Annotated in this window: 50 protein-coding genes (2 of these 50 only partly in view); 40 read left to right on the forward strand and 10 right to left on the reverse strand. The window is 68.2% G+C overall.

Annotated elements, in window-relative coordinates; genetic code table 11:
• From betT to OGL92_RS11740, 5 genes are all read left to right on the forward strand, one after another.
• Window positions 1-295 carry the 3' end of a choline transporter BetT gene (betT, locus tag OGL92_RS11720; protein WP_263143788.1) on the forward strand. It extends 1709 nt beyond the left edge of the window, so only the last 295 of its 2004 coding nucleotides appear in the window; its start codon lies off the left edge, out of view; it ends in the stop codon at window positions 293-295.
• A 214-nt stretch (window positions 296-509) separates the two neighbouring features.
• A complete protein-coding gene (locus tag OGL92_RS11725; protein WP_263143789.1) occupies window positions 510-989 on the forward strand; it encodes a hypothetical protein in 480 nt (159 codons plus the stop codon).
• Window positions 958-1257, forward strand: coding sequence for a hypothetical protein (locus tag OGL92_RS11730; protein ID WP_263143790.1), 300 nt, complete (start codon window positions 958-960; stop codon window positions 1255-1257). The genes OGL92_RS11725 and OGL92_RS11730 overlap by 32 nt, the downstream gene beginning before the upstream one ends.
• Window positions 1257-1790 carry a hypothetical protein gene (locus OGL92_RS11735; RefSeq protein ID WP_263143791.1) on the forward strand — a complete coding sequence of 178 codons (534 nt, stop codon included), beginning with the start codon at window positions 1257-1259 and terminating at the stop codon, window positions 1788-1790. Before OGL92_RS11730 ends, OGL92_RS11735 begins: the two co-directional genes overlap by 1 nt.
• Window positions 1791-2027: 237 nt before the next feature.
• Complete coding sequence (locus OGL92_RS11740; protein ID WP_263143792.1) at window positions 2028-3146, forward strand: Gfo/Idh/MocA family oxidoreductase; 1119 nt, start codon at window positions 2028-2030, stop codon at window positions 3144-3146.
• 3 nt (window positions 3147-3149) lie between these two features.
• Here OGL92_RS11740 and OGL92_RS11745 read toward each other — a convergent pair whose 3' ends face one another.
• The gene (locus OGL92_RS11745) at window positions 3150-4049 is read right to left on the reverse strand and encodes a pseudouridine synthase (protein WP_263143793.1); all 900 of its coding nucleotides are present in this window, start codon (window positions 4047-4049) and stop codon (window positions 3150-3152) included.
• A 131-nt stretch (window positions 4050-4180) separates the two neighbouring features.
• Between OGL92_RS11745 and OGL92_RS11750 the strand changes: the two genes are divergently transcribed.
• Window positions 4181-4522 (forward strand): I78 family peptidase inhibitor, encoded by a 342-nt coding sequence (locus OGL92_RS11750; RefSeq protein ID WP_263143794.1) that lies wholly within the window; start codon window positions 4181-4183, stop codon window positions 4520-4522.
• Window positions 4523-4823: 301 nt separating this feature from the next.
• Window positions 4824-6728, forward strand: a complete 1905-nt coding sequence (locus OGL92_RS11755) for a PAS domain-containing sensor histidine kinase (RefSeq protein ID WP_263143795.1) — start codon at window positions 4824-4826, stop codon at window positions 6726-6728.
• Between the two features lie 10 nt (window positions 6729-6738).
• Here OGL92_RS11755 and OGL92_RS11760 read toward each other — a convergent pair whose 3' ends face one another.
• The 5 genes from OGL92_RS11760 to OGL92_RS11780 all read right to left on the reverse strand — a co-directional run bounded on the left by OGL92_RS11760 (window position 6739) and on the right by OGL92_RS11780 (window position 15986).
• Window positions 6739-7863 carry an ABC transporter permease gene (locus OGL92_RS11760; RefSeq protein ID WP_263143796.1) on the reverse strand — a complete coding sequence of 375 codons (1125 nt, stop codon included), beginning with the start codon at window positions 7861-7863 and terminating at the stop codon, window positions 6739-6741.
• A 1-nt stretch (window position 7864) separates the two neighbouring features.
• On the reverse strand, window positions 7865-10597 hold the full coding sequence (gene rbbA, locus OGL92_RS11765; protein WP_263143797.1) for a ribosome-associated ATPase/putative transporter RbbA: 2733 nt from the start codon (window positions 10595-10597) through the stop codon (window positions 7865-7867).
• Window positions 10594-11667 (reverse strand): HlyD family efflux transporter periplasmic adaptor subunit, encoded by a 1074-nt coding sequence (locus OGL92_RS11770; RefSeq protein WP_263143798.1) that lies wholly within the window; start codon window positions 11665-11667, stop codon window positions 10594-10596. Before OGL92_RS11770 ends, rbbA begins: the two co-directional genes overlap by 4 nt.
• A gap of 113 nt (window positions 11668-11780) precedes the next feature.
• Entirely contained in the window at window positions 11781-13853 is a 2073-nt protein-coding gene (locus OGL92_RS11775) for an LTA synthase family protein (protein WP_263143799.1), read from the reverse strand.
• 732 nt (window positions 13854-14585) lie between these two features.
• Window positions 14586-15986, reverse strand: coding sequence for a mannan-binding lectin (locus tag OGL92_RS11780; protein WP_263143800.1), 1401 nt, complete (start codon window positions 15984-15986; stop codon window positions 14586-14588).
• Window positions 15987-16408: 422 nt separating this feature from the next.
• Between OGL92_RS11780 and OGL92_RS11785 the strand changes: the two genes are divergently transcribed.
• On the forward strand, window positions 16409-16768 hold the full coding sequence (locus OGL92_RS11785; RefSeq protein WP_263143801.1) for a hypothetical protein: 360 nt from the start codon (window positions 16409-16411) through the stop codon (window positions 16766-16768).
• Between the two features lie 7 nt (window positions 16769-16775).
• Here the strand turns inward: OGL92_RS11785 and OGL92_RS11790 are convergent, their stop codons facing one another.
• The gene (locus OGL92_RS11790; RefSeq protein ID WP_263143802.1) at window positions 16776-17081 is read right to left on the reverse strand and encodes a hypothetical protein; all 306 of its coding nucleotides are present in this window, start codon (window positions 17079-17081) and stop codon (window positions 16776-16778) included.
• Between the two features lie 161 nt (window positions 17082-17242).
• On the opposite strand from OGL92_RS11790, the gene OGL92_RS11795 reads away from it, so the two are divergent.
• On the forward strand, window positions 17243-18289 hold the full coding sequence (locus OGL92_RS11795; RefSeq protein ID WP_263143803.1) for a low specificity L-threonine aldolase: 1047 nt from the start codon (window positions 17243-17245) through the stop codon (window positions 18287-18289).
• A 115-nt stretch (window positions 18290-18404) separates the two neighbouring features.
• Here the strand turns inward: OGL92_RS11795 and OGL92_RS11800 are convergent, their stop codons facing one another.
• Window positions 18405-18935: a hypothetical protein gene (locus OGL92_RS11800; RefSeq protein WP_263143804.1), complete on the reverse strand. Its 531-nt coding sequence runs from the start codon at window positions 18933-18935 to the stop codon at window positions 18405-18407.
• Window positions 18936-19012: 77 nt separating this feature from the next.
• Here OGL92_RS11800 and OGL92_RS11805 point away from each other — a divergent pair, with 77 nt between their 5' ends.
• From OGL92_RS11805 to OGL92_RS11815, 3 genes are all read left to right on the forward strand, one after another.
• Window positions 19013-21718, forward strand: coding sequence for an EAL domain-containing protein (locus OGL92_RS11805; protein WP_263143805.1), 2706 nt, complete (start codon window positions 19013-19015; stop codon window positions 21716-21718).
• A gap of 96 nt (window positions 21719-21814) precedes the next feature.
• Window positions 21815-22462, forward strand: coding sequence for a peptide-methionine (S)-S-oxide reductase MsrA (gene msrA / locus OGL92_RS11810; protein WP_263143806.1), 648 nt, complete (start codon window positions 21815-21817; stop codon window positions 22460-22462).
• Between the two features lie 85 nt (window positions 22463-22547).
• On the forward strand, window positions 22548-23804 hold the full coding sequence (locus OGL92_RS11815) for an HD domain-containing phosphohydrolase (RefSeq protein WP_263143807.1): 1257 nt from the start codon (window positions 22548-22550) through the stop codon (window positions 23802-23804).
• A gap of 8 nt (window positions 23805-23812) precedes the next feature.
• On the opposite strand, the gene rlmJ is transcribed toward OGL92_RS11815, so the two are convergent.
• Window positions 23813-24661: a 23S rRNA (adenine(2030)-N(6))-methyltransferase RlmJ gene (gene rlmJ, locus OGL92_RS11820; protein ID WP_263143808.1), complete on the reverse strand. Its 849-nt coding sequence runs from the start codon at window positions 24659-24661 to the stop codon at window positions 23813-23815.
• Between the two features lie 173 nt (window positions 24662-24834).
• On the opposite strand from rlmJ, the gene OGL92_RS11825 reads away from it, so the two are divergent.
• The 10 genes from OGL92_RS11825 (at window position 24835) to trxC (ending at window position 39900) form a co-directional block, all read left to right on the forward strand.
• A complete protein-coding gene (locus OGL92_RS11825; protein ID WP_263143809.1) occupies window positions 24835-26637 on the forward strand; it encodes an acyl-CoA dehydrogenase in 1803 nt (600 codons plus the stop codon).
• Window positions 26638-26943: 306 nt separating this feature from the next.
• Window positions 26944-28689, forward strand: coding sequence for a potassium/proton antiporter (locus OGL92_RS11830; RefSeq protein WP_263143810.1), 1746 nt, complete (start codon window positions 26944-26946; stop codon window positions 28687-28689).
• Between the two features lie 34 nt (window positions 28690-28723).
• On the forward strand, window positions 28724-32131 hold the full coding sequence (gene mscK, locus OGL92_RS11835) for a mechanosensitive channel MscK (protein ID WP_263143811.1): 3408 nt from the start codon (window positions 28724-28726) through the stop codon (window positions 32129-32131).
• A 28-nt stretch (window positions 32132-32159) separates the two neighbouring features.
• On the forward strand, window positions 32160-33614 hold the full coding sequence (locus tag OGL92_RS11840; RefSeq protein ID WP_263143812.1) for a protein adenylyltransferase SelO: 1455 nt from the start codon (window positions 32160-32162) through the stop codon (window positions 33612-33614).
• Window positions 33615-33697: 83 nt separating this feature from the next.
• Window positions 33698-34558 (forward strand): hypothetical protein, encoded by an 861-nt coding sequence (locus OGL92_RS11845; RefSeq protein ID WP_263143813.1) that lies wholly within the window; start codon window positions 33698-33700, stop codon window positions 34556-34558.
• Window positions 34555-35706, forward strand: coding sequence for a hypothetical protein (locus OGL92_RS11850; RefSeq protein WP_263143814.1), 1152 nt, complete (start codon window positions 34555-34557; stop codon window positions 35704-35706). The genes OGL92_RS11845 and OGL92_RS11850 overlap by 4 nt, the downstream gene beginning before the upstream one ends.
• Window positions 35707-35964: 258 nt before the next feature.
• The gene (locus tag OGL92_RS11855) at window positions 35965-36810 is read left to right on the forward strand and encodes a hypothetical protein (RefSeq protein ID WP_263143815.1); all 846 of its coding nucleotides are present in this window, start codon (window positions 35965-35967) and stop codon (window positions 36808-36810) included.
• A gap of 380 nt (window positions 36811-37190) precedes the next feature.
• Window positions 37191-37937 carry a hypothetical protein gene (locus OGL92_RS11860; protein ID WP_263143816.1) on the forward strand — a complete coding sequence of 249 codons (747 nt, stop codon included), beginning with the start codon at window positions 37191-37193 and terminating at the stop codon, window positions 37935-37937.
• A gap of 176 nt (window positions 37938-38113) precedes the next feature.
• Window positions 38114-39391, forward strand: a complete 1278-nt coding sequence (locus tag OGL92_RS11865) for a bifunctional O-acetylhomoserine aminocarboxypropyltransferase/cysteine synthase (protein ID WP_263143873.1) — start codon at window positions 38114-38116, stop codon at window positions 39389-39391.
• Window positions 39392-39465: 74 nt separating this feature from the next.
• Complete coding sequence (gene trxC / locus OGL92_RS11870) at window positions 39466-39900, forward strand: thioredoxin TrxC (protein WP_263143817.1); 435 nt, start codon at window positions 39466-39468, stop codon at window positions 39898-39900.
• Window positions 39901-39918: 18 nt separating this feature from the next.
• On the opposite strand, the gene OGL92_RS11875 is transcribed toward trxC, so the two are convergent.
• Window positions 39919-40689 (reverse strand): ParA family protein, encoded by a 771-nt coding sequence (locus OGL92_RS11875; protein WP_263143818.1) that lies wholly within the window; start codon window positions 40687-40689, stop codon window positions 39919-39921.
• Between the two features lie 349 nt (window positions 40690-41038).
• Between OGL92_RS11875 and OGL92_RS11880 the strand changes: the two genes are divergently transcribed.
• From OGL92_RS11880 to OGL92_RS11965, 18 genes are all read left to right on the forward strand, one after another.
• Window positions 41039-41752 (forward strand): beta-ketoacyl synthase chain length factor, encoded by a 714-nt coding sequence (locus OGL92_RS11880; RefSeq protein WP_263143874.1) that lies wholly within the window; start codon window positions 41039-41041, stop codon window positions 41750-41752.
• Complete coding sequence (locus OGL92_RS11885; RefSeq protein WP_263143819.1) at window positions 41725-42540, forward strand: lysophospholipid acyltransferase family protein; 816 nt, start codon at window positions 41725-41727, stop codon at window positions 42538-42540. The genes OGL92_RS11880 and OGL92_RS11885 overlap by 28 nt, the downstream gene beginning before the upstream one ends.
• Window positions 42515-42775: a phosphopantetheine-binding protein gene (locus tag OGL92_RS11890; RefSeq protein WP_263143820.1), complete on the forward strand. Its 261-nt coding sequence runs from the start codon at window positions 42515-42517 to the stop codon at window positions 42773-42775. Before OGL92_RS11885 ends, OGL92_RS11890 begins: the two co-directional genes overlap by 26 nt.
• Window positions 42776-42784: 9 nt before the next feature.
• Window positions 42785-43042: an acyl carrier protein gene (locus OGL92_RS11895; protein WP_263143821.1), complete on the forward strand. Its 258-nt coding sequence runs from the start codon at window positions 42785-42787 to the stop codon at window positions 43040-43042.
• Between the two features lie 169 nt (window positions 43043-43211).
• Entirely contained in the window at window positions 43212-43760 is a 549-nt protein-coding gene (locus OGL92_RS11900; protein ID WP_263143822.1) for a hypothetical protein, read from the forward strand.
• A 10-nt stretch (window positions 43761-43770) separates the two neighbouring features.
• Window positions 43771-45471 (forward strand): acyl-CoA synthetase family protein, encoded by a 1701-nt coding sequence (locus OGL92_RS11905; protein WP_263143823.1) that lies wholly within the window; start codon window positions 43771-43773, stop codon window positions 45469-45471.
• On the forward strand, window positions 45464-46231 hold the full coding sequence (locus OGL92_RS11910) for a glycosyltransferase family 2 protein (protein ID WP_263143824.1): 768 nt from the start codon (window positions 45464-45466) through the stop codon (window positions 46229-46231). Before OGL92_RS11905 ends, OGL92_RS11910 begins: the two co-directional genes overlap by 8 nt.
• Window positions 46228-47166, forward strand: coding sequence for a glycosyl transferase (locus OGL92_RS11915; RefSeq protein WP_263143825.1), 939 nt, complete (start codon window positions 46228-46230; stop codon window positions 47164-47166). The genes OGL92_RS11910 and OGL92_RS11915 overlap by 4 nt, the downstream gene beginning before the upstream one ends.
• Complete coding sequence (locus OGL92_RS11920) at window positions 47147-48694, forward strand: aromatic amino acid ammonia-lyase (RefSeq protein ID WP_263143826.1); 1548 nt, start codon at window positions 47147-47149, stop codon at window positions 48692-48694. The genes OGL92_RS11915 and OGL92_RS11920 overlap by 20 nt, the downstream gene beginning before the upstream one ends.
• A complete protein-coding gene (locus tag OGL92_RS11925; protein ID WP_263143827.1) occupies window positions 48687-49124 on the forward strand; it encodes an acyl-CoA thioesterase in 438 nt (145 codons plus the stop codon). Before OGL92_RS11920 ends, OGL92_RS11925 begins: the two co-directional genes overlap by 8 nt.
• Complete coding sequence (locus tag OGL92_RS11930; RefSeq protein ID WP_263143828.1) at window positions 49121-49735, forward strand: outer membrane lipoprotein carrier protein LolA; 615 nt, start codon at window positions 49121-49123, stop codon at window positions 49733-49735. Before OGL92_RS11925 ends, OGL92_RS11930 begins: the two co-directional genes overlap by 4 nt.
• Complete coding sequence (locus OGL92_RS11935) at window positions 49719-52058, forward strand: MMPL family transporter (RefSeq protein ID WP_263143829.1); 2340 nt, start codon at window positions 49719-49721, stop codon at window positions 52056-52058. Before OGL92_RS11930 ends, OGL92_RS11935 begins: the two co-directional genes overlap by 17 nt.
• Window positions 52055-53215: a sodium:proton antiporter gene (locus tag OGL92_RS11940; protein WP_263143830.1), complete on the forward strand. Its 1161-nt coding sequence runs from the start codon at window positions 52055-52057 to the stop codon at window positions 53213-53215. Before OGL92_RS11935 ends, OGL92_RS11940 begins: the two co-directional genes overlap by 4 nt.
• Window positions 53202-54446, forward strand: coding sequence for an NAD(P)/FAD-dependent oxidoreductase (locus OGL92_RS11945; RefSeq protein WP_263143831.1), 1245 nt, complete (start codon window positions 53202-53204; stop codon window positions 54444-54446). Before OGL92_RS11940 ends, OGL92_RS11945 begins: the two co-directional genes overlap by 14 nt.
• Before the next feature lie 16 nt (window positions 54447-54462).
• Complete coding sequence (locus OGL92_RS11950) at window positions 54463-55191, forward strand: class I SAM-dependent methyltransferase (protein WP_263143832.1); 729 nt, start codon at window positions 54463-54465, stop codon at window positions 55189-55191.
• Window positions 55188-55682, forward strand: a complete 495-nt coding sequence (locus tag OGL92_RS11955) for a hypothetical protein (RefSeq protein ID WP_263143833.1) — start codon at window positions 55188-55190, stop codon at window positions 55680-55682. Before OGL92_RS11950 ends, OGL92_RS11955 begins: the two co-directional genes overlap by 4 nt.
• Window positions 55682-56884, forward strand: coding sequence for a beta-ketoacyl-[acyl-carrier-protein] synthase family protein (locus tag OGL92_RS11960; RefSeq protein WP_263143834.1), 1203 nt, complete (start codon window positions 55682-55684; stop codon window positions 56882-56884). The genes OGL92_RS11955 and OGL92_RS11960 overlap by 1 nt, the downstream gene beginning before the upstream one ends.
• Window positions 56881-57116, forward strand: the 5' portion of a protein-coding gene (locus OGL92_RS11965; protein ID WP_263143835.1) for a hotdog family protein. 214 nt of this gene lie beyond the right edge of the window; 236 of the gene's 450 nt are visible here — the first part of the coding sequence; its start codon is at window positions 56881-56883; its stop codon lies off the right edge, out of view. The genes OGL92_RS11960 and OGL92_RS11965 overlap by 4 nt, the downstream gene beginning before the upstream one ends.

Raw genomic sequence — 57116 nt, forward strand, 5'->3', positions numbered from 1 at the left:
GTCGGTGGCCACCAGCCTGGACACCAACAACGCCAGCCTGAGCCTGGAGATCGGCCACGGCGAGGAACACCCCTTCCTCTACAAGGTGGTGATGCGCGGCTTCTTCACCCCCTCCTTCGCCATCGCCGGCCTGGCCGCGCGCAACCTCAACAACCGCCGCTACTACCGCGCCGAAGTCCACCTCGCCGAAGGCAGCCAGGACTACGATCTGGTGGGCTACAGCAAGGAACAGGTGATCAACGACATCCTCGACCAGTACGAGCGGCACCTGCAGTTCCTGCATTTGGTGCGGTGATGCCATGGGGAGGAGGACGCGTACGCGCCGTCCTCCCCCTGCCTTCCGGAAGCTCACCGCGCTCGAAATGCGAGTGACACCACAGGATCATTCGTTCTTCTCCGGCATGCTGGCGCTTCCCTGGCAAAGGGAACTCACCATGCTGTTATTCAGACGCAATACACGAGACGCTGACCCCGTAACCGGAACGGTCGATTGAGTTATCGGCAACAAGTTGACTGTGAAGCTGAATGGCCTGGGGCCCGACAAGAAACACTACCGAGTCACCCGCGACAGCCCGTGCATCGATGTGAAACAAAAAGCGGACGAACGTTTCCAGGAACAAACGATCCGCTTCGAGGCCCGAATGGCCTGCCAAGGCGCGCGCATTACGGCCCTCAGTGGCACGGGTGAAAAATACCTGACAGGGCTGACATTGAATGTCGTGCCGAAACTGGAGCTCCCACCCTCGAATACCGATGAGGGTGCGCTTGCACGGGTATTGCTCGCAGAATCGATATCGCCTGGCAACCCTGGTTTCCCAGGCGATAAAGACTCACTTACGGCCATGCTGCTTATTCAGCAGGTTTTCATACAGGATGAATTTTTCAGATATAAGAGTATTCAACAACCCAAGTTCCAGAACCATTACGGCGTTAATAATGGCGGGCCCAGGCCAAGAGGTGAAAGGATTTGGTTCTTATCCAAATATTGAACCGCAACAGGCAACCTTGATAGCTGAGATACTGGAAATCGCAAACAATGCCAGCGATAAACGCTACTCTGTATACCGAAAGCATCTCATACGCGCCATAGAGGTTTCATCAGGTAAAGAAGTTCGACTCGCTGGAGAGTTTTATGGATGGAGAAAAAAGAATTCTTTTCATCCGGGAGGCGCTTACGAACAACCGTATGACTTCGCAGGGCAGACTTTCTATAAACTCAACCCTGCATTTCTGGAGCGTTATAGGAAAACACGTTGATGACTAAGCCCGGCCTCTGTCGTTTTATCCTATTCTGCATGGCGGCGATCTTTTGCACGCTGCCACACGCAAATGAACTTTTTGGACCATCCATTTTTAGCGGACAATCGGCTCATATCGATATTCTTAAAGAACCGCTCTACCTCAATCCTCAGTATGATCTGCAATACCTAGTAGTTCGCATGGGCCACAACCATGAAGACAACCATTTCTGCTTGGTCGGCTATCGCTGGCCGGATGGCGACCAACAAGTAGCGGTGTATTGGCAGGAAAGCAGAACCATCTATCTCTGGGATGGCCGCCGGGAAATACCCGAGCGCTATAGCCGCTACGCATCCTCTTTACTTATGTCCTCCAGCATCAACCTGGATCGTGACGTGGTGGAGCGCCAGGAGGACATGGGCATGGCCACGTACCTACGATCCTCCGTGGACGGGACGATAGCGGACTGCAAGGCGCACGGGACCTGGTACCGCGTGGAGCCCTTTGAGCCCCCGAAAGGGGAGGACGAGGATGACGAAGACTGGGAATGAGGCCAGCGCGGACCCGATGAGTGCAGGGCGACCACAGCATCGATCGTTCATCTGGAAGTCCGGGCGAGCGCAAGGTCTGCACTGGGACGATTGGGCAGGGTGACTATCCTGCCCACTGGGGTGGCGGTCCTGCTGCAACCGACCGCGCGCCTTCTCATCCCCAGCCATCGACCGCGCTGAACTCTGCTGGCAGCCCATTGCCCACTTCTTACCCAATCGGAAAGAGGAGAACAGGCTGTGAGCAATCCCGATACGCAAGGCAAGGTCCGTTACGCCGTCGTCGGCGGCGGCTGGATTTCCCAGGCGGCGTTCATGCCGGGCGTGGTCCAGACCCGTAACTCGGTGATGACCGCGCTGGTCACCGGGGACCCGCGCAAGGCCAAGGAACTGGCCGCGCGCTACGGCCTGAAGAGCTACGCCTACGAGGATTACGAGCAATTGCTGGGCTCCGGCGAGATCGACGCGGTGTACGTGGCGACGCCGAATTTCCTGCATCGGCAGTTCGTGCTGCCGGCGCTGAAAGCAGGCATCCACGTGCTGCTGGAGAAGCCCGCGGAAACCAGCGAGGCGGCGGCGTGGGAAATCGTCGAGGCGGCACGGGCCTCCCGCGCCAAGCTGATGGTCGCCTACCGCCTGCATCACGAGCCGGGCATGCTGGAAATCATCGAGCGGGTGCATGCCGGCGAATTCGGCGAGCCGCGCCTGTTCACCTCCACCTTCACCCAGCACGTGGAGGCGCGCAATCATCGGGCGCAGAACGGTTTCTGGGCCGGCCCGGCGGCGGACATGGGCCCCTACCCGATCAACGCGGTGCGCAACCTGTTCGCCGCCGAGCCCATCGAAGTCCACGCCGTGGGGGTGCGCACCCCGGGCGAGCCCTTCAACTTCCATGACACCCTGACCGTGACCCTGCGCTTTCCCGAAGAGCGCCTGGCCACCTTCACCCTCAGCTATGCCGTGCCGGGCACCGAGCGCTTCCAACTGATCGGCCGCGAAGGCGAGGTGGAGGCCTCGCCCTGCTACGGTTTCGGCCCGGGGACCGCGATCAGCTACCGCACCACCCTGGGCGAGCGGCAGGAGGAGCGCAAGCATCCGGTGGTGGACCAGTTCGCCGGCGAAACCGACTATTTCTCCAGTTGCATCCTCGAAGGCCGCGACCCCGAGGCCGACGCCGAGGAAGGCTGGCTCGACGTGCGGGTCATCGCCGCCATCCAGCGCGCCCTGGAAAGCGGCCAGCCGCAGCACCTGGAACCCTACACCCGCAGCAAGCGGCCCACGCGCGCCGAGCAGGTCCGCCACTATCCCCAGGGCGAGGTGCCGCCCTTCGTGGATGCCGATTCCCCCGTCGCGGAGTGAACCTCAGGGGTCGAGGGTAAGGCCGCTGTCGAAATGCCGGCGGCGCCCGTCCAGCGGGTCGACGAAGGTCAGGCTGCGCGCCAGTAGCTTGAGCGGATGCCGGTAGTCGTCGGTTTCGCGCAGGTGGCGTTCGAGCAGGCGCGGGTAGAAAGGATCGCCGCAAATAGGCGCGCCGAGGGCCGCCATGTGCACCCGCAACTGGTGCTTGCGCCCGCTGACCGGATGCAGGCGGTAGTGCCAGAACGCGCCCTGGCGGGCCTTCACCTCGATGAGCGTCTCGCTGTTGGGCTCGCCGCTGGCCTCGGTCATGCGGAAAAAGGGCTCGCCAGGCACCAGCCGCGAGCGGTGCCGATAGGGGAAATCCAGTTCCGGCAAGGCCGGGGCGATGGCCTCGTAGGTCTTGTCGATGCGCCGCTCGCGGAACAGCGCTTGGTAGGCATCGCGGCTGGCCGGGTCGACGGAGAACAGCACCAGCCCGGCGGTGAGGCGATCGATGCGATGGATCGGCACCAGGTGCGGGTTGTCCAGGCGTCGCATCAGCCGCGCCAGCAGGGTCTGTTCCACATAGCTCCCCGAGGGCATGACAGGCAGGAAGTGCGGCTTGTCCACCACCAGCAAATGCGCGTCCAGATGCAGCACGCGCTCGTCGAACGGGATCGGCGCTTCCTCGTCCACCTCGCGGAAATAGTGGATGCGCAGGCCCACCTTGTAGGGATGGTCGGCGGCCAACGCCATGCCCTGGGCATCCAGCACCCGCCCGCGCGCGAAGCGGTCCAGCCAGCGCGCGCGGGAGATCGCCGGGAAGTGGGCGCACAGGCACTCCAGCAGGGTCGTCCACTCGCCCTGGGGCAAGTGCAGGGTGCTGGCACCGGCGGGCCGCGCGAAGGGAGGCGAAGCGGTCATGGCGATCTCGGGGCGCTCGGGCGTCGAAAGCCGCCATTAGGCCGCAGCCGGCGCGCAGGGTCAAAAGCGCAGGCGACGCCGCCGCCTCGGGCTGATAGGGTTGAAACCTTCGGAATCCTCGAGGAGGCACCATGACATTCAAGGTCATCCCGCTGGGCTATGTACTGTTCGCAGCCCTGTTGAGCGGCTGTGGCAGCACGCCGGAAGCCCCTTCCCCCGACGAACCGGACGCCCGCGCGCACGCCACCGACCTGCCGTTGCCGAGCAGCGCCGGATGCGACTCCGCGATCGGCGACGCGCTGGTGGGCAAGGCCGCCGATGCGGCGCTGCTGGAGCAAGTGCGCCAGCGTTCCGGGGCGCGCACCCTGCGGGTCCTGCGCCCCCACGACGTGATCACCCTGGAGTACGACTCCCAGCGGCTGAACCTCGAGACCGACGAGGGCGGTACCATCCAGCGCGCCTACTGCGGCTGAGCGTCGCATGGGGGTACCCGGCGAGCCCGTCGCGGCTCGACCCGGGTCGTGAAAACCACACCGGGCGCGGCCTGCGCCGGCCTCGACGTTGGCCACTGGCGGAATCCAGGCGCTACACTGAGTCCGCCTCGCCTCCGGCATGGGTGCCGGGGCGCGGCGAGGCTTTCCACTCGCCATCTGCCACGCGGGCTTTTTCATGGATGAATTCGATTTTCTGCCTGCCCGGAGCCGGATCACGGCTTCGCTCCGCGCCCGGGACTGGGCCGCTTCGCCCCTCGGGCCCCCCGCGCGCTGGCCGGCCGTGCTGCGCGCCACGCTGGCGTCGATGCTCGACGCCGCCCGGCCGCTGTCCCTGGCGTTCGGCGAACAGCGCTGGTTTTTCTGCAACGACGCTTACCTGCCCCTGCTCGACCAGGACCTCGAAGAAGCCCTCGGGCAGCCGCTGGCGCGGGTCCGCGCGCACCCCTGGCACGAGGTCGAACCGCCGGCGGCCGACCGCTGCGGCGAACCGGGCCATGAAACGCGGGACCTCAGGCGCAGGGTGATCCGCGATGGCCGCAGCGAAGAAAGCTGGTGGTCGTCCTGCTATTCGTCCCTGCGCGACGAACGCGGCGTCGCCGTCGGCCTGCTCTGCGCCACCCACGAGACCAGCGCCGGGGTTCGCGCCCTGGCCGCCCTCGCGGGGCAGCCGGCCGGGGACGATGCCGAGGAGCGCGACCGGGTCTGGGGCATTTCCCGCGACCTGTACCTGGTGTGCGGCTTCGACGGCTACCTGCGCAGCGCCAATCCGTCGTGGACGCGGGAAATGGGCTACGGGCCGACGGACCTCGTCGGCAGGCGCTTCGACGAACTGGTGCACCCGGACGACCGGGACGCGACCCTGGCCGAGGTGAAGCGCCTGATCCGCCGCGACAGCCAGGACGACTTCCAGGTCCGGGTGCGCCGCGCCGACGGCGGCTACCGCTGGTACAGCTGGACCTGCACCCCGGAGCAAGACCTGTTCTACGCCTCCGGGCGGGACATCCAGCGGCGCCGGGAACTGGAGGACCTGCTGCGGCAAAGCCAGAAGATGGAAGCCATCGGCCAGCTCACCGGCGGCATCGCCCACGATTTCAACAATTTGCTCACCGGCATCAGCGGTTCCCTGGAACTGCTGCGACGGCGCCTCGACAACGGCCAGCGGGACGACCTGGAGCGCTACATCGGCATGGCCCTCAGCGCCACCCAGCGCGCCGCCTCGCTGACCCACCGCCTGCTGACCTTCGCCCGCAAGCAGGCGCTGTGCCTGGGCGCGGTGGACCTCAACGCGGTGGTCGCCGACATGGAGGAACTGCTGCGGCGCACCCTCGGCGAGAAGGTCGTGCTGGAGTACCGGCTGGGCCCCGCCATCTGGCCGGCCAACACCGACGCCAACCAGTTGGAAAGCGCCCTGCTCAACCTCTCGATCAACGCCCGCGACGCCATGCCCGACGGCGGCCGGCTGACCATCGAGACGCGCAACCTGAGCCTCGACGCGGCCGGCGCCGGCCAGGCGGCGGACATGGCGCCGGGGGACTACGTGGTCCTCAGCGTCACCGACAGCGGCACCGGCATCCCGGCGGAACTGCTCGACAAGGTCTTCGACCCCTTCTTCACCACCAAGCCCATCGGCCAGGGCACCGGGCTCGGCCTGCCGATGATCTACGGGTACGCCAAGCAGTCCGGCGGCCACGTCAGCATCGTCTCGGACACCCAGCGCGGCACCTGCGTGCGCCTCTACCTGCCGCGACACCTGGAGCGAGCCGACGACGCCCAGGTCGAGGGCCCGCCGGAGCAGGCGTCGCCGCGGCCGGTGCGGGGCGAGCGCATCCTGGTGGTCGAGGACGACCACGCGATCCGCGCGCTGCTGCTGGAAGCCCTCAGCGAACGCGGCTATCGGGTGCTGGAGGCGGCCGATGCCGGGGCCGGCCGACAGTGGCTGGAGTCCGCGGAGAAGCTCGACCTATTGGTCACCGACATCGGCCTGCCGGGCCTCGGCGGCGACGAACTGGCCGCCCTCGGCCGGCGCGCGCGACCGGGGCTGAAAGTCCTGTTCATCACCGGCTATGCCCACGAAACCCTGCTCGAACGCTTGAGGCTCGACGGCAATGCCCGGCTGCTGAACAAGCCGTTCAGCCTCGACGGCCTGGCCGCCGCGGTGCGCGAGCTGTGCGAGAAGCCCGCCTGAGGGAACGCCCTCAGGCCATCTGCGCGAGGGTCGAACGGAAGCGTCGCAGCGCCGCCCAGAAGAACGCGCTGCCGATGCCGAGGATCGCCAGCAGTTGCGGCCAGACGATGTCCAGGCCGGCGCCGCGGTAGAGGATCGCCTGGGCCAGGCCGACGAAATGGGTGGTGGGCGCCAGCAGCATGATGTTCTGCACCAGCACCGGCATGCTTTCCCGCGGGGTGGTGCCGCCGGAGAGAATCTGCAGGGGGATCAGTACCAGGATCGTCAGCAGCCCGAGTTGCGGCATGGAGCGCGCCAGGGTGGCGAGGAAAATGCCCATGGAGGTGGTGGCGAACAGATGCAGCGCCGCCCCCGCCAGGAACAGCGCCAGGGACCCGCCGATCGGCACCGCCAGCCAGCCTTCCACCACCACGCGCAGCGAGAAGGCCGCCGCCAGCAACACCACCACGCCCATCGACCAGACCTTGGCCAGCATGATTTCCGAAGCCGACAGCGGCATCACCAGCAGATGCTCCAGGGTGCCGTGCTCGCGCTCGCGGATCAACGCCGCGCCGGTGAGGATGATCGACAGCATGGTGATCTGGTTGATCACCTCCATCACCGCGCCGAACCAGGCCTGGGTCAGGTTCGGGTTGAACTGGGTGCGCACTGCCAGGCCGGCGGGCAGCGTGGTGCCGCCGCGGGAGCGGCCGACGAACTCGGCCACTTCGGTGGCGAAGATGTTCTGGATGTAGCCGGCGCCGGTGAAGGCCTGGCCGATCTGCGTGGCGTCGACGTTGAGCTGCACCGCCGGCGTGCGGCCGGCGAGCACGTCGCGCTGGAAGTCCGGCGGGATGTTCAGGGTGAAGGTGTAGCGGCCGGTGTCCAGGCCGAGGTCCATCTGCGCTTCGTCGATCAATTCCGGCGAACGGAAATAGGGCGGCTGGAAGGCCTCGATCAGGCGTGTGGACAACTGCGAGCGGTCTTCGTCGACCACGGCGATGGGCGCCCGGTGCAGGGTTTCCGGCAGGCCGGTGGCGGTGCTGTAGACGCCCAGGGTGAAGGACCAGAGGATCAGCGCGAGCATCGCGTAGTCGCGGCCCAGGCTGCGGAATTCCTTGATGCCGAGGTTGAAGACGTTGGCGAGCCCCCCCATCTCAGGCCTCCTGCTTCTTCAGGAACAGCACGCTGAGGGTGGTCAGCAGCGGGATGGCGATCAGCAGGGGCACGAAATACGGCGCCAGCTCGTGGAACCCGAGCGCCTTGGAGAACACCCCGCGGCTGATGGTGAGGAAATGCGAAGCCGGGTAGAGCTTGCCGATCCAGGCGGCCGCCCCTTCCAGGGACGCCACCGGGTGAATCAGCCCGGAGAACTGGATCGCCGGGATCATGGTGGCGATGGCGACGCCGAACACCGCGGCGATCTGGCTGCGCATGAAGGTGGACAGGAACAGGCCGAGGCCGGTGGCGGTGATCACGTAGAGCAACGCGCCGAGCAGCAGGGTCGGGAAGCTGCCCTTGAGCGGCACGCGGAACACCAGCACCGCCAGGGCGGCCATCAGCAGGAAGTTGATCATCCCCATGACCACGTAGGGCAGTTGCTTGCCGACGAGGAACTCCAGGCGGGTCACCGGCGTGACGTAGAGGTTGGTGATCGAGCCCAGCTCCTTCTCGCGCACCACGCCGAGGGCGGTGAGCATCGCCGGGATCATGATCAGCAGCAGCGGGATCACCGCCGGGACCATCGCCTGCAGGCTCTCCACGTCCGGGTTGTAGCGGTAGCGCACTTCCAGCCCGGCATACCCGTTCGGGCTGGCGCCGGGGGTCTGTCGCGCCAGTTCGCCGAGGTAGCTGGCGTGCAGCCCCTGCACGTAGCCGAGCACGGTGCTGGCGCGGGTCGGCATGGCGCCGTCGACCCAGGCGCCGATGGTCGGTTGGGCGCCGCGCTTGAGGTCGCGGCCGAAACCCGGGGGAATCTCGATCGCCAGGCTCAGCTTGCCGCTGCGCATGCGCCGGTCGAGTTCGGCGTAGTCGCGGATGGGTTCGCGCTCGACGAAGTAGCGCGAGCCGGCGATGTTCAACGCGTAGGCCTCGCTGGTGGTGGTCTGGTCGCGGTCGAGCACCGCGTAGGACAGGTCCTCCACGTCCAGGCTGATGCCGTAGCCGATGATGAACATCAACAGCAGGGTGCCGAGCAGCGCCAGGGTGAGGCGGATCGGGTCGCGGCGCAGTTCCATGGCTTCGCGGCGCGCATAGCTGAACAGGCGCAACGGGCTGAACCGCACCGGCGGACGCCGGGACGCCGACGCCTCGGGCGCCGCCGCGGGCGCCTGGGGTTCCGCCGCGGACACGCCGGCGGCTTCTTCCAGGTAGGCGATGAAGGTCGCCTCCAGGCTGCCCAGGCCGCGCTGCCGCACCAGTTCGGCCGGGGTGTCGCTGGCCAGCACGCGGCCGGCGTGCATCAGCGAGATGCGATCGCAGCGCTGCGCCTCGTTCATGAAGTGGGTGGAGATGAAAATGGTCACGCCCTGGTTGCGCGACAGGTCGATCATCAGCGCCCAGAAGGTATCGCGCGCCACCGGGTCGACCCCGGAAGTCGGCTCATCGAGGATCAGGATGTCCGGCTGGTGGATCACCGCCACCGCCAGCGACAGGCGCTGGCGGATGCCCAGGGGCAGGCCGTCGGGCTGTTCGTCGGCCACCTTTTCCAGGTCGAAGCGCTGCAGCATCTCCGCCACGCGGGTGGCGATCAGCGGTTCGGGCATGTGGAACAGCCGCCCGTGCAGCACCAGGTTCTGCCGCACGCTGAGCTCGCTGTACAGGGAGAACGCCTGGGACATGTAACCGACCCGGCGCCGGGTGCCCATGTCGCCGGCATCCACCGGCCGGCCGAACAGCGCGCAGTCGCCCTCGCTGGCCGGCAGCAAGCCGGTGAGCATCTTCATGGTGGTGGACTTGCCGCAGCCGTTGGAGCCGAGGAAGCCGAAGATCTCCCCGCGCTCGATGCGGAAACTGACGTGGTCGACGGCGACGAAATCGCCGAAGCGGCAGGTCAGCCCGCGCGCCTCGATGGCCACCTCCGCCGCCGCGCCCTGCTGGGCGCGCGGCGGGATCACCAGTTGCCGGTGGCCGAGCCGGCGGCGCTCCGGCAGCAGGGCGACGAAGGCGTCTTCCAGGCTGCCGGTAGCGGTCCGCTCGCGCAGCGCCTGGGGCGTGTCGGTCGCCAGCACCTTGCCTTCGTCCATGGCCACCAGCCAGTCGAAGCGGTCCGCCTCCTCCATGTAGGCGGTGGCCACCAGCACGCTCATGCCCTGGCGCGCGGCGCGGATGCGCCCGATCAACTGCCAGAACTGGTTGCGCGACAGCGGATCGACCCCGGTGGTGGGCTCGTCGAGGATCAGCAGGTCGGGGTCGTGGATCAGCGCGCAGCACAGGCCGAGCTTCTGCTTCATGCCGCCGGAGAGCTTGCCGGCCGGGCGGTCGGCGAAGGACGCCAGCCCGGTGCTGTGCAGCAGGTCGGCGATGCGCCGCTCGCGCTCGGCGCGGGCATGGCCGAACAGCCGCCCGAAGAAGTCGACGTTCTCGAACACCGAGAGCGTCGGGTAGAGGTTCTTGCCCAGGCCCTGGGGCATGTAGGCGATGCGCGGGCAGACCGCGCGGCGATGGGCGGCGGAGCGCATGTCGCCGTCCAGCACCCGCACCTCGCCGGCCTGCAGGCGGCGCGCGCCGGAGAGCAGCGCCAGCAGGCTGGACTTGCCGACCCCGTCCGGGCCGATCAGCCCGACCATGCGGTCGGCCGGCAACTCCAGGTCCACGCCGTCCAGCGCCAGGGTCGCGCCGTAGCGCAGCGTCACCCCCTCCAGGCGCGCCACGCTCGCCGCGGCGGTCATTGCGGAACCTTGACCTGCAGCCGGGCGGGCCATTCCACGTCAGGCGTCACGCGCAGGTAGGCCATGCCGGGCACGCCGGTCTTCACGTAGTCCATGTGCTTGCGCAGCAGCTCGGGGTCGATCCGCGCCTTGACCCGGAACATCAGCTTCTCCCGCTCGCGGGCGGTCTCCACGCTCTTCGGGGTGAATTGGGCGACGCTGGCGACATAGGACACCTTGGCCGGGATCACGTATTCCGGCAGGGCGTCGATCACCAGGCGCACCTCGTCGCCCAGGCGCACGCGACCGGCCTGGGGCGCGGGCAGGAAAAAGGTCATGTAGACGTCGGACAGGTCCACCAGGTTGAGCAGCTTGCCGCCGGCCGGCAGCACCTCGCCGACCTGGGCCACGCGGTACTGCACGCGGCCGCCGCGGGGCGCCTTGAGCTGGCTGTCCCGGATGTCGGCGGCGAGTCGCTCGGTGCCGGCCTTGGCCGCCTCGATGGTCGATTGCGCCTCGATCACCTGGGAGCGGGCAGCGGCGATGCCGGCGTCGGCGGAAATCACCTGGGACCGCGACGCCGCCAGGGCGGCCTGGGCGCTTTGCAGGGCCGCGCGATCGTCGTCGAGCTGTTGCTGCGGCATGGCATTACGCTTGACCAGGGTCTCGGTACGGGCGAAGCGCTTCTGGATGGCGGTCACCTCGGCTTCGCGCTGGGCCACCACGGCGTTGGCGGTGGCCTTCTCGCTCTCGCGCTGGGCCACCAGGGCGGCGGCGGTGAGCTTGGCGTTCTCGGCCTGGCGTACCTGGGCCTGGGCCTGGTCGAGCTGCGCCTGGAGCACCTGGGTGTCCATCTGCGCCAGCACCTGGCCGGCCTGGATGAAATCGCCCTCGTCGACGAGCAACTCGGTGACCCGCCCGGGCAGCTTGGTCGCCACATCCAGTTCGGTGGCCTCGATGCGACCGTTACCGCTGGCGAAGTCCTCGCCAAGGTCGCTCGGGGCGAGCGCGCGCCAGGCGAAGAAGGCGCCACCGGCGATGATCAGGGCGATAGCGCCCCAGAGGAGAGGTTGCTTGCTTGCCTGTTTCATCCCGCCTTCCCGTTCCATGAGCATCCTTGCATCTTAGGGCGGGCCAGGCGCGTGGCGCTTGACCCTCATCAAACCCATCGTCCCTGTGGCCGGCCCGTCGTTGGCCGGCCGCCTCAGGGCTTGCCGTCGACCACCCCTGCGGTGTTGTCCAGCAGGCTGTCGGTGGCGATCTTGAGGAACGCGTCCAGGCGGCGCTTCAGTTGCGCTTCGTCCGGCGCCCCCTCGATGTGCCGGCTGACCGCGTCGGCGCCCAGGCGATAGTCGTAGACCCGCGCCGGCATGTCGCGCGGCTGCACCAGGATGCGCCCGCCGGACAGGATGGCCACGGTCTGGTCGCTGCCCGAGGGCTTGATCACGCCGAAGCCCGCGTCGCCCGCCGGCAGGTTCAGCAGGTCGCGGCCCCAGCACTGGTGGCGGACGTCGCCGCCGAGGCGGCCCATGATGGTCGGCACGATGTCGATCTGGGTGCCCACGGTGTCGCGCACCGCGCCGAATTTTTCCCGGGCGCCCGGGCCGATCAGCAATAGCGGCACGTTGAAGCGGAACAGGTCCATTTCGGTGAGTTGCTCGTTGCTGCCGAAGCCGTGGTCGCCGACCACCACGAACAGGGTGTCCTTGAAGTAGGGCGCCTGGCGCGCCTTCTCGAAGAACTGGCCGAGGGCCCAGTCGGAATAGCGCATGGCGGTCAGGTGCTGGTCGAGCGAACCGTAGCCGCGCACCGGCTCCACCGGGAGGTTCTCCGGCAAGGCGTAGGGCGTGTGGTTGGAGAGGGTCTGCAACAGCGCGTAGAAGGGCTTGCTGTCATCCAGCTTGGCCAGCTCCTCGGCGCCGCGGTCGAACATGTCCTGGTCGGAAACGCCCCAGGTCGGGTCGGAGAACACCGGATCGACGTAGTCGCCGCGGCCGATGAAATTGCTCATGCCCTGGTTGCCGAAGAACCCGGCCTGGTTATCCCAGGCGAAGTCGCCGTTGTAGACGTAGAGGTTCTCGAAGTCGCGGGCACTGAGCAGTTGCGGCAGGCCGGAAAACTTGTGGCTGCCCTCCGGCATCTGCATCAGGTACTCGAAGCTGGGCAGGTTGGGGAAGCACGCCATGGTGGCGAACATGCCCTGGTGGGTGTGGGTGCCGTTGGAGAAGAAGCGGTCGAACAGCACGCCCTCCTTGGCCAGCTTGTCGAAGTACGGGGTGATGTTCCCCGGCGCGCCCAGGGCGCCGACGTAATGCCCGGCGAAGCTTTCCAGCAGGATCACCACCACGTGGCGGATCGGCAGGGTGCCCGACGCCGGCGGCCGGTAGTCGCGGCGCACCGGCGCGGTGTCGGCGTCCACCAGGCGATCCTCGGGGGTCAGCAGCATCTCGCGCACCAGGCGCCGCGCCTCTTCCTCCGGCATCGCACTCTTCCAGGCGTTCTCGCGATGGTCGGAGAACTGGCTCTTGGCGGCCGCGATCAAGGTCAGGGTGCCGTTGAGGCCGAGCTGGTTGGCGAACATCGACTCGGTGGTGAAGGCATCGCCCCAGCGCAGCGGCGGCCCCTGGCGCAGGGTACCGCGGGCGGCGACCACCGCCACCAGCAGGCACACCACGAACACCGGCAGGCGCCAGTACCAAGCGCCGCGCGCGCTCGTCGCACCCACCGACATCGCCGCCGGCGCCGGCCGCGTCCAGCGGTCCAGGGCCTTGAAGGCCCAGGCCAACAGCAGCGTCGCCAGCGCCCAGGCGAGCAGGTAGCGGAGCACCGGGAAACCGTACCAGAGCATGCTCATCACGGTCTTCGGGTCTTCCTTGACGTACTGGAAGACCAGGCCATTGAGGCGCTGGTGGAATTCGCGATAGAAGTCCAGCTCGATCAGGCCGAGGAACAGCGTGCCGCTAGCGAATACCGTCAGCCAGGCCCGCATTGCCCCGCGGGCGTTCATCGCTGCCAGGCTGAGCAGCGCCAGCAGGAGCGGCGCGCAGGCATAGACCACCAGCCGCAGGTCGAAACGCAGGCCGTTGAGGAAGGCTTCGACGAAGGTGTCGGCCGGGGTGGCGCCGATCTGTTCGCTGTTGTAGGCCAGCAGCGCCAGGCGCAGCGCCGAATACATCAGCATCAACAGGCAGGCGGCAGCGAGGGTGAAGGCCAGGTGATGCTTGAGGCCGATGGGGGTGGCCGGGAGAGGTTTACCGATCCGGGGTTCCACAGACATGGGTCGAGATCCATCCGCTGAGCGCGTGAGTTCGGGAGAGCGTCCAGGCCCCGCGGGCCTGGATCCTGATAGCCGGACCCTGGCGCGCGCCAGGGCGCGGCCGCCAGGGTCCGGCAAGTGGCGCGCAGTGTGGCATTGCAGACGAAGCGGGGGCAACGCGAGGCGGCGACAAATACGCCGGGCGCCCGCCGGGTCCGGCCCTGACCGGGCTGGCAAGGAGCAGCGCGGGAGCAGGCGGCCCGGCTGCTTGCAGGCGTTCGCCCGACGCTGAAGCCGGTCGCCGTCGCCCTCGACCGGGCGGCGAGGGGGAGCGGAACCGAGCCGCCCGAGCGCTTATTCACCGTTTCGGTGGATGACCCTGTGGACAAGCTGTCGGCAGGCCCGCGACGGCCTGTGTCCGCGCGGAGGGCGGGCGCTGGACGTTTTTCGAACAGGCTTCAAGCAGCCTCCGTCCGCTTACCCACAACCGCTGTGCAGGACGCTGTGGATAAGCTGTACAGCCTCGCCGAAGGACCAGGCCAGCCGGGGCTCCGAGTTATCTGTACGTTTTTCGACCAGCGCTTGGACGGGGACCTCACCCGCGCGACCCATCGCGTCATGGCCGCACAAGCGGGCCAGGACGCCGCGCTTTACTCACAGTCCCTGTGCATCGCCCTGTGGATAGGTTGTGCGGACCGCCTTGGGGGCCCGACTCGCCGCGGCCTGCGGCGAATCGGATGTTTTTCGTGCAGCTCAGCCTCCGCAACAGCCGCAGACGGACATGCGCCCCTGCACCGTGGTGGTCCAGTTACCGTTCCAGCCGCCCTTGTCCTTGCAGGTTTGCACGCACTTCTGCTGGGCGTCGTCGTTGTTCCAGATCGGCCCGGCCTGGACGTCGGTCGCCTTGCACTGGCCGTTGAGCACGTCGTCGAAGATGTGGCTCAGGGACGCCGACGGCAAGGTGTTGCTCGCCGGGGTGGCGTAGTTGTGGCAACCGAAGCAGTTGGAGACGAAGGACGCCGCGGGATTGACCTGCTGGAAGGTGGTTTCCATCACCGTGTTGGCCAGGCGGATCGAACCGCGCTGGTTGCTGATGATCGCCGACGGTTGCTTGATGTCGCTCTCCCAGAGCGCACCGACGTTCAGGTAGTTCTGCCAGACGGCCATGGGATCGTCGCTGGACAGCCCGGCGAGGAAGCCGTGGAGCTGGCTGTTGAGGCCATCGACGATGGCGGCGTTCTCGGCGCCCTTGTCGTCCGAGGGGTCGGTGCCGTCGTGGAAGACCCGGCAGATTTCCGAAGGCGTACCGGTGAGGTTTTGGCTCGGCCCGGCGGTGTTGAACTTGCAGGCCGGCGGCATGTTCGGCAACTGGCTGGCGCAGTTGGCGCTGGTGAAGGACCAGCCGCTCGCCGGTGCGGTGCCCGGCGCCTGGCACTCGGGCACGTTGCTGCGATGCTCGAAGGTGGCCCAGACGAATTCCGGGTGCAGGGCGGTGGCGATGGCCAGGTGGAAGCCGACCAGGCCCAGCAGCTCGTTACCCGGTACGCCGTCGACGTTGGCCTCCAGCCAGAAATAGCTGGCCTTTTCGGCCGGCGTGATGATCCGCCAGGCGGTCTTGATCTCGGTGGTACCGGCCGGGAAGTTCGCTGCCGTCTGGATCGCGCCGGTGTTGCACAGGTTGCGGCTGAAGCGGATCTCGTAGAACACCACGTTGCCCTGCTGATCGAAGATGGTCGCCCCGCCGCCGGCCTGACCGGTGCGCTCCGGCAGAACGAACGGCGTATTGGCGGACATGGCCTTCACCGAGCGCACGAACATCGCCTCGGCCGGCACGTTCGGCCCGCAGGAGTCGGTGCCGGTGGCCTGCAACAGCGGATAGTTGGCCGGGACCTGGAAGTTGCGCAGCCCGCTGCCATCGGCCGCCGGGCTCGCCAGGGCGAGGAACCACTGCCAGGAGAACTGGTAGAAATCGCAGAAATCGGCGTTGGCGCCCTCGGGGATCTCCCCCGGCGGATTCGGCTGGCTGATCCAGCTCGCATCGGCGTTGCACGGCGGGTCGGCGGCGAAGGCGCTGGGGGCCGCCAGCCAGGGCGCGGCGAACAATGCCAATAACAGGAACCAGCGATACAACGGGAATCGGCTCGTGGCGTTCATCTGTTTCTCCTTGATCATCGATTCACGGTCTTCCATAGCGCCGCGCCGCATCGGGTGCGGGTGGCTTGAAGGGGTGGTGCTTATGGGTGGAGACGGAAACGGGCGGGCACCCGATGCGGCTTCTTGCGTAGCCGGAGACGGGCCATCCCGAGAAGGGGAGCGGTAGGGATCTAGCGGGCGTAACCGAGCGGGCTTCCATGGCCTTGCCTCTTCGTCGTCCCGAGACCCGCGTTGCCCCGTTCGGGGAGGGATTCCACCCAGGCAGGGTCAGGCCTTGGGCGTGAATGACGGACGGAAAACAGGCTCGCCGGATGAATTTGAAGTTAGAAGAGCCTGAGAACCTTGGCAAGGCGCCCGCTATTGGCCGTTTTACCTACAGCAGATATGGAAGGACCTGTGGATAAGCTATCGGCAAGACGTGCATGGCATTCGGCGAGAACGCCGCTATCGAAGCGGTACGTATCGAACGATTCGAAGCGGCCTCGCCGGCCTGCGGTAAGAGCGACCTGCCGCAGGGCGCCTCGACGGTAGCCAACTTTTTCAGCCGCCCCACTCAGGTGAGTTCGGAAGCGCTGATCCGCGAGTACCGATGGGTGCCTTGCATGCTGGAAGGTACCCTGCCCCATGGGGAAAGCTGTCACTGGACGCTGCATGCCAGCGCTATCGGCAGCCTTGCCTGCCGGCGTAATCCACCGCACATGCGCGAAGGGAGGGTGCGACGACCTGTGGAATCAGGCGTTCACCGACAATCGCGAGCGATGAACGCCATGGAGAACCAGTAGCCGGAACTCAGTGGGGATTCAACTGGCCCAGGCAGCTCTTGGAAATGCTCAGCAAGCGCTCATGGGTCTTGGGCGGCAGGGGCGTCTTCAGGGTGGCGATCTCGCGGATTTCCGCCTCGCTCAGGTCGTGGCTGATCTTGTCGGCGGCGCAGTCGCAATAGCCCTGCAATTGATCGCCAGCGACGTTCGACTGGGCGCTGGCCTTGCATTCCTTCACGAAGGATTCCCGGGCACCGGACGGCCACTCGGCGGCATGGACCGGGAGCGCGGCCAGCAACGGCGCGCACAGGGCGATCAAGGGGTAATAACGCATCGTCAAGGCTCCTTTCATTCGATGGCCGGACCGGTCGCTGACCGGAGGTTCCTCTTTGTGAGGGCGCGCACGGCGCGGAGTTCCTCGGCGGCGCGATCCGGCATACAGTAGGCGGCATCCGTCCGGCCCCCGCGCGCCGGCGCCGTCAAAGGATTCGACCCATGACCGATCAGACCCAACAGTTCGCCAGCGACAACTATTCCGGCATTTGCCCCGAAGCCTGGGCGGCCATGGCCGAGGCCAACAGCGGCCACCAGCGCGCCTACGGCGACGACCAGTGGACGGCCCGCGCCGCCGACCATTTCCGCCGCCTATTCGACACGGACTGCGAAGTTTTCTTCGCCTTCAACGGCACGGCCGCCAACTCCCTGGCGCTCTCCTCCCTGTGCCAGAGCTACCACAGCGTGATCTGCTCGGAGACCGCCCACGTCGAGACGGACGAGTGCGGCGCGCCGGAATTCTTTTCCAACGGTTCCAAGCTGCTCACCGCGCGCACCGAGAACGGCAAGTTGACCCCGGCGGCGGTGCGCGAAATCGCGCTCAAGCGCCAGGACATCCACTACCCGAAACCGCGCGTGGTCACCCTGACCCAGGCCACCGAGGTCGGCAGCGTCTACCGCCCGGAGGAAATCCGCGCCATCAGCCAAACCTGCCGCGAACTGGGCCTGCACCTGCACATGGACGGCGCGCGCTTCTCCAACGCCTGCGCCTTCCTCGATTGCGCGCCGGCGGAGCTGAGCTGGAAGGCCGGGGTCGACGTGCTGTGCTTCGGCGGCACCAAGAACGGCATGGCGGTGGGCGAGGCCATCCTGTTCTTCAACCACGACCTGGCGGAAGACTTCGAATACCGCTGCAAGCAGGCCGGCCAGCTGGCGTCGAAGATGCGCTTCCTGTCCGCCCCCTGGGTCGGCCTGCTGCAGGGCGATGCCTGGTTGCGCCACGCCCACCATGCCAACCGCTGCGCCCGCCTGCTGGCCGAGTTGGTGGAAGACGTGCCGGGCATCAGCCTGATGTTCCCGGTGGAGGCCAACGGCGTGTTCCTGCAGATGTCCGAGCCGGCCCTGGAAACCCTGCGCGGCCGCGGCTGGCGCTTCTACACCTTCATCGGCGCCGGCGGCGCGCGCTTCATGTGCTCCTGGGACACCGAGGAAGCCCGTGTGCGCGAACTGGCGGCGGATATCCGCGAGGCGATGCGGGCGGGCGATTGATCGTCGGATTGGGGACCGACCGGCCCCGCGAAGACGAGGCCAGGTTCCAGAGCATTCTCGAGGGGTTCCGCTGGCGGGACATGGACTGATCCGGGCGCGTCCTCGCGCCCGGATATCAACCCTTCTGTACGTTGCGCACCAGGAAGCTGAGGGCCTTGGCCAGTTCCCCGGCGCCCTTGAAGTCGCGCACGGTGCGCAGCCAGGGGCTGCCATCGGCGGGGTTGTAGAAGACGCAGCTGATGCCGCTCTGCGGGCATTCGTAACGGATGAAGGGGTCGACGCCGAATACCGACAGGCGGGCGTTGTGCACGGCCACGTCATTGCCGTGCTCGGCGCGGCGTTCCTCGCGGGCGAGCAGTTCGCCCTGGGCGCCGACGCTGAGTTGGTAGAAGAGATCGTCCCGCTCGCCCTGGCCGACCTGGTAGCCCGCGCGCAGGGCGTAGGTCTTGAGCAGATCGTTGCAGTGGGCGAGGAGCGCCTTACGCTCGTTGTCGGTCAGGTACAGGCGCTTGAGTTCGGCGATGTAACGCTGCTGTTCGGCGCCGCTGAGGCCCTTGTCGCCCTGCTCCGCCGGGGCCGCGCCGGCGCCCAGCGTCACCGCCAGGGCCAGCGCCGCAGCGAGTTGTCTTGTCAGTCCCTTTCGCATGATGCACCCTTGCTCAACACGAGGATAAAGCGGGCGAATGCCCGAACCCGGCCAGCATACTGGAAGCCCACCGCCCGATGAAAAGCCATCCCGATGTCACCAGCCGTACGGTGGCCGAGGTTGTGACGCAGTTGCCAGTGCCTTCGCGGCTCGGCTTGCTGCGCTTCGAGCGATTGAACGAGCCGAGCTGGGCGCTGCTGTTCCTCGACCCCGGCTGCGAACGCCGGCTCGGCCTGCCCGCCAGCGCCCTCTGCGCGCTGATCGACGCCCCCTACGCCAGCCTGATGGAACCCGAAGCCCGCTATCGGCTGCACGACGCGCTGCAGGCCCAGTTGGCGGAGCGCGCCTACTACCTGGTCAGCTACACCCTGCACACCCCGCTCGGTCCGTTGCGCATGCTGGAGCTGGGCGAGCCCTTCCAGCAGCATGGCCGGCAACTGCTGCGCGGCTACCTCCTGGTGCTCGACGAAAAGACCGAGGCCAAGGCGCCCCAGCCCCATCCGCTGGAGGAGCAGAACCAGCGCCTCAAGGCCGCCCTGGAGGGCTACCAGCGCTCCCAGGAAGATCACTTGCAGCACCTGGTCCGCTCGCAGGCGCAGCAGAGCCTGATCGTGCGCCTGGCGCGCTATCGCTACACCTCCGACGATCCGCTGCACGAAGCCGCCGAGCTGATCACCCAGGCGGCCAGCGAAATCTACAACGTCGACCGGGTGAGTATCTGGACCCTGCGCGGGGATAGCCTGGAGTCGGTGATCCGCTACGACCGCGTCCTCGGCCGCCACGAGCACCCCGAGCCGATCGACGCCGGCCTCTACCCGGTCTACCTGGAAGCCTTGCAGAGCGGGCGCGCCATAGACGCGCACAATGCGCTGAGCGACCCGCGCACCCGCGAATTGATCGAAAGCTACCTGCACCCCACCGGGATCAGCGCCCTGCTCGACGCCAGCATCCGCATCGGCGGCGAGGTGATCGGCGTGCTCTGCCTGGAACACGTGGGCAGCGAGCGCGTCTGGCAGGCCGACGAGATCGCCTTCGCCGGCGAGCTCGCCGATCAGTACGCCCAGGTCATGATGAACCAGGAGCGACGCAGCGCCTCCAGCGCCCTGCACCTGTTCCAGCGCGCCGTCGAGCAAAGCGCCAGCGCTTTTCTACTGGTGGACCGCGACGGCCTGGTGGAGTACGTCAACCCGAGCTTCACCGCCATCACCCAGTACGACACGGACGAGGTGTACGGCCGTCGCCTGGCGCAGCTGCCGGTCCTGGAAAACCTCAACGAGCAGTTGTTCGACGCCCGCTCCAGCCTGGCCCAGGGCAACAGCTGGCAGGGCGAATTCCGCAGCCGCCGCAAGAACCTCGAGCCCTACTGGGCGCAGTTGTCGATCTCCAAGGTGTACGGGGAGAACGGCGAACTCACCCATTACATCGGCATCTACGAGGACATCACCGAAAGCAAGCTGGCGCACCAGCGCATCGAGAAGCTCGCCTACCAGGACAACCTCACCGGCCTGGGCAACCGCCCCTGCTTCATCCGCAACCTGGAGGAACGCTTCCGCCGGGACGACGCCACGCCCCTCAGCCTGCTGCTGGTGGACATCGACAATTTCAAGCGAATCAACGACAGCCTCGGCCACCAGACCGGCGACAAGTTGCTGGTGAGCCTGTCGCGGCGCCTGCGCAACAGCCTGTCGCCCAGCGGCACCCTGGCGCGCTTCGCCAGCAACGAGTTCGCCGTGATGCTCGACGGCGCCGACCTTCAGGCGGGCCAGGCGATCGCCAACCAGGTGTTGCAGACCCTCGACAAACCGCTGTTCGTCGACAACCAGTTGATCAGCATCACCGGCTCGGTGGGCCTGGCCTGTGCTCCGCTGCACGGCCATGATCCGCAGACCCTGATGAAACACGCCGGCCTGGCGCTGCACAAGGCCAAGGCCAACGGCAAGCACCAGGTGCAATTGTTCACCGAGGCGCTGAACGCCGAGGCCAGCTACAAGCTGTTCGTCGAGAACAACCTGCGCCGCGCCCTGGCGCAGAACGAACTGGAGGTGTTCTACCAGCCCAAGCTGTGCCTGCGCACCGGCCAGTTGGTCGGCATGGAGGCGCTGCTGCGCTGGAACCATCCGGAAAAGGGCATGATCCGTCCGGACCAGTTCATCAGCGTCGCCGAGGAAACCGGGATGATCATCCCCATCGGCAAGTGGGTGATCCGCGAGGCCTGCCGCATGAGCCGCCAGCTCAGCGCGGGCGGCCTGGGCGAGTTGCAGGTGGCGATCAACCTGTCGCCCAAGCAGTTCAGCGATCCCGACCTGGTCGGCTCGATCGCGGCGATCCTCCACGAGGAGGCGCTCTCCGCCGAACTGCTGGAGCTGGAACTCACCGAATCGCTGCTGCTGGATGCCACCGACGACACCCGCCAGCAGCTCGGACGCCTGAAGAGCCTCGGCCTGACCCTGGCCATGGACGACTTCGGCACCGGCTACTCGTCGCTGAGCTACCTGAAGAAATTCCCCATCGACGTGATCAAGATCGATCGCAGCTTCATCAAGGACATCCCCGACAGCCAGGACGACATGGAGATCACCTCGGCGGTGGTGGCCATGGCCCACAACCTCAAGCTGACCGTGGTGGCCGAAGGCGTGGAGACCCCCGCCCAGTTGAATTTCCTCCGCCGCCAGCGCTGCGATGTCGGCCAGGGCTACCTGTTCGACCGGCCCATCCCCGGCCGCGACCTGCTCGCCAGCCTGCGCCGCTACCCCTGCCGCCGCCCGGGCCACCCGCCCCACTGAGCCGACGCCCGTGCTCGCCGCCGGACGAGCTGGCGCGCGTTTCCCGGCAACCCGGGTAAGATGAATCCGGCCTTCCCGCTTATCCAGGAGACTCCCATGGTCCTGCGCTCACAGATCCTCGTCCACAAACAGGAACTCCCCACCCCCGCCCAGGCCTTGCCGGGGCGCGATACGCCGATGCCGATTCCCGAGGCCCACGAAGTCAACGGCCGGCCCTTGCAGGGCCCCTTTCCCGCCGGTCTGCAACAGGCGGTGTTCGGCCTCGGCTGTTTCTGGGGCGCCGAGCGGCGCTTCTGGCAGGAGCTGGGCGTCTGGACCACCGCCGTCGGCTATGCCGGCGGCGCGACGCCGAACCCCACCTACGACGAAGTCTGCTCCGGGCTGACCGGGCATACCGAAGTGGTGCTGGTGGTCTTCGATCCCCGCGAGACCTCCTACGAGACCTTGCTCAAGGTGTTCTGGGAAGCCCACAACCCGACCCAGGGCATGCGCCAGGGCAACGACCAGGGCACCCAGTACCGCTCGGCGATCTACTGCACCGACGCCGCCCAGCTGGAAGCCGCGCGCGCCAGCCAGGCGCGCTTCCAGGCGCAACTGGATGCGGCCGGCTTCGGACCGATCACCACCGAGATCGCCGAAGCGCCGCCGTTCTATTACGCCGAGGCCTACCACCAGCAGTACTTGGCGAAGAACCCCAATGGCTATTGCGGACTGGGCGGCACCGGGGTCTGCCTGCCGGGCTGAACGCGCCGGGCGACGGCTGTCCGCCGCGTTTCCCGGTAAGGAGCTAGACTCGTAGCGAACAGCCAGCATCCGATGCCGAGCCCCCATGCCCGACAGCAACGCCCTCTACATCGCCCCCGATCAGCTTTGCGTAGGTCTCTATGTCCAGCTCGATTTAGCCTGGTGGGAACATTCGTTCGCCTTCAGCAACTTCAAGATCAAGGACGAGGCGCAGATCAAGGCCCTGCACAAGCTGGGCCTGAAGAAAGTCCGCTACGACCCGGCGCGCAGCGATTGCCCGCCCCTGGAGCCCGAGCCCCAGGCCGAGGCCACGGCGCCCGTCGAGGCCGCGCCGCCGAGCCCCGAGGAGATGGCGCGGCAGAAACGCGTGGAAAAGCTCAGCGTGCTGCGCAAGCGCCTGGCCGAGGTCGACCGCAAGTTCGTGCAGACCAGCCAGCGCGCCAAGGGCCTGACCCAGACCCTGCGGCGCCAGCCGGAGGAACTGACCAAGGAGGCCGGCGCCTTGATCGGAGAACTGGTCGAGGCGGTGCTCGCCGAGGATGGCGTGGTGCTGCACAGCATCAATGGCAAGGCCTCCGACGACGCCTACTACCACCCGCTGAACGTCACCGTGCTCTCCATGCTGCTCGCCCGCCAGCTCGGCTTCGATGCCGAGGCATGCCATAGCCTGGGCATGGGCGCGGTGCTGCACGACATCGGCAAGCTGGAGATCCCCAGCAAGGTGCTGCTCAAACCCGAGCCGCTCACCCGCCCCGAGCAGCAATTGCTGCAGATGCACACCGAATACGGGCTGCGCATGGGCCAGAAGCTGATGTTCGACGACGATGTGCTGCGGATCATCCACGAGCACCACGAATATTGCGACGGCAGCGGCTACCCGCGTCAGTTGCACGAGCCGGCGATCAGCCGCCTGAGCCGGGTGGTGTGCATCGCCAACCACTTCGACAACCTGTGCAACCCGCTCAACCCGCGGGACGGGCTCAGCCCCCACGAGGCCCTGGCGAAGATGTTCGCCCAGCGTGGGCGCTTCGACGACGTGGCGTTGAAAGCCTTCATCCGCTGCATGGGCGTCTATCCGCCCGGCAGCCTGGTGCAACTGGAGGACGATCGCTATGGCCTGGTGCTGGGCATGCACCCGACCCTGCCCCTGAAGCCGACGCTGATCCTCTACGACCCCAAGGTACCCAAGGCGGAAGCGCTGATCGTCGACCTCGAGCAGGAGCCGCGCCTGGCCATCGCCCGCGCCATGCGGCCGGCGCAGCTACCCGCCGACGCCCTCGAATACCTCAACCCGCGGCAGCAGCTCTCCTACTACGTCGATCCCCGCCAGGCGCGCGCCTGAAACGGCGCTCAGGCGCCCGGCTTTTCCTCGATCAGCCAGTCCAGCCGCCAGCCCCCCTGGCTCTGCGCCAGGTGCTCGGCCAACCAGGGCAACAGCGTCCGCAGTTCCTCCTCCAGGCCCCAGGGCGGGTTGGCGATGGCCAGCCCGGAGCCGTTCAGGCGCTGCGCCTCGTCCGCGGGGTGCACCAGCAACTCGACCCGCAGCAGCTTGGGCGCGCCGCTGTTCTGCAGGTCGCGGTAGAAGCGCTTGAGCTGGCGCTCGTCCTTGATCGGATACCAGAGCGCCACCACCGCCTGGCGCATGCGGCCGATGGCTTCCTGCAGGGCGCGGGCGCCGCGCTGCAACTCGTCGGACTGCTCGTAGGGCGGATCGATCAGCAGGATCACGCGCTTCTCGCGGGTCGGCAGCAGCGCCCGCGGCACATGCCAACCCTCGCCCAGGTGAACCGCGACGCGGCGGTCGCCGGCCATGTTCTCCTTGAGCAGGCGGCCGTCTTCCGGGTGCTTTTCGTTGAGGTGCAGACGGTCCTGCTCGCGGCTCAGGTGGCGCGCCAGCTCCGGCGATCCGGGGTAGTAGCGCAGCTCGCCGCGGGGATTCAGGGCGAGGATGGCGCCGCGGTAGTCGGCCAGCGCCGCCGGCGCGTCGGGCGCGTCCCACAGGCGGCCGATGCCGGCCTGCCATTCGCCGGTGCGACTGGCCTGGTCGCCGCGCAAGTCGTAGAGGCCGATGCCGGCGTGGCTGTCGACATAGGCGAAGGCGGCCTCCTTGCGCGACAGCAGGGCGATCAGCCGGGCCAGGGTGAGGTGCTTGAGCACGTCGGCGTGGTTGCCGGCGTGGAAGGCGTGGCGGTAGTTCATGGCGATCCTCTCATCGGGCGGCGATTCTAGCAGGCCGGGAAAAGCCGCTGTCGGCCCGCCGCGATCGGCGGCGCGCGTGGCCGGGCTTCTGCGCCGCCATCACGCCCGTGCATGGTGCTAGGCGGGCGCCGCGCGCGGCCCCTAGACTGCGCCGATCCCACGGAGGTACGTCCATGTCCGAGACCCTGCTCAGTTCCCGCAACCTGGCCTTCGAGCTGTACGAAGTGCTTGATGCCGAAGCCCTGACCCAGCGCGAACGCTTCGCCGAACACAGCCGCGAAACCTTCGACGCCGCCCTGGGCACCGCGCGCAGCCTGTCCGAGAAATACTTCGCCCCGCACAACCGCAAGGGCGACGAGCAGGAGCCGGAGTACGTCGACGGCGCCGCGGTGCTGATCCCCGAGGTGAAGCCGGCGGTCGACGCCTTCCTCGCGGCCGGCTTCCTCAATGCCACCCGCGGCTTCGAACAGGGCGGCATGCAGCTGCCGACGCTGCTGTCCCAGGCCTGCTTCGCCCATTTCCAGGCGGCCAACGTCGGCAGTTCGGCCTACCCCTTCCTGACCATGGGCGCGGCCAACCTGATCGAGAGCTTCGGCAGCGAGGAGCAGAAGCGGCGCTTCCTGCAACCGATGATCGAAGGGCGCTTCTTCGGCACCATGGCGCTCACCGAGCCCCACGCCGGCTCGTCCCTGGCGGATATCCGCACCCGCGCCGAGCCGGCGGGGGACGGCAGCTACCGGATCCGTGGCAACAAGATCTTCATTTCCGGCGGCGACCACCCGCTGGCGGAGAATATCGTGCACATGGTGCTGGCCAAGCTGCCGGACGCGCCGCCCGGGGTGAAGGGCATCTCGCTGTTCATCGTGCCCAAGTTCCTGGTGGACGACGACGGCGCCCTGGGCCCGCGCAACGACGTGATCCTCGCCGGCCTGTTCCACAAGATGGGCTACCGCGGCACCACCTCCACCGCGCTGAACTTCGGCGACGCCGGCGCCTGCGTCGGCTACCTGGTGGGCCGGCCGCACCAGGGCCTGGCCTACATGTTCCAGATGATGAACGAGGCGCGGATCGGCGTCGGCATGGGTGCGGTGATGCTCGGCTACGCCGGCTACCTGTATTCCCTCGACTACGCCCGCGAGCGCCCCCAGGGGCGCCTGCCGGACGGCAAGGACCCGGCGTCGGGCCAGGTGGCGATCATCCGCCACGCCGACGTGCGGCGCATGCTGCTGACCCAGAAGGCCTACGTCGAGGGCGCCTTCGACCTGGCGCTCTATGCGGCGCGCTTGGTGGACGACAGCCAGACCCTGGCCAGCGAGGAAGGCCGCCGCCAAGCCCACGAACTGCTCGACCTGCTCACCCCGGTGGTCAAGTCCTGGCCCTCGGAGTTCTGCCTGAAGGCCAACGAACTGGCGATCCAGATCCTCGGCGGCCATGGCTACACCCGCGAATACCCGGTGGAGCAGTACTACCGCGACAACCGCCTGAACCCGATCCACGAAGGCACCCATGGCATCCAGTCCCTCGACCTGCTCGGGCGCAAGATCGGGCAGAACGGTGGCGCCGGGCTCAAGCGCCTGACCCGATTGATCCAGGACACCTGCACCCGCGCCGGCGAGTTCCCGGCGCTGATGCCGCTGCGCGAACCCCTGGAGCGCCTGCTGGCGAACCTCTCCGAGGTCACCCTGGGGTTGCTCGGCGACCTGCTGCAAGGCCAGGTCAACCGCGGCCTGGCCAACTCGGCGCTGTACCTCAAGGTGTTCGGCCACCTGGTGATCGGCTGGCGCTGGCTGGAACAGGCGATCCGCGCCGAGCAGGGCCTGGCCCGCGGCGAGGCGACGGATGCCGACTTCTACCGCGGCAAGTTGCAGGCGGCGCGTTACTTCCTCACCTGGGAAGTGCCCGGCTGCCACCACGAACTGGCCCTGCTGGAGGCCCGCGACGACACCTGCCTGGCGATGCAGGAGGCCTGGTTCTAGCGCGATACGCGGCCCTGGGGACGCGCGTCTGCTCCAGGCGCCGCCCCGCCGGTTGCCGCGGTCTCGCGGCGCGACCGAATCGCGCCGTCAACCCGGCGACGGCGCCGATCCGGGCACCATTGCGGGGCATCCGCCGCCCGCCGCGCAGCTTCGCGGCCACCGCTCGGCAACAATCTGTCCGCCCTTCGGCAAAACGCCGAAAAACGCCTTTACAGCCTGATAAATCCGCAGGTTAGAATCCGGCCCAGCACCGCAGGTCTTCGCGCGGCGCGCCTCCCCGCCTTTCCTCATCTCCGGAGTACACCCTTGGACGCCAGTACCATCAACAGCCTGTTCCTGATCGGCGCGTTGCTGGTGGCGGCGAGCATCCTGGTGAGTTCGATTTCCTCGCGGGTGGGTATCCCGATCCTGGTGATCATCCTTGCCGTCGGCATGGTCGCCGGCGTCGACGGCCCCGGCGGCATCGGCTTCAGCAACTACCCGCTGGCCTACCTGGTGGGCAACCTGGCGCTGGCGGTGATCCTCCTCGACGGCGGCCTGCGCACGCGGGTGTCGAGCTTTCGCGTGGCGCTCTGGCCGGCGTTGTCCATGGCCACCGTGGGCGTGCTGATCACCACCGGGTTGACCGGCATGGCGGCGGCCTGGCTGTTCAAGCTGAGCATCATGCAGGGCCTGCTGATCGGCGCCATCGTCGGCTCCACCGACGCCGCCGCGGTGTTTTCCCTGCTCGGCGGCAAGGGGCTCAACGAACGGGTCAACGCCACCCTGGAAATCGAATCCGGCAGCAACGACCCGATGGCGGTGTTCCTCACCGTGACCCTGATCGACATGCTGGCCCGCGACCAACACGAATTCAGCTTCGGCTTCCTCGGCCACCTGGTCACCGAATTCGGCATCGGCGCCCTGCTCGGCCTCGGCGGCGGCTGGCTGCTGTTGCAGACGGTCAACCGCATCCGCCTGGCCCACGGCCTCTACCCGCTGCTGGTGGTGAGCGGCGGGCTGGTGGTGTTCGCCCTGACCAACGCCCTGCACGGCAGCGGCATCCTCGCCGTCTACTTGTGCGGCCTGGTACTCGGCAACCGCACCATCCGCGGGCGCCACGGCATCCTGCACATGCTCGACGGCATGGCCTGGCTGGCGCAGATCGGCATGTTCCTGGTCCTCGGCCTGCTGGTCACGCCCCACGACCTGCTGCCCATCGCCCTGCCGGCCCTCGGCCTGGCGCTGTGGATGATCCTGGTGGCGCGGCCGCTGTCGGTGCTGGTGGGCCTGTGGCCGTTCCGCGCCTTCCACGACCGCGAGAAAGCCTTCATCGCCTGGGTCGGCCTGCGCGGCGCGGTGCCGATCATTCTCGCCGTGTTCCCGATGATGGCCGGCCTGCCCCACGCCCAGTTGTACTTCAACCTGGCGTTCTTCATCGTCCTGGTCTCGCTGTTGCTGCAAGGCGCCAGCCTGCCCTGGGCGGCCAAGCTGTTGCGGGTCACGGTGCCGCCGGAACCGGCGCCGATTTCTCGCGCCGGCCTGGAGATCCACCCCACCAGCGAATGGGAGATGTTCGTCTACAGCCTCGGCGCGACCAAATGGTGCATCGGCGCCGCGCTGCGCGAACTGCGCATGCCCGAAGGTACGCGGATCGCCGCGCTGTTCCGCGGCAAGGAGCTGTTGCACCCCTCGGGCAGCACCATCCTCGAAGCCGGCGACATCCTCTGCGTGGTCGGCCACGAGCACGACCTGCCCGCCCTCGGCCGCCTGTTCAGCCAGGCGCCGCAGCGCGGCCAGGACCTGCGGTTCTTCGGCGACTTCGTCCTCGAAGGCGACGCGCAACTGGAGGCGATCGCCGCGCTGTACGGGCTGAACCTGGGGAGCACCGACGGCAACCTGTCCCTGGGCCGCTTCATCGCCCAGCAGATTCGCGGCGAGCCCGTGGTGGGCGACCAGGTGGAATGGAACGGCCTGAGCTGGACCGTGGCGTCCATGGAAGGGAACAAGGTACGCAAAGTAGGCGTCAGATTCCCCGAAGGGGCGCGTCCGGGCCCCGGACTCTTCCTCTAAATCCCTGTTTTCCACGGATATCCCCCCTCTACCCATGGCTTTTCTGCGCAATTCCCTCGCCGCGATCCTCCTGGGCCTGTGCCTGTCCCTTCCCGTCCACGCCGACGACGCACCCGACGTCGGCAAGGTCCAGAGCAGCCTCGACGGCCTCGCCGACCGCAAGCTGGCGGAAGCCGACCAGGCGTACATCAAGGACACCCTCGAGCAGACCCTCAAGCTGCTCGCCAGCAAGGCCGAGGCGGAGAAACGCCTGAGCGACCTCAAGCAGCAGCTCGCCGACGCGCCGCGGCTGATCGGCGAGGCGCAACGGGAGCTGGCCCGGGTCAAGGCCAGCCCGGTGGTGCCGGTGACCCAGCGCTACGCCAACATGCCGGTGCCGCAACTGGAGCAATTGCTCAGCGAACGCTCGGCGCAGCTGGCCGGTTGGCAGAAAGCCAGCGCCGACGCCAACAGCCTGATCATCACCGCGCAGACCCGGCCCGAGCGGGCCCAGGCGGAAATCAGCAGCAACCAGACCCGCAGCCAGCAGATCAACGCCATCCTCAAGAGCGGCAAGGACACCGGCAAACCGCTGATCGCCGAGCGCCGCGACTTGCTCAACGCGGAGCTCGCCGGGCTCGCCGCGCAGACCCAGCTGCGCCGCCAGGAACTGGCCGGCAACAGCCTGCTACAGGACCTCGGCAACGCCCAGCGGGAACTGCTCAGCCTGCGCATCAGCCGCAGCGAGCAGGAAATCGTCGACCTGCAATCGCTGATCAACGAAAAGCGCCGCGAGCACTCCGAGCAGACCGTCGCGGTACTTTCCAAGGAGGCGCAGAAAGCCTCGCCGGACAGCCTGCTGGCCCAGGAAAGCGCGAAGAACCTCAAGCTCTCCGACTACCTGCTGCGCTCCACCGACCGGCTCAACGAACTCACCCAGCGCAACCTGCAGACCAAGCAGCAGCAGGACAACCTCAACCAGGCCGACCAGGCCCTGGAAGAGCAGATCAGCGTGCTCAAGGGCAGCCTGCTGCTGTCGAAGATTCTCTACCAACAGAAGCAGGGCTTGCCTCAGGTACGCATCGACGGCCACCTGGCTGACGAGATCGCCGACATCCGCCTCTACCAGTTCGAGCTGAACCAGCAACGCGACGACATGGACAGCCCGACCAGTTACGTCGAGAAGCTGCTCGCCACCCAACCCGCCGAACAAGTCACCCCGGAGTTGCGCAAGCAACTGCTGGAGCTGGCCAACACCCGCAACGAACTGCTCGAACAGCTCAACCGCGAGCTGAGCGCGGTGCTCAACGAATCCATCACCCTGCAGTTGAATCAGAAGGAGCTCTACAGCACCAGCCAGACTCTGCGCGCCACGCTGGACGAGCAGATGTTCTGGATTCCCAGCAACCGCCCCCTGGACTTCGCCTGGCTGAAGCTCGCGCCGGAGTACCTCAAGCGGCAGATCAAGGTGATCGACTGGAGCTCGGCCCTGGAGGAGCTGGGCACCGGCCTCACCGACCGGCCCTGGGTGTTCATTCCACTGCTGATGATGATCGCGGTGCTGCTGTGGCGGCGTAAGGCGATCTACGCCAAGCTGAACGCCCTCCACGAGGACGTCGGCCACTTCAAGCGCGACAGCCAGTTGCACACGCCGCTGGCGCTGCTGTTCAACATCCTCCTGGCGCTGCCGGTAAGCCTGTTCCTGGCGCTCTGCGGCTTCGCCTTGCAGATCGACGCCCGCGGGCAGAACGCCAACCTCGGCGCCGCGCTCATCCAGATGGCCCAGGCCTGGCTGGTGTTCTACACCGCCTACCGGATTCTCGCGCCGGGCGGCGTGGCGGAGCTGCATTTCCGCTGGGAACGCCAGCAGGTGATGTTCCTCAACGCCCAGGTGCGCCGCCTCGGCTTTGTGGTCCTCGCGCTGCTGGCGGTGGTGACCATCGCCGAGCACCAGCCGGCGATGCTGGCGCAAGACGTGATCGGCATCGTGGTGGTGCTCAGTTGCTATGCGCTGATGGTCTGGCTGATCGGCAAGCTGCTGCTCACCGGACCGGCGCGGGCGCGCAGTTCCAGCCTGCGCACTCTGATCGGTCTGGCCTTCACCGCGTTGCCGGCGGGCCTGATCGTGGCGGTCGGCTTCGGCTATTACTACACGGCGCTGAAGCTTACCGACCGCCTGATCGATACCCTCTACCTGCTGGTGCTCTGGCTGGTGGTCGAGGCCACGCTGATCCGCGGCCTGGGCGTCGCCGCCCGGCGCCTGGCCTACCAACGCGCGGTGGCCAAGCGCCAGGCACAGCAGAAGGAAGGTCAGGAAGGCGCCGAGGTGGTGGAAGAGCCGACCCTAGACATCGACCAGGTCAACCAGCAGTCGCTGCGGCTGATTCGCCTGGCGCTGCTCGGCGTGTTCTTCCTGGCGCTGTATTGGGTCTGGGCCGACCTGATCGGGGTCTTCGCCTACCTCGACAACATGACCCTGTACCAGTACACCAGCGGCACCGGCGCCGCCGCGACCCAGGTGCCGATCAGCCTGCTGGACGTGGTCAGCGCGCTGATCATCGTCACCATCACCCTGGTGCTGGCGGCCAACCTGCCCGGCCTGCTGGAGGTCTTGATCCTCTCCCGGCTGAGCCTCGCCCAGGGCACCGCCTATGCCACCACCACGCTGCTGTCCTACGCCATCCTCGGCATCGGCTTCGTCACCACGCTGGCCACCCTGGGGGTCAGCTGGGACCGCCTGCAATGGTTGGTGGCGGCACTCTCCCTGGGCATCGGCTTCGGCATGCAGGCGATCTTCGCCAACTTCATCTCCGGGCTGATCCTGCTGTTCGAACGCCCGGTGCGCATCGGCGACCTGATCACCATCGGCAGCGTCACCGGCACGGTCAACCGCATCCATATCCGCGCCACTCACATCACCGACGGCGATCGCAAGGCGGTGATCGTGCCCAACCAGATCCTGTTGACCAGCCAACTGATCAACTGGACCCTGACCGACACCATCACCCGCATCGTGCTCACCTTCGGCGTCAACCGCGGCTCGGACCTGGCCCTGGTGCGCAAGCTGATGATGCAGGCGACCCAGGAAAACTCGCGGGTGCTGCGCGACCCGGCGCCCTCGGTGCAACTGACGGTCTATGGCGCGACCACCCTCGACCACGAATTGAAGATTTACGTGCGCGAACTGGGCGACCGCGGCCCGGCCACCGACGAACTGAACCGGCGCATCGACCAGTTGTTCCGCGATAACAACATCAACGTCGCCGGCGTACCGAAGATGGATGTCATCGTCAGCAACCGCGACGGCCAGGAACTCAAGGTGAACAACGGCGCGCTGGACGTCCTCGCGCCGACCGCCCGTACCGAGTCGCCGGCGCCAGGGCCGACGGAACCGGACGTACCGGAAACGCAACAGATCCAAGAAGTGCCGGGCATGCCCAAACCCTTGCCGCTCAAGCCATAGCCGGCGCGAGCCGAGACAGGTGAAGCCGATGAACAGCCTCGACGAACTGCGCTTCGACAATCGCTTCGCCCGCCTCGGCGACGTTTTTTCCACCCCGGTGCTGCCCGACCCCATCGCCGCGCCGCGTCTGGTGGTGGCCAGCCCCGAGGCGCTGGCCCTGCTCGACCTGGACCCCGCGCAAGCCGGGCAGCCCTTGTTCGCCGAACTGTTCAGCGGTCACAAGCTCTGGTCCGAGGCCGAGCCGCGGGCGATGGTCTACTCCGGGCATCAGTTCGGCGCCTACAACCCACGCCTCGGCGACGGTCGCGGCCTGCTGCTGGGCGAGGTGGTCAACGCCCGCGGCGAGCACTGGGACCTGCACCTGAAAGGCGCCGGCGAGACGCCTTATTCGCGCATGGGCGATGGCCGCGCGGTGCTGCGCTCGACCATCCGCGAGTTCCTCGCCAGCGAGGCGCTGCACGCCTTGGGCATCCCCACCTCGCGCGCCGCCTGCGTCATCGGCTCGGACACGCCGGTCTACCGCGAACGCAAGGAAACCGCCGCCATGCTGCTGCGGCTGGCGCCGAGCCACGTGCGCTTCGGGCACTTCGAATACTTCTACTACACCCAGCAGCACGACCACCTGAAGACCCTTGCCGAGCACGTGCTGCACAGTCATTTCCCCGCCTGCGCGGAGCAGCCCAAGCCCTACCTGGCGCTGTTCCGCGAGGTGGTCGAACGCACCGCCGCGCTGATCGCCCGCTGGCAAGCCTATGGCTTCTGCCACGGGGTGATGAACACCGACAACATGTCGATCCTCGGCATCACCTTCGACTACGGCCCCTACGCCTTCCTCGATACTTTCGACGCCCAGTACGTCTGCAACCACTCCGACGACGGCGGCCGCTACTCTTTCAGCAACCAGGTGCCCATCGCCCACTGGAACCTGGCCGCCTTGGCCCAGGCGCTGACCCCGCTGATCGACGTCGACGACTTGCGCGCCGCCATGGACTTGTTCCTGCCGTTCTACCAGGCCGAATACCTCGACCTGATGCGCCGGCGCCTGGGCCTCACGGCCCTTCGCGAGGACGACGAAGCGCTGGTGCAACGCCTGCTGCGCCTGATGCAAGGCAGCGCCGTGGACTACAACCTGTTCTTCCGCCGCCTCGGCGAGCAGGCGCCGGCCGACGCCCTGCAAGGCCTGCGCGACGATTTCGTCGACCTCGCCGGCTTCGACGCCTGGGGCGCCGACTATCTCGAACGCTGCGTCCCGGAAGATCCGCCCCAGCGCCGCGCGCGCATGCACGCCGTCAACCCGCTCTACCTGCTGCGCAACTACCTGGCCCAGCAGGCCATCGAAGCCGCGGAACGTGGCGACTACCAGGACGTGCGCCACCTGCACCAGGTCCTTGCCCGCCCCTTCGACGAACAACCGGGGGAAGCCCGCTATGCCGAGCCGCCACCGGACTGGGGCCGGCACCTGGAGATCAGTTGTTCGTCGTGAGGAAGTGGGCGAGGCGGTGCGCCACGCCACGGTAACGCGGTGCCTGAAACGGTCATCCTGGCGTTTTGGAAGGGACGCTCCAAATGCCAGAGAGCCTCATACGCAAATTCGAAACGGGTTCCGGCCCCTTGGCTTTTTCGATCGATGCGCTTTCCCAGGTACAACTTAGAAAGCGAATCGCCGACGATCTCCATGCTCGTGTCGAGAAGCCAGAACAGATATATCAGGGCATGGCTCCTCTTTGCGGTCCAGCGGCGTTCATGTTCTGTCTCGCCAAAACCTCGCCCTACGTTTACGCCCGTTATGTGATCGATCTGGCGGAAACCGGCGAGGCCATGTTGGGGGCGCTGCATATAAAACCGGGGAACTCCTGTCGAAACGCACAACTGGGCTCCAGCATTGCGGCTGTCGACTGGATCGCATTGGCCAGCCTGCGAGATGCGTCCAACACCGTACTGGCAATGGCGGATCCGGACTCGTCGACGGCAGGCATCACCGGTTCGGCGACCATGGCCGCCTGGTTCCAGCACTGCGGTCTGTTTTCCTCGGTTTCGAACCAGGCCCAGTACGCGCCCGCATCGCTCGAACGGTTGCTCGCCGCCGACCGCTATGTGGGACTCGGGCACTTCGTCTGCTTGCTGATACGCGCGGCCATCGTGGAGAGGGTGGGCGGGGAAGTGCCGATGAACAAGCTGGGGCACGGAACGCCCAAGACCTTGCTGGGTACGCCGGATCACTGGGTGGTCGTGCAGAGCCCGCTGCGCCTGGGGCCCTGCTGCTACAACCCGGCCCATCCGCCCTCCGCCGAAGCCCTGCTGCAAGCCCGGCTGACCTTCGATATCTATTCATGGGGAATGACCACCCTGAATAATCGGGTTTCCGATCTGAGGGTCCGGCAATTCCTTCCCTACTTCTATGGCTTCGTATCGGCAGGTCAGGCATGAGAGATCCACGACGCCCCCTCCACCGTCCGCTGCTCGCGCTGGCATTGCTTTTTCTCGCAGGCTGCCGGACGGAGCCGCCCCTTCCACTCGATCCCCCCCCGCTGATCGACGTCGGCTCGGACACCTGGCGCTTGCCTCCTATCGCGCTGGCGTTCTCCAAGGATGCTCGCCATTTTCTCGCCGCTGGCGAACGCCAAAGTGTTCGCCTCTACGACAGCCAACGCCACGCGGTCGTCAACGAGTTCACCAGCAAGAATCGCCTGGATCGCATTTATGGCGCCGGCTTCATCGAGGGGGATACCTATTACATCGCCAGCGAGGACCGGACCCCGCACGGACAAGTGAGGTTGCGAATAGACTCGCTGAGCCAGGCCATGCCCCGTATCGAACGGCACTTCAACCACCAGGGGGACCGGCCCTTCGTCGTGAATGCCCGCTACGCCAGCTACTACAACCAATGGATGGACTGGCACACCGAGCAATGGACGACAGAGGTACCCACCGCCCATCCCGGCGGGGCGGGCAGTTACCGGCTGACCGAGGCGGGTAACGTGCTGACGACCGACCCCAATCGCAGCCGGTTCCTGCTGCACGACCCCCGGAATGGGCGATCCACGCTGTGGAAAAGCGGTCTGCGGATGGACGATACCGCCCTCCTCCAAGGGGGCCGCCAGGTCGTCACCGTCGGCGCCGGAGGCAGCTGCGAAGCCTGGTCGCTACCGGACCATCGCTCCGTCGGCACCTGCACCGGCGCCTGGTTCGCATCGGGGTATTCCCTGCTCGCCGTCGCGCCGCACGCACCGCTGTTCGCCGTCGCGAACGGCACGCGCGTCCGGGTGTATGCGCTCTCGCCCTGGCAACTGCTCCTCGAGCAGGAGACCGCCTCGCCCGTGTCCGCCGTAGCGCTGTCCGACCGAGGCCACCTGGCAGTGGCCCGCGGGGACGGCTCGGTAACACTGTGGAATGCGTCGGCACGTACCCTGGTGGGCGCGCTGACGGTGCTCGATGGAGCCGGACGCCCGCTGAGCTCGATCGAGCACCTGGCCGTCAGCGACCACGGCCAGGTGCTGGTGTCCGGCTGGGGCAACGACCAGGGCGAGTTGCACGTGCTCGAGACCCCGGAGGCCGTGGCTCGCAGGGAGCCTTGAGCCGCGCCTTTCGAGCGCAGGCAATCCACCGTCCCTTCCGGCTAGGTGGCCGGAAGATGGCAAGTCCATGGGTGGACAGCCGGCCACCGGACCTGAACGCCCCCCAATGCAAGGACTTCTCAAAGGGTCAGTCGTCCGTCGTGACCTTCCCGAGGCCCCGATTCGAAACAGGACGTCACGCTAGAAACGTGACGGACGTTCGCGACAATCCCCTTGCGATCCGCGATGCTCGACGTCCCGAAAAAAGGAGGCTTCGGTATGCCAGAAACTCTTATTCGTGCGTTCGAAAGCGGGCATGAGCCGCTTGTATTCCAAGGCGCTCAACGCGAAATGATCGCCGCCGATCTGCGCGTGCGCGTTGAAACACCAAAGTTGATCAGCCAAGAAACCGCGTCGCTCTGCGGCCCCGCAGCGTTCATGTATTGCGTGGCGAGCGCCTATCCGCGCCAATACGTAAGCTACGTAATAGAGCTTGCAACCAAGGGTGAGGCCTCTCTCGGAAAGATGAAGGTGAAGCCCAGTCAAGCTTGTAGGCATCCCCGAATAAGCGCTATCGGCTATACGGATTGGATCGCTTTGGCCAGCCTGCGCGACTCGACCAACAGCTTCTTCAACATGAATGGCGAGGATGCTTCTATGGCGGGCATAACCACAGGCGGCAATCTTTCGGCATGGTTCGAATCCAGCGGACTTTTCAATCAGGTCACCGATCAAGCTCATTACCTATCCGCGGGTTCGCTGCAGGGGCTTCTGGCTGCGGAGCGCAGTTCTCGCCTGGGCAACTATGTATGTTTATTGGTCAGGGCAGCCATCCTGGGAAAGGTCGGGGGCGAACTCCACATGAGTAAAATTGGCCGCAATACACCGAAAACCATTCTCGGCACTCCCGATCATTGGATCGTCGTGCAAGGTCCTATGAATCTAGGGCCTTATTGCTACAACTCCGCCTGTCCTGACCATACCGAAGCGCTACTGGACAAGGAATTGGATTTCCAAGTTTATTCGTGGGGCGCATTGGGAAAGATCAACGGTCGTATCAATAAGTTAACGACGCGATCGTTCTTGCCTTATTTCTACGGATTCGTAGCTGCGCACAGGGCTTAAGAGGAAAAGGCATCATGTTGAGATTTTTTTCGACCCTGCTGTTAATAACCTTGGTCGGTTGCAAGTCGGATAGCCAAGTCGATACACAGGCTTTTCAAACGCTGGAGCTGTCATGGTCCGAGACCTGGCGTTTCACCCCGTACTATGTAGCGTTCACGCCGGATGGGCGGTATTTCCTGGCGGCTGGCCGCTATGGCGTCATCAAAGTCTTTCGGGCGGACACCCGTGAGATTCTGGAGCAACTTGATTCCGAGCAAGTACCCCGAGCGGTGTATGGAGCGGGCTTCGTCGAATCGGATAAATACTATTACGCACAGCCCCTCAAAGAGGGCGGAATCAACGTATTCGTAAAACCGCTGAATTCTCTTGAAGCGCCGCGGGTGCAGCACTTCGAAAACGAACAAGCCAGCCTGGTGGTCGCCGGAAAACAATACGCAGCCCACAACACCGAACGCCTCGACTGGTATACGGGCGAGCGCTCCAAGGTCCAGACCGCGCACCCCGTCGTTTCCCACTATCAACTCACGAAGAGTGGCCGGGTGCTGACGGGGTACCAAGGCTACCTCCTGCTGCACGATCCCCGCCGCGACGAATCGCTGCTGTGGGACAGCGGGCTGTCGATAGCCCAGGCCAGGCTGACCGCCGACGAGGCCTACCTGGTGGCCAACGACACCGACGGCGCCTGCCGGGTCTGGCGGGTACCGGAAACCCAGGCCATGGGCTCCTGCGGCGCGGGGAATCCGTTCAGCAGCGGGCGGGCGCTGCTGGAACTGGCCGGCCACTCGTTCGCGACCACCCGGAACAACCGGGTGGCGCTCTACACCCTGGCGCCCTACGAGCGTCGCTTCGTCCGGGAGATGCCGAAGGATATCGTCGCCCTCGACCTGACCGAAAACGGGCTGCTGGCCCTGGCCGACGAAACCGGACGCATCGAGCTGTGGGATACCCGGCGGAATCGCCTGCTCGGCCATTACCAGCCGCGCGGCAGCCAGGGACAAGCGCTCGACCACGTGGAAAAACTCGCGCTGGACGCCAGCGGCAAGTTGCTGGTGTCCGCGATCAACCTCCAGGGCCGCCAGGAGGCCAGGCTGCTGCTCCTGGAGCCAGCGGCGACCGCGCAGCCCTGAGCGGCACGGCGGGGCAAAAGCCGCGTCTGACGCTAGCACCCAAACCAAATGTTCTAAAAAACGGTTAATTGATCCCCGAAAGGCATTGACCGGCCTCATCGCGGTTTTCCATGCTGGGGGCCTTTTCGCCTGCCAAGGAACAGCACATGAGCCACGACGCCGCCAACCCGCCCTCGTTGAAACCGGAAACCCTGGCCATCCATGCCGGCTATTCGCCGGACCCGACCACCAAGGCGGTGGCGGTGCCGATCTACCAGACCAGTTCCTATGCCTTCGACGACACCCAGCACGGCGCCGACCTGTTCGACCTGAAGGTGGCCGGCAACATCTATTCGCGGATCATGAACCCCACCAACGACGTGCTGGAAAAGCGCGTCGCGGCCCTGGAGGGCGGCGTAGGCGCGCTGGCGGTGGCCTCGGGTATGGCGGCGATCACCTACGCCATCCAGACCGTCGCCGAGGCCGGCGACAATATCGTCTCGGTGGCCAAGCTCTACGGCGGCACCTACAACCTGTTGGCCCACACCCTGCCGCGCTTCGGCATCCAGACCCGCTTCGCCGCCCATGACGACATCGCCGCGCTGGAGGCACTGATCGACGCGCGCACCAAGGCGGTGTTCTGCGAATCCATCGGTAACCCGGCGGGGAACATCGTCGACCTGGGCGCCCTGGCCGAGGCCGCCCACCGGCACGGCGTGCCGCTGATCGTCGACAATACCGTGGCCACGCCAATTCTCTGCCGACCGTTCGAGCACGGCGCCGACGTGGTGGTGCATTCGCTGACCAAGTACATCGGCGGCCACGGCACCAGCATCGGCGGCATCGTCGTCGACTCCGGCCGCTTCCCCTGGGCGGACAACAAGACCCGCTTCCCGCTACTCAATACGCCCGACCCGTCCTACCACGGCGTCACCTACACCGAAGCCTTCGGCCCCGCGGCCTTCATCGGCCGCTGCCGGGTGGTGCCGCTGCGCAACACCGGCGCGGCGCTGTCGCCGTTCAACGCCTTCCTGATCCTGCAAGGCCTGGAGACCCTGGCCCTGCGCATGGAGCGCCACACCGAGAATGCACTGAAGGTCGCCGAATACCTGCGCGATCATCCGCAGGTCGCCTGGGTGAAGTACGCCGGCCTGGCCGACCACCCGGAATACGAGCTGGCGCAGCGCTACACCGGCGGCAAGCCGGCGGCGATCCTGTCCTTCGGCATCCAGGGCGGCCAGGAAGCCGGCGCGCGCTTCATCGACGCGCTGCAATTGGTGGTGCGCCTGGTCAACATCGGCGACGCCAAGTCCCTGGCCTGCCATCCGGCGTCCACCACCCACCGGCAGCTCAACGACGAGGAACTGGAAAAGGCCGGCGTGCCGCGGGACATGGTGCGGCTGTCGATCGGCATCGAGCACATCGACGACATCCTCGCCGACCTGGAACAGGCGCTACGCGCCGCGCGCGGCTGAACCGGAGGGGCGCGACGCCCCTTGATCCGCCCATGAACGGCTCCATATAGGAACGATCCCCCCAGGAGCCGATCATGAGCGAAAACCTGCTGGTCCCCTGCGCCCAATGCGCCAGCCTCAACCGCATTCCCCGCGACCGCCTGGGCCAGACCCCACGCTGCGGCCATTGCAAGGCCGAAGTGCTCGGCGAGCGGCCCTTCGAACTGAACACGGGTAATTTCGCACGCCAGTGCAAGGGCGACCTGCCGCTGCTGGTGGACGTCTGGGCCGACTGGTGCGGGCCGTGCAAGGCCTTCGCGCCGACCTTCGCCCAGGCCGCCGCGCAACTGCGCGGGCGCTGCCGGCTGGGCAAGCTGGACAGCGAAGCCAACCGCGAGCTAGCCGGGCGCCTGGGCATCCGCTCGATCCCCAGCCTGATCCTCTATCGCGACGGCCGCGAGGTCGCCCGGCAGAGCGGCGCCCTGCCGCTGCACCCGTTGCTCGCCTGGTTGAACGGGCAAGGGATCTGAAGGCGCCCGGCGGGCGGTTCAGGCGCCCGCTTCGAGCACCTGGTGCAGCTCGACGAATTGCCGGCTCAGCTTGTGCCCCGGGTCGAGGTGGATCAACGGGGTGCACGCCTCGTGGGACTCGCGCATCTTCACCGAGGCGCTGAGGTACACCGGCAGCACCGGCAGGCCCTCGGCGATCAGTTCGTCGAGCAGCCGCTGCGGCAAGGCCGCCCGCGCCTGGAACTGGTTGACCACGATGCCCTCGACCCGCAAGGCGGGGTTGTGGTCCTCGCGGATTTCCTCGATCTCGCGCAGCAGGCCGTAGAGCGCCTGGCGGGAGAAGCTGTCGCAGTCGAAGGGGATCAGCACCCGGTCGGCGGCGATCAGCGCCGAGACGGTGTAGAAGTTCATCGCCGGCGGGGTGTCCAGGTAGATCCGCTCGTAATCCTCGTCCAGTTCCTCCAGCAGTTTGCGCAGCTTGTTGATCTTGTGCTTCGCCTCCAGCTTGGGCTGCAGCTCCGCCAGCTCGGCGGTGGCGGTGATCAGGTGCAGGTTGTCGAAGGGGGTCTCGTAGATATCCGCGCGGTTCCGCCGGGTGGAGGCCGAAGCCAGGGTCTGCTTGAAGAAATCGGCGATGCCGGTGGGGATGTCCTCGCCGGTGAGGCCGGTCAGGTAATGGCTGGAGTTGGCCTGGGCGTCCAGGTCGATCAGCAGGGTGCGATATCCCTCCGCCGCGCTGACCGCCGCCAGGTTGCAGGCGATGCTCGACTTGCCCACACCGCCCTTCTGGTTGAATACCACGCGTCGCATGACACACCTCTCGGAGCCGGAAATCCCCCGAGTCTAGGCAATCGGCATGACAAGGGCGAGGCAGCATTTGGCCGCCATCCGCCGCCGCGGCGAAACCGCTGCGGGCCGCGGACTCAAGCCGTCCGCGACGCTTGGCGGGCGTCCGTCGGCGCGACAACGGCGGCGCCGTTTGGTTCGTCGCGACGCGCCCTCCGGTCAGCCGGATGTAACCATTATTTGCCTGGCGGCCCGCTCACCGGGGATAATGCCCAAACCTTGACCAGGCCATAACGACAAGCCCCTCGTCGTTCAGTAGTCGCCGAAGCACATAAGAATTAGCCCGCAGGGGCCGGGAAGAGCTGTCCGCGTGATGCATTTCAATATCGACCAATGGCGTGCCTGGGCCCCCGGCCTGGATAGTGCGGACGACTGGCGCGCCTGGTGTGCATCCCCCTGCGCGCTGGCCGATGCCCAGCAGCAGCCGGACGTCGGCTTCCTGCCGGCCATGCAGCGGCGCCGCCTCAGCCGCCTGGCGCGGATGATGTTCCACGTCGCCTGGCCCTTGGCCGACGCGCAGCCGCCGCTGCCGCTGGTGTTCGTCTCGCGTCACGGCGAAACGCCGCGCACCCTGGCGATCCTCAGCGACCTGGCCCGCGGCGAGCCGCTGTCGCCCACCCAGTTCAGCCTCTCGGTGCATAACGCGATCATCGGCCTGTGGTCGATCCTGCGCGGCGACACCAGCGAGATGACCGCCCTCGCCGCCGAAGGCGACGGCCTCGAACAGGCCATGCTGGACGCCTGCGGCCTGCTCGGCGAAGGCGCGCCGGCGGTGCTGCTGGTGATCGCCGAAGAGACGCCGCCGGCCCTCTACGCCGGCTGCATCGACGACGTGCCCTTTCCCTATGCCGTCGCCCTGCGCCTCACGCCGGGCGACTTCTGGCAGCTGCGCCTGGAGCCCGGCAGCGGTCCGCGCGCCGACTGGCCCCACCCGTTGAACCTGCTGCGCTGCCTGAATGGCGACCAACCCTCCCTCCGTCATCACTGGAAGAGCCGTCAATGGACCTGGTCTCGCAGCACGCATTGAGCCGCCACAGCCCGCCCTATTGGTGGCGGCTGATCGCGACCGCGCTGAGCTTCGCCCTGTTCGGCATCGGCGGCGTGGCGCTGCGCGTGCTGATTTTCCCGCTGCTGGCGCTGCTGCCCGGCGACGCCCTGGTCCACCGCCGCCGCGCCCGCGCCACGGTCAGCCGGCTGTTCTACCTGTTCGTGCAGTTCATGTACCGCAGCGGCGTGCTCACCTATGAGGTCGAGGGCGCGGAACGCCTGGGCCAGCCGGGGCAGATGGTGATCGCCAACCACCCGTCGCTGATCGACGTGGTGGCGCTCATCGCCTTCATCCGCGACGCTAACTGCGTGGTCAAGCAGAGCCTCTGGGACAACCCCTGCATGCGCGGGCCGATCCGCGCCGCCGGCTACATCAGCAACAGCGGCAGCCTGGACATGCTCGACGAGGCCGCCGGCGCGCTGCGCGAGGGCCAGACCCTCATCGTCTTCCCCGAAGGCACCCGCACCACGCCCGGCCAGCCGCCCCGCTTCCATCGCGGCGCGGCGGCCATCGCCCTGCGCGGCGCGCGCATCCTCACCCCGGTGGTGATCAGCGCCTCGCCGACCACCTTGACCAAGGCCGAGCCCTGGTACCGCATTCCGTCGCGGCGCTTCCATCTGCGCCTGCGCGTCGGCGAGGACCTCGACCCGGCCGCGTTCGCCCGGCTGGGACCCGCACCGGTCGCCTCGCGCAAGCTCAACGACCATCTGCACCAGTACTTCATGAAGGAGCTCGCCGAAGATGAGCGATCTGCAACTCGAGATTAAGAACCTGATCATCGAAGCGCTCGGCCTCGAGGACATGAGCGCCGACGACATCGCCGACGATCTCACCCTGTTCGGCGACGGCCTCGGCCTGGACTCGGTGGACGCGCTGGAGCTCGGCCTGGCGATCCAGAAGCGCTTCGGCATCAAGATTGACGCCGACGCCAAGGACACCCGCACGCATTTCGCCAACGTGGCCAGCCTCGCGGCGTTCGTTGCCGCGCGCCGGGCCGCTTGAGGACGTACCATGCAGAATCCCGATGAAATCTTCGTCGCCTTGCGCGACGCCATGGTCGAACTGTTCGAGCTGGACCCCGAGCAGGTGACGCCCGACGCCAACCTCTACGAAGACCTGGAAATCGACAGCATCGACGCCGTCGACCTGATCGACCACATCAAGCGCCAGACCGGGCAGAAGATCGCCGCGGAAGACTTCAAGGCCGTGCGCACCGTCGGCGACGTGGTCGAGGTGGTGAACCGCCTGGTCAATCCGGTCGCCCCCTGAGGCGACCATGGCCGCCGGGGCTTCCGGCGGCCATGCTCCACCCGGGCGCAGGCACGCGCCCGTCCGCCCCGGTGGCGGAATCGGCGACGCTCCGGCGTGCGCCAGCGAATGCAGGGATGCGTCAAGGACCGCCGCAGAAGAGGCCGCCCACCGGGCGGGCCGCAACGCTATGAATCGACTGTTCGGCCTGCTCCTGCTGCTCGCGGGGCTGGCCTATCCCTTCGCCGTCTACTACGGCCTGCAACACCAGGTCTCGCCGCGGCTGTTCGCCCTGCTGCTCGGGAGCCTCTGGCTGGCCCGCGCGCTGGTCGGCGGCGCGCGCCCGGGCAGCCGCTGGCTGGCCCTGGCGGCCCTGGGCTTCTGTCTGGCGCTCGGCCTGGCCGACGAGCCCCTGCTGCTGCGCGGCTATCCGGTCCTGCTCAACCTGCTGCTGTTCGCCGCGTTCGGCCTCAGCCTGTACCAGGGCATGCCGGTGGCGGAGCGCCTGGCGCGCCTGCGCGAGCCGGATTTGCCGCCGCGGGCGGTGCGCTACACGCGCCAGGTCACCCAGGTGTGGACCGGCTATTTCCTGTGCAGCGCGCTGGTCTGCATCGGCCTGGCGCTGTGGGCGCCGCTGGCCTGGTGGACCCTGTACACCGGGCTGCTCGCCTACCTGCTGATGGGGCTGCTGTTCGCCGGCGAGTGGCTGGTGCGGCAGCGGGTGCGCCGGCATGCCTGAGGAATCGCCCATGAACGCCACCGCCCGGCCACGGCCGCACTGGATCGACCTCGAGCGGCAATTGCTGGCGCCGCATCCGGGTCGTCCCGTCGCCCTCTACCCGGACCTCGACCACGCGGCCCTGGTGCGGCGCGCCCTGGGCGTGGCCGCCGCGTTGCGCGCGCGCCGCGTGGCGACCATCGCCCTGTACCTGGAGGACGCCGCCGAGCTGGCCTGCGCCCTGCTCGGCGCCTGGCGCGCGGGCATCGGCGTGCTGCTGCCGGCGGATGCCCAGGCGCAGACGCGCAAGGCCCTGGCCGAACGCGACATCCCCTGGCTGGACAGCCTCGACGGGCTGGAAGCCGAGCCCCTGGCCGCCGCCGCCCTCGACCCCGACGCCTGCCGCCTGACCCTGTGCACCTCCGGCTCCAGCGGCGAAGCCAAGGCGATCGACAAGAGCCTGCGCCAACTGACCACCGAAGCCGCCGCCCTGGAGCGCCTCTGGGGCGCCGACCTGGGCAACGCCACGGTGCTCGGCAGCGTGGCCGCGCAGCATATCTACGGCCTGCTGTTCCGGGTGCTCTGGCCGCTCTGCGCCGGGCGCCCGTTCCTGCGCCGCGCCCAGCCGTTCCCCGAGGACCTGCAGCGGGAAAGCCTGGCCCTGGCGGAGCGGGACGCCGGCTTCGCCTGGGTCGCCAGCCCGGCGCTGCTCAAACGCATGGGCGAGAACCTCGACTGGCCGGCGCTGCGCCCCCTGCGCCGGCTGTTTTCCTCCGGCGGCGCGCTGCCCGACGAGGCCGCCGCGCAGTTGCACCGGCGCCTCGGCCAGTGGCCGACGGAAATCTACGGCAGCTCGGAGACCGGCGGCATCGGCTGGCGCCAGGGCGACGAGCGCTGGCAACCGTTCGCCGGCGTCGAGCTGGGCGTCGACCCGGACGGCGCGCTGCACCTGACCTCGCCGTACCTGCCGCCCGGCCACCGCGAACAGACCGCCGATGCCGTGCGGATCGACGCCGACGGGCGCTTCCTGCTGCGAGGGCGACTCGACCGCATCGTCAAGCTGGAAGAAAAACGCATCGCCTTGCCGATGCTGGAGCAGGCGCTCGCCGGCCATCCCTGGGTCGCCGACGCGCGCCTGGGCGTGGTCCAGGAGGGCCGGGCCTTCCTCGGCGTGCTGCTGGCGCCCAGCGCGGCCGGGTTGCACGTGCTGCGCAACCGCGGCCGCCGCGCCCTCACCGAGGGCCTGCGCCGGCACCTCGCCGGTTACTGCGACGCCCTCGCCGTGCCGCGTCGCTGGCGCCTGCTCGAGCGCCTGCCCTACAACAGCCAGGGCAAGCTGCCGCAGGCGCAGGTGGACGCGCAACTGGCGGCGCCGAGGCCGACCCGCTGCGAACCCGACGAGGCCCTCGAGGTCGACGGCGAGTGGCAATTGCGCCTGCGGGTACCGCTCGACCTCGCCCATTTCAGCGGGCATTTCCCCCACACCCCGGTGTTGCCGGGAGTGGTGCAGGTGGACTGGGCACAGCACCTGGCCCGCGCGCGGATGGCCCTGCCGCCGCGCTTCCGCGGCCTGGAAGTGCTGAAATTCCAGCAACTGATCCGCCCCGGCGACGCACTGCGGCTGAGCCTGCGTTTCGACGCCGAGCGCGGCAAGCTGTACTTCGCCTACCGCCAGGGCGACACCGCCTGTTCGTCCGGGCGCATCCTGCTGGGGGAACCCGGGCATGCGTGACGCTCAGGGCATGGGCGCGGCGCCGAGCTTCCGGCCCTGCGTGGTGGTCCCGGTGTACAACCACGAGCACGCCCTGCCGGTGGTGGTCGAGGCGCTGGTCCAGGCGCACCTGCCCTGCATCCTGGTGGACGACGCCTCCTCGGCGGCCTGCGCCGCGGTGATGGACGGCCTCGCCGAGCAACGCGACGTGCACCTGGTGCGCCTGGCGGTCAATCAGGGCAAGGGCGGCGCGGTGATGGCCGGCCTGCGCCGCGCCGCGCAGTTGGGCTTCACCCACGCGCTGCAGGTGGACGCCGACGGCCAGCACGACCTGGAGGACGTGGAGGACTTCCTCGAAGCCGCGCGCCTCGAACCCCAGGCGCTGATCTGCGGCTACCCGCGCTACGACGACAGCGTGCCAAAGGCGCGCCTGTACGGGCGCTACCTGACCCACGTGTGGGTCTGGATCAACAGCCTGTCGCTGGCGATCCGCGATTCCATGTGCGGCTTCCGGGTCTACCCCCTGGCGCCGGTGCTGGCGCTCATCGACCAAGTGGAGCTGGGCCGGCGCATGGACTTCGACCCGGAGATCCTGGTGCGCCTGTCCTGGCGCGGCCAGCCGATGCGCTGGCTGCCGACCCGCGTGCATTACCCGCTGGACGGCGTCTCGCACTTCCATGCCTGGCAGGACAACGCGCTGATCTCGAAGATGCACGCCAAGCTGTTCTTCGGCATGCTCTGGCGCGCGCCGGCGATCCTGCTGCGGCGGTGGCGCCGATGAGTCGGCAACCCCGCCACTGGGCGGCGCACCGCGAGCGCGGCAGCTTCCAGTTGATGCGCCTGACCGCCTGGCTGGCGCGGCACCTGGGCCGCCGCGCGCTGGCGCCGCTGCTGTACCTGATCGTCGGCTATTTCTTCCTGTTCGGCGGCCGCGCCCGGCGCAGCGTCCGCCGCTACCAGCAACGCCTGGCGGACTGGAGCGGACGCCCCGAGCTGGCGCCGACCCGCGCCTCGCTGTTCGCCCAGTTCATGGCCTTCGCCGACAGCCTGCTGGACAAGCTGGACGTCTGGAGCGGGCGCCTGCCCCTGACGCGGATCGACATGGCCGACCCCCACGGCGTGCGCCTGGCCATGCACGGCGGCCGCGGGCAACTGCTGGTGGGGGCGCACCTGGGCAACCTCGAGGTGTGCCAGGCCCTGGCCGAGCTGGGCGAGAAGGTCCGCCTCAACGTGCTCGTGCACACCAAGCACGCCGAACGCTTCAACCGCCTGCTGAACAACGCCGGCAGCCAGCACCTGCGGCTGATCCAGGTAAGCGAGCTGGACCCGGCGATCATGCTGCAACTCAGCGAGCGCCTGGACCGCGGCGAATGGCTGGCGATCGCCGGCGACCGCGTGCCGCTGCGCGGCGGACGCACCGCCACGGTGGATTTCCTCGGCCACCCGGCGGCCTTCCCGCAGGGCCCCTGGCTGCTCGCCGGGCTGCTGCGCTGCCCGCTCAACCTGCTCTGCTGCCTGAAACTCGACGGCCGCTACCGGGTGATCCTCGAACCCTTCGCCGAGCGCGTCGAATGGCGTCGCCAGGACCGCGACCGGGTGATCCGCGGGCACGTCCAGCGCTATGCCGACCGCCTCGCCGAGCTGTGCCTGCTGGCGCCGCGGCAATGGTTCAACTTCTATCCGTTCTGGAACGATCATGACGACACGCCCCACTGAACCCCGGGTGGTCTTCGGCGAGGCGCCGCTGAGCGTCGAACAGGTCCTCGCCCTGGCCGAACGCCGCGCCCCCAGCGCCTTGCAGGACGACCCCGGGTACCGCGAGCGGATCGCCCGCGGCGCGCGCTTCCTCGACAGCCTGCTGGACCGCGAAGGGGTGATCTACGGCGTCACCACCGGCTACGGCGATTCCTGCGTGGTGGCGGTGCCGCTGCATCAGGTCGAGGCCCTGCCGCGCCACCTGTACACCTTCCACGGCTGCGGGCTGGGCAGGCTGCTGGACCCCGAGGCCACCCGCGCGGTGCTGGCGGCACGCCTGCAGTCGCTCTGCCAGGGGGTTTCCGGGGTGCGTGTGGAACTGCTCGAACGCCTGCGCGCGTTCCTCGAGGAAGACGTGCTGCCGCTGATCCCCGAGGAAGGCTCGGTGGGCGCCAGCGGCGACCTGACCCCGCTGTCCTACGTCGCCGCCACCCTGAGCGGCGAGCGCGAGGTGCTGTTCCGCGGCGAGCGCCGCAGCGCCGCCGAGGTCCACCGCGAACTGGGCTGGACGCCGCTGGTGCTGCGGCCCAAGGAAGCCCTGGCGCTGATGAACGGCACCGCGGTAATGACCGCCCTGGCCTGCCTGGCCTATGCCCGCGCCGACTACCTGCTGCAACTGGCCACGCGGATCACCGCGCTCAACGTGGTGGCGCTGGCCGGCAACCCGGAACACTTCGACGAACGCCTGTTCGCCGCCAAGCCGCATCCGGGGCAAATGCGGGTGGCCGCCTGGCTGCGCCGCGACCTCGCCATCGATGCACCGACCGCGCCGCTGCACCGCTTGCAGGACCGCTATTCGCTGCGCTGCGCGCCCCACGTGCTCGGCGTGCTGGCCGACAGCCTGGGCTGGCTGCGGCCGTTCATCGAGACCGAGCTGAACAGCGCCAACGACAACCCGCTGATCGACGCCGACGCCGAGCGCGTGCTGCACGGCGGGCATTTCTACGGCGGCCACATCGCCTTCGCCATGGACAGCCTGAAGACCCTGGTGGGCAACGTCGCCGACCTGCTCGACCGGCAGCTCGCGCTGCTGGTGGACACCCGCTACAACCACGGCCTGCCGAGCAACCTGTCCGGCGCCCCGGCGGCCACCGCGATGATCAACCACGGCTTCAAGGCGGTGCAGATCGGCGCCAGCGCCTGGACCGCCGAAGCGCTGAAGAACTGCATGCCGGCCAGCGTGTTCTCGCGTTCCACCGAATGCCACAACCAGGACAAGGTGAGCATGGGCACCATCGCCGCGCGGGATGCCCTGCGCAGCCTGGAGCTCACCGAGCAGGTCGCCGCCGCCACCCTGCTGGCGGCGCGCCAGGGCGTCTGGCTGCGCCAGCGCGAGGAACAGGCGCGGCCGTTGCCCGCGGCGCTGGCGGCGATGCACGCCGAGCTGGCCGAGGACTTCCCGCCGCTGATCGAGGACCGCGCCCTGGAAGCCGAACTGCGCCTGTGCCTGGCGCGCATCCGCGCCCGCCATTGGAGGCTGTATGCGTAGGGACGGCGTGCTCCAGGCCGAGGTGGAGATCCTCGTGCCCTTCTTCGACGTCGACTCCATGGACGTGGTCTGGCACGGGCATTACGTGAAGTACCTGGAGATCGCCCGCTGCGCCCTGCTCGAGCGCATCGGCCACACCTACACCGACATGCGTGCCGGCGGCTACGCCTGGCCGATCATCGACTTGCAGCTGCGCTACGTGCGCGGCGCGCGCTTCGACCAGCGCATCCGCGTCCGCGCCGACCTGGTGGAGTGGGAGAACCGCCTGAAGATCCACTACCTGATCAGCGACGCCGCCAGCGGCGAGCGGATGACCCGCGGCAGCAGCGTGCAGGTCGCGGTGGACATGGCCAGCCGCGAGATGCAACTGGCCTCGCCGAAGGCCTTCGTCGAGGCGGTGGAACGAGCCCTCGCGCGGGAGGCCCGGTGAGCCGCGTCCGGCGCCGCGGGCGCGCGCTGCTGGTCCTGCTCCTCGGCCTCGCCGCCAGCCCCTGGGCGGCGGCGCTCGATCTGCAGCAGCTCGCCGCGCGTCTGCAAGCGCCGGCGGTGGTGCGCGGCGCCTTCGTCCAGGAGAAACACCTGCGCGCGCTGCCGCAGCCGTTGGTCAGCCGCGGCCACTACGTGCTGGCCAGGGGACGGGGCCTACTGTGGTTCCTGGAAACCCCGCTGCGCCAGGACTACCGGATCACCCTCGACGGCATCGCCCGGCGCCAGGACGGCGCCTGGCAGGCGACCGCCCAGCAGGGCGCGGCGGCGCGGCAGAACCAGTTGTCGCTGGCCCTGCTCAGCGGCGACAGCGCGGCTTTGCAACGGGATTTCGAGCTGGACCTGCAGGGCGGCGACGACGCCTGGACGCTGACCCTGACGCCCCGCGCGCTGCTGCTCCGGCAGATCTTCCAGGCCATCCGCATCCAGGGTGGCGAGCGGGTGGAACAGGTCGAGCTGCTGGAAACCCAGGGCGACCGTACCCTGCTGCGCATGCCCGACAGCCGGGTGGACGCCACCCTCAGCGAAGCGGAGCGCCATGACTTCGCCGACTGAGACCTTCGGCCCCTGGAGCCGGCGCTGGCTGCCGCGGCTGTTCGCGCTGGCGCTGCTCGGCCTGCTGGCGCTCGCCGCCTGGCAATGGCGCGACGGCCCGCCGGTCAGCGCCAACCTGCTGGAGCTGCTCCCGGGCGGCACCCCGGACGGCCTGCGCCAGCGCGCCGAGCAGCGCATGCAGGAACCGCTCAACCGCGATTTGGTGCTGCTGGTGCGCCACGCCGACTTCGACCGGGCGCGGGCGCTGAGCGCGACCATCGGCGAGCGGCTGCGCGCCAGCGGCCTCTACGAGCGGGTGCAATGGAACCTCCAGGCCGACCTGCCGGCGTTGCGCCGGCAATTGCTCGACGGCCGCCTGGCGCTGCTCGGCGACGCCGACCGGCAGCGCCTGATCGACGACCCGCGGGGCTACCTCGAAGCCCGCGTGCAACGCCTCTACGACCCCTTCGGCGGCTTCGCCCTGGTACCGGCCGAGCAGGACTGGCTGGGCCTCGCCGACGCGATCCAGCGTGGCCTGCCCCACGCCGGCAAGGTCGGCATCGACCTCGACGGCACCCTGCTCGCGGAAGACCAGGGGCAGAGCTGGGCCCTGCTGCGCGCGCGAACCCGCGGCGACGCCTTCGAGGGCGACCTGCCGCTGCGGGTGGCCGAGCAGGTGGCCGCCGCCCGCGCCGAGGTGCAGGCCGCCGATGGTCGGTTGCTCGCTGCCAGCGGACTGCTCTACGCCGCCCAGGGCCAGCGCCAGGCCCGCGAGGAAAGCGGCCTGATCGGCGGCCTTTCCAGCCTCGCCGCGCTGGCGCTGCTGCTGGTGGTGTTCCGCCGCCTGCGGGTGCTCCTGGCGCTGCTGCCGGCGCTGGTCGGGGTGCTCGCCGGGGCGGTGGCCTGCGTGGCCCTGCAAGGGCACATCCACGTGCTGACCCTGGTGCTGGGCGCCAGCCTGATCGGGGTGGCCATCGACTACCCGCTGCACTACCTGTCGAAGAGCTGGACCCTGCAACCCTGGGACACCTGGCGCGCCTTGCGGGCAACCCTGCCGGGCCTGACCCTGGGCCTGGCGACCAACGCCATCGGCTACCTCGCCCTGAGCTTCACGCCCTTCCCCGCGCTGACCCAGGTGGCGATCTTCTCCGCCGCCGGCCTGCTCGGCTCCTACCTCTGCGCGGTGTGCCTGCTGCCGGCGCTGCTGGGGCGCGCGCCCATCGTGCCCTGGCCGGCGCCGCTGCGCTTCGCCGAAGCCCTGCTGGCGCTGCGCCGACGCCTGCTGCGACGCCTGCCCACGCCCTGGCTGTTCGCCGCGCTGGCGCTGTTCTGCCTCGGCGGCATCGCCCAGTTGTCCCTCAAGGACGACCTGCGCCAGTGGATCGCCCGCGCCCCGCACGTGCAGGAAGAAGCCCAGGCCCTCGCCCGCATCGTCGATTTCCAGCCCACCAGCCAGTTCTACCTGGTGCGCGCCGCCGACGGCGACCAATTGCTGCAACGCCAGGCCGAGCTAACCCGCCGCCTGGACCGGCTGGTGGCCGACGGCAGCCTGAAGGGCTACCTGTCGCTGAACCAGTTGCTCGCGCCTCGCGCCGAACAACGCCGCCTGCGCGCGGCCCTGGCCGCGACGCTAAAGGAGGCCGCGCCCTTGCAGGCCCTGGGCGTCGATGCGGCGGCGCTGGACGCCGAAGTGCAGGCGCTGCGCGCGCTGCCGGAGCTGGACATCGAGCAGGGGCTCGCCGGCCCCCTCGGCGAGCCCTGGCGGCCGCTGTGGCTCGGCGCCGACGGAAATGGCGTGGCCGGCCTGGTCAGCCTCAACGGTTTGAGCGACGCCGGCCGCCTGGCGGAGCAGGCCCGCGACCTGCCGGGCGTCGAGCTGGTGGACCGCCTCGGCGAGCTGAACCGGCTGTTCGCCGCCACCCAGCTCAGCGCCGCCGAACTCAAGGCGCTGTCCTGCCTGCTGATCTTCCTGCTGCTGTGCCTGCCGTTCGGCTGGCGCGGCGCGCTGCGCACCCTCGGGGTCTCGCTGCTGGGCGCCATCGCCAGCCTGGCGAGCCTCGGCTGGCTGGGCCAGCCCTTGACCCTGTTCAGCCTGTTCGGCCTGTTGCTGGTGACCGCCATCGGCGTCGACTACGCGATCCTCATGCGCGAACGGGTCGGCGGCGCCGCCACCAGCCTGCTCGGTACCCTGATGGCGGCGCTGACCACCTGGCTGTCGTTCGGCCTGCTGGCCCTGTCCGGCACGCCGGCGGTGAGCAATTTCGGCCTGGCCGTGGGCCTCGGCCTGGGCTTCGGCTTCCTGCTGTCGCCCTGGGCGGCGGATGACGCGGAGGACACTCCATGAGCGACCTGCTGTTCTGGCTCGCCACCCTGACCCTGTTCGCCGGCGCGACCCTGCTCGGGCGCCGCCTCGGCCTGATCCCCATCGTCAGCCAGTTGCTGGCGGCGGTGCTGTGCCTGCCGCCGCTGGCGCTCTGGCTGGTGGAGCCGCTGTGGGGCGTGCCCGCCGCGCAACTGACCCACGCGCCGGCCCTGGAGCTGGCCTACGGCGTGGCCTTCGCCCTGCTGCTGGGGTACATCCTCAGCGACGTGGTGGACCTGCGCCTGAGCGCGCAAAGCCTGCGTATCGCCGTGCCGAGCTTCGCCGTGCCGCTGGCCTGCGGCCTGGCCTGCGCCGCCTGGCTGCTGCCGCCGCAACCCTGGCTGGGCATGCTGGCGGTGGGTTTGCTGTTCGCCATCACCGCGATCCCGGTGCTGTACCTGTTCCTGCAAGGCATCGACTACCCGGCGGCCGACGTGCGCCGCCTGCTGCACGCGGCGATCCTCATGGACCTGTTTTGCTGGAGCCTGTTTGGCCTGGCCCAGGGCAGCGTCCACCCGGCCGGCCTGTTCTGGCCGCTGCTCGCCGCGCTGCTGCCGCTGCCGCTGCGCGCCCTGCGCCTGCGCGCGCCGCTGGCCTACAGCCTGCCATTCTTCCTGCTGATGCCGACGCTGCACCTGCTCGGGTTGAACGCCCTGGTGTTCGGCATCGCCTACCTGCTGGTGCTGGCGATGCTGCGCCAGCCGTTCCGCCTGCCGTTGCCGCCGCGGCCCTGGGCGCTGTTGCAGAACGGCGTGTGCATTCCGCTGATCCTCGCCGTCGGGGTGCTGCGGGTGGACTTCCGCGCGGCCTTCGCCGAGCCGGCCTGGGCCCTGCTGGCGCTCCTGCTGCTGGCGCCGCCGGCGAGCAAGCTGCTCGGCAACTGGCTCGGCCTGCACTGGGCCAACCCGCGCATGCCCGCGTCGGTGAAATGGCGCGAAAGCCTGCTGCTGAACATCCGCGGGCTCACCGAAATCGTCTTCCTCAACCTGCTGTTCCAGCAGGGCCTGATCACCGCGCAGCTCTACGTCGGCCTGTTGCTGATGAGCCTGCTTTCCACGTTGCTGCCGGCGCTCCTCGGCCTGCGCGCACCCTCCGCTTCCCTGCCCGTGCAGACAAGGCATAGCCATGAACCCAGTTGAATTCGAACGTCGCCGGATCCTCGTCATCGGCGCCGGCCCCTCCGGCGCCATCGCCGCCGCCCTGCTCAAGCGCAACGGCCACGACGTGCTGGTGCTGGAGCGCCAGCGTTTCCCGCGCTTCTCCATCGGCGAAAGCCTGCTGGCCCACTGCCTGGACTTCGTCGAGGAGGCCGGGATGCTCGACGCGGTGCGCGCCGCCGGCTTCCAAGTCAAGCATGGCGCCGCCTTCAGCTGGGACGGGCGCTACAGCGAATTCGACTTCCGGGAGAAATTCACCCCCGGCAAGGACTCCACCTTCCAGGTCCAGCGGGCCACCTTCGACGCCCTGCTGGCCGACCAGGCCGCCGCCCAGGGCGTGGAGATCCGCTACGAGGAGGAAATCGTCTCGGTGGACATGGACGGGCCCAAGCCGCGCCTTGGCGTGCGCCGGCTCGACGGCAGCCACTACGGCGTGGAATGCGACTTCGTGCTCGACGGCAGCGGCTACGGCCGGGTCCTGCCGCGCCTGCTCGACCTCGACACGCCCTCGGCCTTCCCGGTGCGCCGCGCGCTGTTCACCCACGTCGAGGACCGCATCGACGATCCCGCCTTCGATCGCGAGAAAATCCTCGTCAGCGTGCATCCGCGCTTTCGCGACGTGTGGTTCTGGTCGATCCCTTTCAGCGACGGCCGCTGCTCGGTGGGGGTGGTGGCCGAGGCCGGCCGCTACGCCGGGCGCCCGGAGGACCTGCAGGCCTGCCTGCAACAGTTCATCGAGGAAACCCCGCACCTCGCGCGCCTGCTGCGCAACGCCCGGTGGGACACGCCGGTGCGGGTCCTCGACGGCTACTCGGCCAACGTCAAGCGCCTGCACGGGCCGGGCTTCGCCCTGCTGGGCAACGCCGCGGAATTCCTCGACCCGGTGTTCTCCTCCGGCGTGACCATCGCCATGCGCTCGGCGAGCATGGCCGCCGGCCTGCTGCACCGCCAGTTGAGCGGCGAGGCGGTGGACTGGGAAGCCGAGTTCGCGGTGCCGCTCAAGCGTGGTGTCGACACCTTCCGCGCCTACGTCGAAGGCTGGTACGACGGCAGCTTCCAGGACGTGATCTTCCACCCCGGCAGCTCGGCGGAGATCCGCCGGATGATCAGCTCGATCCTCGCCGGCTACGCCTGGGACGCCAGCAACCCCTACGTCGCCGAGCCCAAGCGGCGCCTGCGGGTGCTCGCCGAACTCTGCGCCACCCCTCGATGATCCAGCAGGAGCGAGCATGAACCGCGCGTCCCCCACCTATGTCGAGGAAACCGGCTTCGGTTTCTGGTTCCTGCGCAGCCACGTCTGGCAGCACCACGTGCTGCGGGTGGCGATCGAGGACCTGCGCCGGCTGATCGACACGCCGTTGCCGGAAGCGCCGGTGCTGCTCGACGCCGGCTGCGGCCAGGGCCGCTCCTTCCGCCTGCTCGCCGATGCCTTCCGGCCGGCGCGGCTGATCGGCCTGGACGCCGACCCCCACAGCCTGGAGTGCTCGCGGGAAGAGGCGCGGCGCCAGGGCCTGGAGGTGGACCTGATCGCCAGCGACTGCGCGCGCCTGGAACTGCCCGACGCCAGCGTCGACCTGCTGTTCTGCCACCAGACCTTCCACCACCTGGTGGAGCAGGAAAAGGCCCTGGCCGAATTCTGGCGGGTGCTCAAGCCGGGCGGGCTGCTGCTGTTCGCCGAATCCACCAAGTTCTACATCGACACCTGGGTGATCCGCTGGCTGTTCCGCCATCCGATGGAGGTGCAGAAGAGCGCCGAGGAATACCTGGACATGCTGCGCGGCCAGGGCTTCCGCTTCGAGGCGCGCAACCTGTCCTACCCCTACCTGTGGTGGAGCCGCTCCCGCGACTTCGGTCTGCTGGAGCGCTGGGGCCTGCGTCGGCCGAAGCCGGTCGGCCAACGCGACGAGACCCTGGTCAACGTGGTGGCGCGCAAACCCCTGGAGCCCCTCGAGCGATGAACCGCCCCCTGCTGGCACTCTTGCTCGGCCTGCTGCTGAGCGCCTGCGCCGCCGTCACCCCGCTGCCGGAACGCGCGCCGACCCTGGCCCTGCCGCTGTCGCTGCACGTGCAGCGCCTGGACGGCCCCGCCCAAGACAGCCTGCTGGTGATCCAGGCGGAACGGGAGCGGCTGCGCTGGTCGCTGTTCGATCCGCTCGGCGTACCGCTGTCGCGGCAGTTGCTGGAACGCGGCGCCTGGCACAACGACGGCCTGTTGCCGCCTAACCCGGCGGCCCGCGAGCTGTTCGCCGCGCTGCTGTTCGCCCTGACCCCGGCGACGCAATTGCCGGCCCTTTACCCGGCCGGGCGCTGGCGCCAGGACGCGGATGGCGGGCGCCTGCTGGACGGGCGCTGGCGGGTCGCCTACCCGGCCGCCGACACCCTGGAACTGCACGGCCCGGACGGCGAGCGCTACCGGGTGATCAGCCTGCCCGCCGAGGCCACCTCCTGATGCGCGGCTACCTGAACGACCTGGGCGTGATCTGCGCCCTCGGCAGCGGCAAGCACGCGGTCGCCGAGGCGCTGTTCGCCGCGGACAGGTCCGGGCTGCGCGCCAACGATGCCTGGGTCGAGGGCCGTCGCCTGACCCTGGGCGAAGTGCGCGCCGAGTTGCCGTCGCTGCCGACGGCCATGCGCGACAGCGACAGCCGCAACAACCGCCTGCTGCTGGCGGCCGCCCTGCAGATCGAAGAACCGCTGCGTCAAGCCCTCGCCCGCTTCGGCGCCGCCCGCATCGGCGTGGTACTCGGCACCAGCACCTCGGGCATCCAGGAAGCCAGCCTGGGCATCGCCGAAGGCCTGCGCAGCGGCCGGCTGCCCGCCGACTACCGCTACCCGCAGCAGGAAATGAGCGCGCCGGCGGTGTTCCTCGCCGACTGGCTCGGTCTCTGCGGGCCGGTCTACTGCCTGTCCACCGCCTGCACCTCCAGCGGGCGCGCGCTGCTCAGCGCCCAGCGCCTGCTGCGCCAGGGGCTGTGCGACGCGGTGCTGTGCGGTGGCGTCGACAGCCTGTGCGGGCTGACCCTGAACGGCTTCGCCGCCCTCGAGGCGGTGGCCGAGGAACGCTGCCTGCCGTTCTCGGCGAACCGCCAGGGGATCAATATCGGCGAGGGCGCCGCGCTGTTCCTGATGACCCGCGACCCCCTCGGGCCGGAGGCCGCGCCCATCGCCCTGCTGGGCGGCGGCGCCAGTTCCGACGCCCATCACATTTCCGCGCCGCAGCCCCAGGGCCTCGGCGCCCGGCAGGCGATGACGCGGGCGCTGGCCGCCGCCGGCGTGCAGGCGGCGCAGATCGACTACCTGAACCTGCACGGCACCGCCACCCGGCACAACGACGCCATGGAAAGCCTGGCGGTGGACGCGCTGTTCCCCGCGGGCGTGCCCTGCTCGTCGAGCAAGGGCCAGATCGGCCATACCCTCGGCGCCGCCGGCGCGCTGGAAGCGGCTTTCTGCTGGCTGACCCTGAGCGGCTGCAACCCGCACCACTACCTGCCGCCCCACGTCTGGGACGACCAGCCCGACCCGGAACTGCCGCGCCTGGCCCTGGTGGCGCCCGGTAGTCGCCTGGCGAAGCGCGACGCGCGCTGCCTGATGAGCAATTCCTTCGCCTTCGGCGGCAACAACCTTTCGCTGATTTTCGGAGACGCCCGATGATTCCCTGGCCGATCGCCGACCTGTTGCCTCATGCCGGCGAGATGATCCTGCTCGACGAGGTGCTGGCCTTCGACGACGACGCTATCCACACCCGCCTGCGCGTGCGCCCCGGCCTGCTCAGCGACGAGACCGGCGGGCTGCCGGCCTGGGTCGGCGTCGAGCTGATGGCGCAGAGCGTGGCCGCTTTCGCCGGCTGCCATGCGCGCCAGGCCGGCCTGCCGGTGGAGCTGGG

Origin of the sequence: Pseudomonas sp. RIT-PI-AD (genome assembly GCF_025642785.1) — a bacterium.
GTDB lineage: Bacteria > Pseudomonadota > Gammaproteobacteria > Pseudomonadales > Pseudomonadaceae > Pseudomonas_T.

What these genes read in the sequence shown, in the direction of transcription:
- OGL92_RS11735 (WP_263143791.1), top strand. Translation starts at nt 1,257, where the DNA reads ATGACTAAGCCCGGCCTCTGTCGTTTTATCCTATTCTGCATGGCGGCG.
- OGL92_RS11745 (WP_263143793.1), bottom strand. Translation starts at nt 4,049, where the DNA reads ATGACCGCTTCGCCTCCCTTCGCGCGGCCCGCCGGTGCCAGCACCCTG.
- OGL92_RS11750 (WP_263143794.1), top strand. Translation starts at nt 4,181, where the DNA reads ATGACATTCAAGGTCATCCCGCTGGGCTATGTACTGTTCGCAGCCCTG.
- OGL92_RS11760 (WP_263143796.1), bottom strand. Translation starts at nt 7,863, where the DNA reads ATGGGGGGGCTCGCCAACGTCTTCAACCTCGGCATCAAGGAATTCCGC.
- rbbA (WP_263143797.1), bottom strand. Translation starts at nt 10,597, where the DNA reads ATGACCGCCGCGGCGAGCGTGGCGCGCCTGGAGGGGGTGACGCTGCGC.
- OGL92_RS11770 (WP_263143798.1), bottom strand. Translation starts at nt 11,667, where the DNA reads ATGAAACAGGCAAGCAAGCAACCTCTCCTCTGGGGCGCTATCGCCCTG.
- OGL92_RS11775 (WP_263143799.1), bottom strand. Translation starts at nt 13,853, where the DNA reads ATGTCTGTGGAACCCCGGATCGGTAAACCTCTCCCGGCCACCCCCATC.
- OGL92_RS11780 (WP_263143800.1), bottom strand. Translation starts at nt 15,986, where the DNA reads ATGAACGCCACGAGCCGATTCCCGTTGTATCGCTGGTTCCTGTTATTG.
- OGL92_RS11785 (WP_263143801.1), top strand. Translation starts at nt 16,409, where the DNA reads ATGGCATTCGGCGAGAACGCCGCTATCGAAGCGGTACGTATCGAACGA.
- OGL92_RS11790 (WP_263143802.1), bottom strand. Translation starts at nt 17,081, where the DNA reads ATGCGTTATTACCCCTTGATCGCCCTGTGCGCGCCGTTGCTGGCCGCG.
- OGL92_RS11795 (WP_263143803.1), top strand. Translation starts at nt 17,243, where the DNA reads ATGACCGATCAGACCCAACAGTTCGCCAGCGACAACTATTCCGGCATT.
- OGL92_RS11800 (WP_263143804.1), bottom strand. Translation starts at nt 18,935, where the DNA reads ATGCGAAAGGGACTGACAAGACAACTCGCTGCGGCGCTGGCCCTGGCG.
- OGL92_RS11805 (WP_263143805.1), top strand. Translation starts at nt 19,013, where the DNA reads ATGAAAAGCCATCCCGATGTCACCAGCCGTACGGTGGCCGAGGTTGTG.
- msrA (WP_263143806.1), top strand. Translation starts at nt 21,815, where the DNA reads ATGGTCCTGCGCTCACAGATCCTCGTCCACAAACAGGAACTCCCCACC.
- OGL92_RS11815 (WP_263143807.1), top strand. Translation starts at nt 22,548, where the DNA reads ATGCCCGACAGCAACGCCCTCTACATCGCCCCCGATCAGCTTTGCGTA.
- rlmJ (WP_263143808.1), bottom strand. Translation starts at nt 24,661, where the DNA reads ATGAACTACCGCCACGCCTTCCACGCCGGCAACCACGCCGACGTGCTC.
- OGL92_RS11825 (WP_263143809.1), top strand. Translation starts at nt 24,835, where the DNA reads ATGTCCGAGACCCTGCTCAGTTCCCGCAACCTGGCCTTCGAGCTGTAC.
- mscK (WP_263143811.1), top strand. Translation starts at nt 28,724, where the DNA reads ATGGCTTTTCTGCGCAATTCCCTCGCCGCGATCCTCCTGGGCCTGTGC.
- OGL92_RS11840 (WP_263143812.1), top strand. Translation starts at nt 32,160, where the DNA reads ATGAACAGCCTCGACGAACTGCGCTTCGACAATCGCTTCGCCCGCCTC.
- OGL92_RS11845 (WP_263143813.1), top strand. Translation starts at nt 33,698, where the DNA reads ATGCCAGAGAGCCTCATACGCAAATTCGAAACGGGTTCCGGCCCCTTG.
- OGL92_RS11850 (WP_263143814.1), top strand. Translation starts at nt 34,555, where the DNA reads ATGAGAGATCCACGACGCCCCCTCCACCGTCCGCTGCTCGCGCTGGCA.
- OGL92_RS11855 (WP_263143815.1), top strand. Translation starts at nt 35,965, where the DNA reads ATGCCAGAAACTCTTATTCGTGCGTTCGAAAGCGGGCATGAGCCGCTT.
- trxC (WP_263143817.1), top strand. Translation starts at nt 39,466, where the DNA reads ATGAGCGAAAACCTGCTGGTCCCCTGCGCCCAATGCGCCAGCCTCAAC.
- OGL92_RS11875 (WP_263143818.1), bottom strand. Translation starts at nt 40,689, where the DNA reads ATGCGACGCGTGGTATTCAACCAGAAGGGCGGTGTGGGCAAGTCGAGC.
- OGL92_RS11880 (WP_263143874.1), top strand. Translation starts at nt 41,039, where the DNA reads ATGCATTTCAATATCGACCAATGGCGTGCCTGGGCCCCCGGCCTGGAT.
- OGL92_RS11885 (WP_263143819.1), top strand. Translation starts at nt 41,725, where the DNA reads ATGGACCTGGTCTCGCAGCACGCATTGAGCCGCCACAGCCCGCCCTAT.
- OGL92_RS11890 (WP_263143820.1), top strand. Translation starts at nt 42,515, where the DNA reads ATGAGCGATCTGCAACTCGAGATTAAGAACCTGATCATCGAAGCGCTC.
- OGL92_RS11895 (WP_263143821.1), top strand. Translation starts at nt 42,785, where the DNA reads ATGCAGAATCCCGATGAAATCTTCGTCGCCTTGCGCGACGCCATGGTC.
- OGL92_RS11900 (WP_263143822.1), top strand. Translation starts at nt 43,212, where the DNA reads ATGAATCGACTGTTCGGCCTGCTCCTGCTGCTCGCGGGGCTGGCCTAT.
- OGL92_RS11905 (WP_263143823.1), top strand. Translation starts at nt 43,771, where the DNA reads ATGAACGCCACCGCCCGGCCACGGCCGCACTGGATCGACCTCGAGCGG.
- OGL92_RS11910 (WP_263143824.1), top strand. Translation starts at nt 45,464, where the DNA reads ATGCGTGACGCTCAGGGCATGGGCGCGGCGCCGAGCTTCCGGCCCTGC.
- OGL92_RS11915 (WP_263143825.1), top strand. Translation starts at nt 46,228, where the DNA reads ATGAGTCGGCAACCCCGCCACTGGGCGGCGCACCGCGAGCGCGGCAGC.
- OGL92_RS11920 (WP_263143826.1), top strand. Translation starts at nt 47,147, where the DNA reads ATGACGACACGCCCCACTGAACCCCGGGTGGTCTTCGGCGAGGCGCCG.
- OGL92_RS11925 (WP_263143827.1), top strand. Translation starts at nt 48,687, where the DNA reads ATGCGTAGGGACGGCGTGCTCCAGGCCGAGGTGGAGATCCTCGTGCCC.
- OGL92_RS11935 (WP_263143829.1), top strand. Translation starts at nt 49,719, where the DNA reads ATGACTTCGCCGACTGAGACCTTCGGCCCCTGGAGCCGGCGCTGGCTG.
- OGL92_RS11940 (WP_263143830.1), top strand. Translation starts at nt 52,055, where the DNA reads ATGAGCGACCTGCTGTTCTGGCTCGCCACCCTGACCCTGTTCGCCGGC.
- OGL92_RS11945 (WP_263143831.1), top strand. Translation starts at nt 53,202, where the DNA reads ATGAACCCAGTTGAATTCGAACGTCGCCGGATCCTCGTCATCGGCGCC.
- OGL92_RS11950 (WP_263143832.1), top strand. Translation starts at nt 54,463, where the DNA reads ATGAACCGCGCGTCCCCCACCTATGTCGAGGAAACCGGCTTCGGTTTC.
- OGL92_RS11955 (WP_263143833.1), top strand. Translation starts at nt 55,188, where the DNA reads ATGAACCGCCCCCTGCTGGCACTCTTGCTCGGCCTGCTGCTGAGCGCC.
- OGL92_RS11960 (WP_263143834.1), top strand. Translation starts at nt 55,682, where the DNA reads ATGCGCGGCTACCTGAACGACCTGGGCGTGATCTGCGCCCTCGGCAGC.